Source organism: Pseudomonas sp. NPDC088368, from assembly GCF_044753445.1.
GTDB lineage: Bacteria > Pseudomonadota > Gammaproteobacteria > Pseudomonadales > Pseudomonadaceae > Aquipseudomonas > Aquipseudomonas bambusae.
The window spans coordinates 228,552-286,164 of sequence record NZ_JBIVNG010000010.1 but is presented as its reverse complement, the minus strand read 5'-3'; the positions used below and the strand labels follow the sequence as shown (position 1 = coordinate 286,164).

Here is a 57,613-nt window from a genome sequence, read left to right as displayed (position 1 = left end):
CTCGCGATCTGTCGCGAAGCGGCAGCAAATCCTGTGGATGCGGTTTTCCTGTAAGCACCCGATAGGCAGGTTTCACGACTGCTGCGCAGCCGATCGCAGGCAAGCCAACTCCCACGGCCTCCGGCCAGAATCAAGAGCCTGATCGCGCCACATGTCCGGTTCTGCCGAAGGCGCAGGAGCGCAGAGTTTTACAACGAACGACGCAAAAACCCCAACAGCGCGCTGACCAGCCGTCGATACAGCGCATCCACTTCCGGCACCTGACCCTTGCCCCGCAGGCTGCCGTGCACGAGCCCCAGTCCCGGGTCGAACTCGGTGGCAACGCCTGCTTCGCGCAAGGCCCGTTCGTAACACACGCCGTCGTCGCGCAAGGGGTCGAACTGGGCGACGGCAATGAACGCTGGCGCCAGGCCACGGAAGTCCGTCGCATTGAGGGGCATTGCATAGGCCGAGCGCTCGCCCTCGCTCAGGTACAACTGCCGGTAAAACCCCAGATCCACCGTACTGAGCAACGGCGCATCGAAACATTCCGTGCGCGATGGGAGGTCGTCGGCCCCGCCCAGTCCGGGGTAAATCAGGGTTTGCCCTATGGGCTGCCGCTGTCCCGAATCGCGCAGGGCCAGGCACACGGACGCGGCGAGATTTCCCCCAGCGCTGTCTCCGGCAATGGCGATGCGCTGAGGATCGATGTCCAGCCGTTGCGCCTGAATCTGCAAAGCGTGCCAGACCTCCAGGCAATCCTCGAAACCGGCGGGAAAAGGGTGCTCGGGCGCCAGCCGATAATCCACTGCAATGACCACCGCGTTAAGGTCAACCGCCAAGGCCGCCGTCAGGAAATCATGGGAATCCAGGTCGCCGACCACCCAGCCCCCGCCGTGCAGGTACATGACGCATGGGGCTGGATGTTCGACAGAAACGCGATGGGGCCGGTAACAGCGCACGTCCACCCCGGCCAGCTGGAAATCCTTGACCTCAAGGTCGGCCGGACGGGTGGGTGTGAAGGCCTCGCACATGCGCGAGTACGAACGGCGTTGAGCGGAAATTTCCAGCGAGTCGACGCTGAAACTCAGAGTCTTATCGATGAAGAGGGCCATTTCTGGCGAGAGGGGATATTCCGTAGGCATCTGCGGCTCCAGCCCGTCTGACGCCGGGGGGACAGGGTCGGTATGAACACAAAACCTGTAGGAGCGAATTCATTCGCGACTGGCCAGTACATCCAACGCATTTTCATGGGATGGACGGCCTCATCGCGAATGAATTCGCTCCTACAGGGTGACATCAACAGCGCCGACTCACTGCGCTTACTTGTTGACAGCCACCTGCACAGCCGCCGCTGCGTCTTTGCCGTCAAACGTGGTCACGCCATCCAGCCAGCGCTTGGTGTCTTCCGGGTGATCCTTGAGCCAGGCCTTGGCGACGTCGTTCGGGGCCTTGCGGTCCATGATCGGCACCATCATCTGACTTTCTTGCGCTGCGGTGAATTTCAGATTGTTCATCAGCTTGTTGACGTTCGGGCAACGCGCCGCGTAATCCGGGGCGGTCACCACCGAAACGGTCGCTGCACCTTCGTTCGGGCCGAATACGTCTTCACTGCCCGTGAGGTACGCGATCTTCATGTTGATGTTCATCGGGTGCGGGGTCCAGCCGACAAAAACGACCCACTCATTACGCTTGGTCGCACGCTGCACGGCCGCCAGCATGCCCGCCTCGCCCGACTCCACCAACTGGAAGCCGCCCAGGCCGAACTGGTTCTTCTCGATCATGCCCTTGATGTTGGCGTTCGCCCCGGTGCCCGGTTCGATGCCGTAGATCTTGCCGCCCAGCTTGTCTTTGAACTTGGCGATGTCAGCGAAGGTTTTCAGTCCGCCATCCGCCACGTATTGCGGCACGGCCAAGGTTGCCTGCGCATCGTTCATGCTCGGGGTGTCGAAAACTTTGACTTGATTGGCGGCCACGAACGGCGCGATGTTTTTGTCCATCGCCGGTTTCCAGTAACCCAGGAACACGTCGAGACGGTCATCACGCAAACCGCCGAAAACGATCTGTTGCGCCGCACTGGTTTGCTTCACGTCATAACCCAGGTTTTGCAGCAACACCTCAGCCACGGCGCTGGTCGCGATCACGTCAGTCCAGTTGACCACGCCCATCCGCACGTTCTGACACTTGGCTGGCTCGGCCGCCATCAGGGCCGTGCTGCTCAGCATCAACACACCACAACTGATCTGACGAATAAACTTCTTCATGCGTGCTCCTCGGGTCGGCTCGTTATTTTTAATCAGCTCTTTTTGGCAGTTTGTTTCTAAACCTTGAAGACCCACGACAATGCGTTGCTGCCGCGTTGATGCAAATTACGCAGCCGCCCTGTCCACGAAACGCACCAGCGCGACCTATGCTTGCACTGTGGCGACATTGAGAAAGATGGCAGGTTGACAGCAGCATAACGAGTGCCTGTAGGAGCGAGCCCCTACAGGGTTTGCGGATGATCAGAGCACTTTATCCAAGGTGATCGGAAACTCGCGCACGCGCTTGCCCGTTGCATGATAGATGGCATTGGCAATCGCGGACGCGACACCGACGATGCCAATTTCCCCGACGCCCTTGGACCCCAACTCGTTGACGATCTCGTCGTTCTCTTCAACGAACAGCACGTCAATCTCGCCAATGTCGGCGTTCACGGGGATATGGTATTCCGCAAGGCTGTGATTCATGAACCGGCCCAGGGTGTGATCGGTCTGGGTCTCTTCTTGCATAGCCTGACTGATGCCCCACACCACGCCCCCCAGAATCTGGCTGCGCGCCGTTTTGGGATTGACCACCCTCCCCGCCGCCACCGCGCTGACGACACGATTCACTCTGATGTTGCCCAAGTCTTCATCGACCAGCACCTCGACAAACACCGCCGAGTGCGTCGCGGTGGCGTAGCCATTGCGCTTCTCGTCGGGTTCGGCGTCGATCTGCACGTCCAGCGTCTCGTGGGACGACTCACGGACGATGTCGGCGTAGGCAAATCGCTGATCCTGGATGATCAGGTAGCCGTCGCCAAACGCGATGTCTTCCATGTCCACCACCGCGAATTGCGGATGGGCCATGCGCACAGCGTCCAGCAATTTGGTGCGCACGCCTCGGCATGCCTGCTGTACAGCCGTGCCCACCGATGACACGGTGAACGAGCCACCCTGCAACGGCGCGGTCGGCAACGAAGAGTCGCCGAGCACGAAGGTCACGTCGTCATGCTTGACCCCGGCGGCTTCGGCGGCGATTTGCACCATGACGGTGTACGTCCCGGTGCCGATGTCGGTGGTGGCGCTGCTCACGGTCAACTTGCCGTTGGCGTCGATGCTCGCCTTGGCGCTGGCTTTCATCTGCATCGCCTCCCACACCCCGCCCGCCATACCCCAACCCACCAACTGCCGGCCGTTGCGCATGCTGCGCGGTTCGGGATTGCGATGATGCCAGCCGAAGCGCTCTGCGCCTTGCTCATAGCAGGCGATCAGTTCCTTGCTGGAATAGGGTTTGTCCTCGTTGCCATTGCGCTCGGCGAAATTAATCACGCGCAGTTGCACAGGGTCGATTCCGGCGGCGCAGGCCAGCTCGTCCATCGCGCATTCCAGTCCGACCATGCCCGAAGTCGCGCCCGGCGCCCGCATGTCCAGCGGGGTGTATACGTCGAGTGGCGCCAGTTTGTAGGTCAGTTGCACGTTCTCGCACTGGTACAGCATGCCGCTCCACTCGACCACGTGTTCGGTGAAGTCCTCGAAGCGCGAGGTCTGGCCGATCACGTCATGCCCCACCGCCACGAGCCGGCCTTCTTTCGTCGCGCCGAGTCGCAGGTGCTGCAAGGTGTTGGGGCGGTAGCCAAAGGTGAACATCTGTTGGCGGGTCAGGGTCACGCGAACCGAACGCTTGAGCTGCAGGGCCGCCATCACCGCCAAGGGCAGTTGGTATTGCGGACGCAAACCGGAGCCGAACGCACCACCCACGAACGCGGCGAAAATCCGGATCTTCGACTTGTCCAGATCGAACACCTTGTGCAGGTAGTCCTGGCAATTCTGCGGGCCTTGGGTCTTGTCGTGGATGTGCAGGCTGCCGTCAGGTTGATAGAGCACGGTCGAGGCGTGAGGCTCCATCGGGTTGTGATGCTCGTTGGGCGTGCTGTAACGGGCGTCCATGGTGAACGCCGCGCTGGCCATTCCTGCGTCGAAATCACCCCTCGGTTTCGGGGTTTCCGCCGGGGCCGTATGAGCGCTGCCTTGGGCGGTGAGCAGACTCGTCTGGTGAGCCTCGGTCTCATACTCGATGCGGATCAGCGAACCGGCATGGCGCGCAATCTCCAGCGAGTCGGCCACGACCAGCGCCAACGGCTGACCGCTGTACAGCACGCGATCGTTATAAAGAGGCCGAAATGGCGACCCTTCTGCCGAGTCGGCGTCTTCGTAATCCTTGTCGTAACTGGCGACGTGCGGGCGGTTGAGGTGGTCGATGACGGCTACGACGCCCGGCACTTGCAGCGCCTGCGACGTGTCAATGTTGATCACGCGGCCCCGGGCGATGGTGCTGGAGACCACGCTGCCATGAAGCAGACCCTTTTCCGGGTACTCACCCGCGTAACGGGCCTGGCCTGTCACTTTCAGCACGCCATCGACTCGGTCCAGTGGCTGACCCACGGGCGAGACGCGACCGGGTGGAAACATTTTGGCGTTCATCAGGCATTCCCTCCCACAGCAGCATCGCTGAGCGCACGGACGATCGCCCGACGCGCCAGTTTGATCTTGAAGGCGTTGTGCTCAAGCGGCTGAGCGGCGCGCAGCATGGCGTCAGCCGCAGCCACGAAGTTTTCCCGTGAGACCGGCTGGCCGATTAGCGAGCGCTCGACCGCTTTGTCCCGCCACGGTTTGTGCGCCACGCCGCCCAAAGCCAATCGCACGTCGCGAATAACATCGCCGTCGAGTTCCAGCGCGGCGGCCACAGAGACCAGCGCGAACGCGTAGGAGGCGCGATCGCGGATTTTCAGGTAATGGCTGTGCTGCTGGAACTGCGCAGGGGGCAGTTCGATGGCGGTGATCAGTTCATCGTCCGCCAGTTGGTTGTCCCGTTCGGGGGAGTCGGCAGGCAGGCGATGGAAATCCGCGAATTCGATCGTGCGTTTCCCGGCGCGCCCTTCGACGTGAACCACCGCTTCAAGCGCCGCAAGTGCCACGCACATGTCCGATGGATGAGTCGCCACGCAGTCATCGCTGGCGCCCAGAATCGCGTGAATCCGGTTCAGGCCCTGTTTCGCAGGACAGCCAGAACCCGGCTCGCGTTTGTTGCAGGGCACCGTCGAATCATAGAAGTAGTAGCAACGGGTGCGCTGCAACAGGTTACCGCCGGTGCTGGCCATGTTGCGCAACTGGGGCGACGCGCCTGCGAGTACGGCCTGTGACAGGAGCGGGTAACGGGTTTCGATCAACGGGTGCCAGGCCAGGTCGGCATTGCTGACCAGTGCGCCGATCATCAATCCGCCGCCGGGCGTCTCGCGGACGTCCTTCAGCGGCAGTCCAGTGATGTCGATCAAGTGTTCGGGGTGGGCGATGTTTTCTTTCATCAAGTCCAGCAGGTTGGTCCCGCCCGCAATGAAGCGGCTGGCGGGTCCCACGAGGTTGATGGCTTGAGCCACATCGGCTGGCTTGCTGTAGCTGAACGGGGTCATGACTGGCGCCCTCCCTGACCGGGTGCGGCGTCGAGTTGAGGCAGCACCTCAACGACGGCCGCACGAATGTTGCTGTAGGCGCCGCAACGGCACAGATTGCCGCTCATCAGCTCTTTGATATCGTCTTCGCTGTTCGCACGCCCTTCGTTGGCCAGCCCTACGGCCGAGCAAATCTGGCCCGGCGTGCAGTAGCCGCACTGAAAGGCGTCATGTTTGATGAACGCCTGCTGCATCGGGTGCAGGGTGTCGCCTTCGGCCAGCCCTTCGATGGTGGTGAGTTCGGCGCCGTCGCACATGATCGCCAGCGTCAGGCAGGCGTTGATGCGCTTGCCGTCGCGCAACACGGTGCACGCCCCGCATTGGCCGTGGTCGCAGCCTTTTTTGGTGCCGACCAGATCGAGCTGTTCGCGCAGCAGGTCAAGCAACGTGGTCCAGGGTTGCACGTTCAATTGCCGGGGTTGGCCGTTGAGCGTCAGGGCAATGGAATGCTCTGCGAAGGCCTGTGGGTTCGTCGCACTCATGGGAAAGCCTCACGGTTGTTACGCATCAGCGCAGTGAATCTGCGTCTCTGGTTTACGACGTGTGGTGTTTCGCAATCGTTCAGGGAATGTGATGAGTGAGCGTTGGGACGCTAAACCTGCAAGGGTCGGGGCACCTGTGTGAACGATCATCAACGGCGAGACGGTTTGAGCCTCGACGCGACGGCGAATGGAGGGGCAATCCTGACAAATACCGTCCCCCGACAGGCTCCCGCCCCCATCCCGCAAAGCTGCTGGTATGATGCGCGGCTTTTTTGCGACTGGCAGATTTTGTGCAGTGAATTAATACGAGCCGTTTCAACGGCTGTGCTTTGCTGTTACTAGTCGATTCATTAAAGGCGCATTGCGCCACCGGGGAGCCATACATGCTGGAGCGGCTGTTTCAACTCAAGGCACATGACACCAATGTGCGTACCGAAATTCTGGCCGGGGTCACGACGTTCCTCGCCATGGCCTACATCCTGTTCGTCAACCCGAGCATCCTCGGCGCGACCGGCATGGACAAGGGCGCCATCTTCGTTGCGACCTGCCTGGCGGCCGCCATTGGTTCCACGGTCATGGGCCTGATCGCCAACTACCCGATCGCGCTGGCACCGGGCATGGGCCTGAACGCCTTCTTTACCTACACCGTCGTCCTGCACATGGGTCACACCTGGCAAGTGGCGCTGGGTGCGGTGTTCATCTCGGCCGTGATGTTTTTCCTGCTGTCGATCTTTCGCATCCGCGAGTGGATCATCAACAGCATCCCGCTGCCGCTGCGTTCGGCCATTGCCGCCGGTATAGGCTTGTTTCTGGCGCTGATCGCTCTGCACAACGCCGACATCGTGGTCAGCAACCCGGCGACCATGGTCGGCCTGGGCGATCTGGCCAAGCCTGCGCCAATCCTCGCTGCGCTCGGTTTTGCCCTGATCGTCGCCCTCGACGCCCTGAAAGTGCGCGGCGCGGTGCTGATCGGCATCCTCGCGGTCACCGTCATCTCCATCGTCCTCGGCTTTTCGCCGTTCGGTGGCGTGATGTCGATGCCGCCGTCGCTGGCCCCGACTTTCCTGCAACTGGACATTCCGGGCGCACTCAATATCGGTCTGGTGAGCGTGATCTTCTCGTTTCTCTTTGTTGATCTCTTTGATAATTCGGGCACCCTGATCGGCGTCGCCAAGCGCGCAGGTCTGATGGGCAAGGACGGCCACATGCCGAAAATGGGCCGCGCCCTGATCGCCGACAGCACCGCCGCCATGGCCGGTTCACTGCTGGGCACCTCGACCACCACCAGTTACATCGAGTCGGCAGCGGGCGTGAGCGCTGGTGGCCGCACCGGTCTGACCGCCGTCGTCGTCGCGGTGCTGTTTCTGTTGGCGCTGTTCTTCGCTCCGTTGGCAGGCAGCGTTCCGGCCTTCGCCACCGCGCCTGCGCTGCTGTTTGTAGCCGTGCTGATGACCTCGGGTCTGGCGGAAATCAACTGGGACGACATCACCGAAGCCGCCCCGGTGGTGCTGACCGCGCTGGCGATGCCCTTCACCTATTCCATCGCCAACGGCATCGCCTTCGGTTTCATTTCCTGGACCGTGATCAAGCTGTTGTCGGGCCGGGGCCGTGAGCTGAATTCGGCCTTGGTCGTGCTGTCGATTCTGTTTGTGATCAAGTTGGGCTTTTATCCATGAGTGCTGCGTTCGACCCTGCCAACTACACCCGACAGCTCGACGAAAAGGCCCAGCGCCTGCGCGAGCTGTTGCAGCCCTTCGATGCACCCGAGCCGCAGGTGTTCGACTCTCCGCGCGAGCATTACCGCTTGCGCGCCGAGTTCCGGCTGTGGCGCGACGAGGGCGTGCGTCACTACGCGATGTTTGCGCCGGGCGACAAATACACCCCGATCCTGATCAACGAATTCCCCATCGCCAGCCGGCAGATCAACGCGCTGATGCCGGTGCTGCGGGACCGGTGGGAAGCCAGCAAGACGCTCAATCACAAGCTGTTCCAGGTGGATTTCCTGACCACGCTGGCGGGCGACGGCATGGTTACCCTGTGCTATCACCGCCCGCTGGATGAGGCCTGGCAGGTTGAAGCCGAGCAATTGGCGGCAGACCTCAACGTCAGCGTGATCGGGCGCTCCAAAGGCCAGCGTCTGGTGATCGGTCGTGATTACGTGACCGAGGAACTGGAAGTGGCCGGGCGTACGTTCAGCTATCGCCAGCCCGAAGGCGCGTTCACTCAGCCCAACGGCACGGTGAATCAGAAAATGCTGGGCTGGGCGTACGACGCGCTGGGCGACCGGGACGATGACCTGCTGGAGCTGTACTGCGGCAACGGCAACTTCACCCTGCCGCTGGCAACCCGCGTGCGCAAAGTGTTGGCGACCGAAATCAGCAAGACGTCGGTCAATGCGGCACTGAGCAATCTGGCGGACAACGGTGTGTATAACGTGTCGCTGGTGCGTCTCTCGGCGGAAGAGCTGACCGAGGCGCTGAATGACGTGCGTCCGTTCCGCCGTCTGGCCGGTGTCGATCTGAAAAGCTACGACTTCGGCAGCGTGTTCGTCGACCCGCCCCGCGCCGGGATGGACCCGGACACGTGCGAGCTGACCCGGCGTTTCGAGCGCATTCTGTACATCTCCTGCAACCCGGAAACCCTGGCCGCCAACATCGCCCAACTGCACGACACCCACCGGGTGGAGCGCTGCGCACTGTTCGACCAGTTTCCGTACACCCACCACATGGAATCGGGTGTGTTGCTGGTTCGTCGGTGAGCTGACATGCCACACATTACCTGTGGGAGCCAGTTGGCCCTGCGGCGAAGTCAAATAATGTGATCGTTCCCATGCTCCGCGTGGGAACGATCATCTGCGGTGTGCCCTTCGGGATTGGCATATTTCCTACCATCCATCATTAAATTTCTGACAGTAAGCGGCATATACCTCCTTGGCGGTGTATAACAGTCGGCCGTCTTTCGCTTCGATGGATGTCCTGCCTTGAGTTCCGATTCGTCCGCCTCACCTTCCGACGCCGTTTCTGGAAGTGCCCTTAAACAGCCCGGCTTTTTCGCCTTCCTGACCGCCCGCCTTGCCGCCGTCTTCGCCATGCAAATTCAGGCCGTTGTCGTGGCCTGGCAAGTCTATGACATGACCCGCGACCCGATTTCGCTGGCGTATGTGGGACTGGCGCAGTTCATTCCGATGCTGTTGCTGCTGATGCCAGCCGGTGACCTGATCGACCGCTACGACCGCAAACTGATCCTGACCATCAGTTGGACCGTGCAGGCCACGTGCAGCCTGATGCTGATGCTGTTTTCCGTCACGCACCACCAGGACACCCGCCTGATCTACGCGACCCTCGCCCTGTTTGGCTGCGCCCGGGCGTTCACCGGTCCGGCGCTGCAAAGCCTGCTGCCGCAAGTCGTCCCTCGGGAAAAACTGGCGTCGGCGATTGCGACGAACAGCATGATCATGCGCATCGCGACCATCGCCGGGCCTTTGGTCGGCGGCGGTTTATACGCGGCAGGGGGTGGCGGACTGACTTACACCGTGTGCATGGCAAGCTTCATCGCAGGCGTGCTGTTGCTGATTCGCGTGCCGGTGCTGTACGCCGGTAAAAAGCAGATCCTTGAATCCACCGCCTGGAAACGCTTCACCGCTGGCATCGCTTTCATTCGCTCCCGCCCGATCATTCTCGGCACCATTTCCCTCGATCTGTTCGCCGTGCTGCTCGGCGGCGTAGTGGCGTTGCTGCCGATCTACGCCCACGAAGTGCTGCACCTCGGTCCTCAAGGGCTGGGCGCGTTGCGCAGTGCGATGAGCCTGGGCGAAGTGACCACCGGCCTGTATCTGGCGGCGCGTCCGTTCGACCGCCACGTTGGTATGGTGATGTTCATCGCTGTGGCCGTGTTCGGCGTCGCTAACCTGGTGTTCGCCCTGTCGACGCTGTTCTGGCTCTCACTGATCGCGCTGATGTTCGCCGGTGCAGCGGACATGGTGAGCGTCTACATCCGCTCGACGCTGGTGCAGTTCTCGACGCCGGACGACATGCGTGGGCGGGTCAACGCCGTGAACATGCTATTCATTGGTTCCTCCAACGAACTGGGCGAATTCCGTGCAGGCAGCAGCGCGTCACTGTTCGGCGCTGTGCCTGCCGCGATCCTCGGCGGGCTGTGCACCTTGGGCGTCGTAGGCACCTGGATGGTGGGTTTCAAAGCGCTGCGGCAGGTGAACCATTTCGCCGACGCATCGCCTGTGGAAGTGACCGAGAAGCAGACCGCGCGGGTGTGATGACGCGCGGTTTGCTGTAGGAGCGCTTGCCCGCGATACGTCGGATCAAGCGTCAAAGGTTAATCGACGGTTGCTGACCGCGTGCTGCCCGACGGCGTCAATCGGGCTGTCAGATAGTCCAGCAGCGCCCGCACTTTCGGCAGATTTTCCCGATTCCTGCGCCAGACCAGGTTCATGGGCATACCCTCGGTGGCCAGGTCTGGCAGGACTTCCACCAACGCCCCTGAATCCAGATGCCGCTGCACCAGCCACGTGGGCAACTGCGTAATCCCCAATCCCGCCAGCGCCGCCATCACCACCCCTTCTCCATCGCCCACCGCCACGTGGGGGTGCATGATTCTGCGCTCCATGTCCCCGGATTGCCGCCCCTTGAAATACCACGGGCTGATCGTGCCCGCATGCATCGAATAGCCCAGGCACCGATGCGCTTCGAGGTCGTGTTCAAACGCCGGAATGCCGAACTGGGCCAAGTATTCGGGGGACGCGCAGAACACCAGTCGCTGACTGCCAAAATAGCGATGTCCTACGCTGGACGCCCACGCGTCTGGCCCGCCAATCCGCACCACGATGTCGATCTCTTCATGCACGGGATCGACGAAGCGGTCCGCGAACGAGATGTGCGGCATCAATCGCGGGTGCTGTTTGACGAAGTCCAGAATCAGCGGCAGGACGTGCAACCGCCCGTAGGCCGCGGGCAAATCGATGCGCACCTTGCCCTGAGGCTCATCCTGCTCGGAATGCAGCACCTGCTCGACTTCTTCGAGGTCCGAGAGCACGGCGGTGCAGGTCTGATAAAACGTCAGCCCCGCATCAGTCAAAGACAGGCGGCGCGTGGTGCGATTGAACAACCGTGTCCCCAGCCGGTTTTCCAGCCTGCCGATGCTTTTGCTCACGGCGGAATTGCTGAGGTTGAGGCGCTCGGCAGCGGCGGTGAAGCTGCCCAGATCGGCGACGATGACAAACACGTCGATCCCCTTGAGGCGTTCGGAAGAAAACATCGGCGACCCTGCGATTAGTGAACGTGTTTCACATCATTTCAGAAAAAATGACCGGAATAGACCTTAGATTCTCCAATAGGCTAGCGCCATACCTTTTTCTGGAGTTTCACCATGTCTTCCCCCTCAACGGCCAACGCCGACGCGCTGCCGTACGAGTCCTCGCGATCCGGCCTCCAAATCCTGATCATGGCCATCGCGGCCTTCATCATCGTAACCACCGAGTTCGTCATCGTCGGACTTCTGCCCGCGCTCGCGCAAGATTTGAACGTTTCGATAACCGTCGCCGGTCAGGTCGTCACGCTGTTCGCCTTCACGGTGATGCTGTTCGGCCCACTGTTGACGGCCAAGCTGGCCCGCGTGGAACGCAAGAAACTGTTCACGCTGATTCTGATCGTCTTCGCCTTGTCGAACACCTTGGCCGCCGTTTCGACGAACATTTGGGTGCTGGCCATCGCCCGCTTCATCCCGGCGTTGGCGCTTCCGGTGTTCTGGGGCACGGCCAGCGAAACCGCCGGGCAACTGGCCGGTCCCGGCAATGCAGGCAAAGCCGTGTCGAAGGTCTACCTCGGCATCTCGGCGGCGCTGGTATTCGGCATCCCGCTGGGCACCGTGGCGGCGGACCTGATTGGCTGGCGTGGCAGCTTCTGGGTGCTGTCGGGACTTTCACTGATCATCGGCATTCTGATGCACTTGATGATGCCGACACTGCCCAGCGCCCCTGTCGCGGACAAAGGCGAGAAACAGACCGCCATCTTGCGTCAGCCTCGGTTCCTCGCGCACATCCTGCTGTCAGTCCTGACCTTTACGGCGATGTTCACGGCCTACACCTACCTGGCCGACATCCTCGAACGTCTTGCGAATATTCCGTCGAGTCATGTCGGCTGGTGGCTGATGGGCTTCGGCGCCGTCGGCATGATCGGCAACCATTTGGGCGGCGCCATGGTGGACCGTCGGCCGTTGGGGGCGATGGTGCTGTTCCTGCTGGTGCTGGGGTTCGGAATGCTCGCAGCAGTGGCGCTGGCGGCGGACACCCCGTGGCTGGTCGCGTCGCTGATCATTTGGGGCGTGGCCTACACCGCGCTGTTCCCGATCTGTCAGGTGCGCGTGATGACGGCCGGCGCCAAGGCGCAAGCGCTGGCAGCGTCGATGAACATCTCGGCAGCCAACGCAGGCATCGGCCTGGGCGCCATTTTTGGCGGCTTGGGCATCCATCACTACGGGCTGGGCTCGCTCGGGATCATCGCCACGACCCTCGCCGCCCTTGGCGTTATCGTGGCGCTGTTGATGATGCGCGGTCAGCGATAACCGCGTGGCTCGCGCGAGGAAAACACCTCGCGCAGCCCACTTTATGAGCCAGTCTTGTAGGAAAGAATCACGCCCTGAGTAGGGCCGTTCTGAATTCTCTGTAACCCCGCCCCAGCCCCTCGAAAAGCCCTCTGCCCTTTTCCTATCCTCGCGCCTTCATGCAGGTTCAGGGACAGGAAAATGGCAGTTGCAGGCAAGCCGTATGTGTTCATCAACGATCAGGTTCAGCACTACCCCGTCATCAAGGCGCAGGTCGGCGGTGGAGCAAAATTCGACCAGCTTAACGCTCATGTCCGCAACACGATGGTCATGCCAGGGCAGCTCATGGTCGTCGCCGATGAGTCGACGCCGCGCGTGACGCCTGAAGAGGCGGAAATGATGAGGCTCGCTTATGGGACTCACCACTCGCTCTTCCAGCACCAAGCGGATAAAGACATCGTCAAGAATTACGACCTGTTACAGCACATGCTGGGCTACGGATCATTGGGCATCGGTGCCGCCACCGGCAGCTGGGAAAAGCACCTCAAAGGTGTCGAAGCGACGCTGAAAGACATCGAGCAGCTGTATCAACTCGCGCTCAAACGCGGCACCCCCATCGCGCGGCAGGAATTCATCAACCAACGCCGCGTGCACTTCACCAAACTCGCCACCCAACTCAAAGGCATCGCCCACTGGGGCACGGGCATGCGCAATAACGGATCGATCAAGAAAATGCTGGGGGTTTCGACGAAGAGTTATCTGCACAACCCGGAGATACGTGGCTATTCGCAACGGCTGGCGCATATTGCCAAGGCTTCGAAGTTGCTGAGGATGGGGACGCCGATCGGGATCGGGTTGAATGCGTGGTCAACGCACCTGGAGATCAAGGAAGCGTGCTCGATGGGGCGGGAGGAAATGTGCAGGAAGGCGAAGTATGTTGAGGGTACAAAGTTGGTTTTGGGGGTAGGCGGCGGCATGATAGGTGGCTCGATCGGATCGGCTGTATTAATCCCCCTGTGCTTGGTCGTTTTCGGGGTTCCAACTGCTGGCGTTGGGGCAATTGGTTGCGGTATCGCTGCCGCCGCAATAGGCGGATATGCAGGAGGTATGGCAGGGGGAATATATGGTGAAAACGTTGGTGAGATGATTTACGAATGGAGGCCATGATGCAGACTTGGTCTTACGGGCACTGGGGTTTGGTCTTAGGCGTTTCGACGTGGCTCAACCTCATCATTCTGATGTGGTTCACCTATAGAAATATCGACTTTCTGGAGGATTGTTTGTCCGACTGCCGATGTATCTCTGAGATCAGAAGCATTTGGCAAGGGGGAATAGTGGGCCGACATATGCGCCTGAACATGGTGTTCATGGTGACGTACATGCCTGGATTTTTTTTCCGCCGCGGCGACATCACAAAAGACGCTCACCTGAACATTCCCCACCGTCTGAAATGGTGGATCTGGTGCCTCCACGGATGGCTTCTCACTAATACGACCGCCATGGCAGTGTTGTGTTACTTCATAAAAAGCGCGCAATAACCCTTTCCAGTCAGGGAATGCTCCGATCACCGAGCATCCCCTGAACCATTCCCCCCGCTTCGCCCTCTTAGTCCCAGCAGTCAGACGCCGTACCTCCCCCGGCGTCTACACTTCCTACACGACTAAAAGAGGATTCCTCCATGCTCTGGAAAAAAGGACGTCGCAGTGACAACGTCGTCGATGCACGCGACGACTCCGGTGGCGGGGGTGGGATGCGCATCGGGGGCAAGGGGCTGGGGCTTGGCGGGATTGTGATCATCGTCGCCATTGGGCTGCTGACCGGGCAGGACCCGATGCAGATTCTCGGGCAGATCGCCGGTCAGGTGGGCAGCCAACAGACCACCTCCGTCAGCCCCCAGACGCGACAGGCGCCTCCAGCCAACGATGAGCAGGCGGATTTCGTGCGAGCCATTCTGGGTGACACCGAAGACACATGGGGTCAGATCTTCCAGCAGGGTGGTCGGCAGTATAAAAACCCGACTCTGATTCTGTTCCGGGGTCAGGTGCAGTCTGCGTGTGGCTTTGCGTCATCCGCCAGCGGCCCGTTCTATTGCCCGGCCGATCAGAAGGTTTATCTGGACATGGATTTCTTCCGCGAGATGAGCCAGCGCTTCAAAGCCGCAGGAGATTTTGCCCAGGCGTACGTGATTGCGCATGAAGTTGGCCATCATGTGCAGACCTTGCTGGGGGTTTCAGCTAAAGTTGACGCCGCCCGCCAGCGTGGCATGCGCATGGAGGGTGACAACGGTCTGTTGGTGCGTCAGGAGTTGCAGGCGGATTGCCTCGCCGGTGTTTGGGCCAACAACGCGCAAAAGCGTTTGAACTGGCTCGAACCGGGTGATATTGAAGAGGCGCTGAATGCGGCGAATGCCATCGGCGACGACCGTTTGCAGCAACAAAGCCAAGGGCGTGTAGTACCCGACTCGTTCACTCACGGGACGTCTGCCCAGCGTGTTCGCTGGTTCAAGACAGGTTTTGCCCAGGGACAAATCAACCAATGCGATACCTTCGCCGCCAAGAGCCTCTGATCACATGATGAAACCGCTTTCGATCCTGTTGTTGGGCACCCTGATGAGCGCGACGGCTCATGCTGCGGATCAGGCGGTCAAATCCATCAGCCCCGACCGGCTGCTGATCAACGGAACGTCTCAAGCCACGCTGGGCCTGAGCCAGAGCTGGGCCAGCCCGAACCCGCACATTCAACGGGTGGTCATCATTTTTCATGGCCGCCTGCGCAACGCTCAAACGTACTTGCGCAGCGTCGAGCGGGCCGCCAACCAGTCCAAACAGCGGCCTAAAACCCTGCTGATCGCGCCGCAGTTCCTTGATGAGAAGGACATCACCGCGCACCACTTGCCGGAAACGGTGTTGCGCTGGCACGCCAACGACTGGATGGCGGGCGACAAGTCGCTGGGTGCCAAGCCGGTCAGTTCATTCGTGGTCATCGACCATATCCTCAAGCGCCTGAGCGACAGCAAGCTGTTTCCGAACCTGAAAGAAATCGTCATCGCCGGTCACTCGGGTGGTGCGCAGGTGGTGCAGCGCTACGCGATGATCGGCGGCAAGGAAGACGCGCTGCTGAAGAAGGAAGGCATCAAGCTGCGTTACGTGATCGCCAATCCGTCGTCTTACGCCTATTTCGACGCGACCCGGCCATTGCCGGTGACGACGGCGAGCTGCCCGGGGTTCGACACCTGGAAATACGGCATGAACAAACTGCCGGCCTATGCAGGCAAGGAAACCGTGGCGGAGCTGGAAGCGGCGTACGTGAAGCGTGACATCACGTACCTGCTGGGCGATCAGGACACCGACCCGAATCATCCGGCGCTGGACAAGGATTGCGGTGCCGAGGCGCAAGGGCCGTTTCGCCTTGTGCGTGGGCACAATTTCTTCGATTACCTGACCAAGCGTCATCCTGAAGGGATGAACCAACGGCTGGTGGAAGTGAAAGGTGTGGGCCACAACGGCGACGCGATGTTCACCTCGCCGGAAGGGCAGGCAGCGTTGTTTAAGGGGAATTGATCGCCGCTCCCCGGCAAAACCGCATCACTGTAGGCGTGAGCTTGCTCGCGATCAGGGAGCGTCAGTCATACACACGGTGGCTGATACCCCGCTATCGCGAGCAAGCTCACTCCTACAGGTTGTGTGTATTTCAAGCAGCTTTCGCGCTAGCTGAGCATCGCCCGTAACGCCACGCAATCATCCGCATGCCAATCGGTCAGTTCCGGCCAGGGGTTTTCCGGCAGGTTGACCAGCACGGTGTGCGCGCCCGCTGCTTTGCCGCACGCCAGGTCGAACTGGTAGTCGCCCACCATCACCATCTGCGAAGGCTCGACGTCCCAGGCCTGGGCCAACTTCAGAAGCCCGCCCGGATCAGGCTTCGGCGGCGCTTCGTCCCGCCCCAGCACATCTTCGACGTCGAAACAGTCGGCGATGCCGATGGCTTCCAGCGTGACGTGGGCCAGTTCCCGCGCGTTGCGCGTCAGGATGCCCAGCCGATAGCCACGCCCTGCCAACTCACGCACCAACTCGACGGCACCGGTCGCAGGCTTCGACGCCACGGCCAACTCTCGCTCATGCTCAAGCAGCCACGCATGTTTGGCCGCCCCCTCGTCGGCCGGCAACGCGGCCAGATGGGTGAGGATGTCGTCCTCCAGCGGAATGCCCAAGGCGCGCTTGATCGCCGGAAAGTCGTGCACGGCGATGGTCAGCGTGCCGTCCATATCGAACACCCAATGGCGCAACTGCGACAGACTCATGCCCAGTCCTTGCGGTGTCGGATCAAACCTTCCTGACTCACCGAGGCCACGAGTTGACCCGCGCGGTTGTAGACGCTGCCACGGGAAAACCCGCGCGCATTACCGGCCCACGGGCTGTCCATCGCGTAAAGCAGCCACTCATCGGCCCGCAGTTCGCCATGAAACCACAGCGAATGGTCGAGACTGGCGATCTGCATGTCTTTCTGCCAGACCGTCTTGCCGTGAGGCAGCAGCGACGTGGTCAGCAGATTGAAGTCCGACGCATAGGCAAGCATGTAGCGGTGCAGGGCCGGGATGTCAGGCAGCGTGCCGTCGGCGCGGAACCACACGTATTTCACCGCTTCGGTGGGCTGCGGGTTGTAAGGATCGAGGGCGGTGACAGGGCGAAACTCGATGGGCTTGGGGCACAACAGCTTGTTTTTCATGTGGGCAGGAATCAGGTGCTCGCGTTGACGTGCCAACTCAAGTTCCGACGGCAGATTTTCCGGGCCGACCACCTGCGGCATCTGGCTTTGATGCTCGAAACCTTTTTCGTCGTACTGGAACGACGCGCTGCACGTGAAGATGGGGTGGCCCTTCTGGATGGCCGTCACGCGGCGGGTGCTGAAACTGCCACCATCGCGCACGCGATCAACCTGATAAACCACAGGCAATTGGGCATCGCCCGGACGCAAGAAATAACCGTGCAGCGAGTGAACGTGGCGTTCATCCTCGACCGTCTTGCTCGCCGCCGACAGCGACTGCCCCAACACCTGCCCGCCAAACAGCTGGCGAAAGCCAAGGTCCTGGCTGCGCCCACGGAAGAGGTTTTCTTCGATCGGCTCCAGGCTCAACAGCGACACCAGATCATCCAGCACATGGCTCATTCAGAGGTTCCTCACACACAGTCATTTCACACCGGTCCAGCCACCGACGCCGAACGACGGCGAACGTGGAGGTTGGGCAGAATGATACAGATGTTTGCGGCGGGGTTCCCGTCCATCACAACGTGGCGAGCCATTGTTGGCGATTGATGCGATACAGCACGTGGGGCCGGAGCGGGTGGCCTTCCGGGAGGTTGGGGTGGCCGAAATCATCATCCGGATCGTTCTGCATCCCGATGGCTTGCATGACCTTTTGTGAGGGCAGATTGCTCACGGCGGTGAACGACACGATCTCGTCCAGTTCGACGTGCTCGAACCCGCAGCCCAACACCGTCCACGCAGCCTCGCTGGCGTAACCAAGACCCCAATGTTCCCGAGCCAGTCGCCAGCCAATTTCAACCGCAGGATGTTGAACACCGCTGAACGGGGCGTCGAAGCCCACCACATTCAGCCCGGTGAAGCCGATGAATTGCCCGGTGTCCTTGCGCTCCAGCGCCCACAGACCGAAGCCGTACTCAGCGAAATGGCCGCGAATACGCCCGATCATCTTGGCGCTTTCCAGGCGCGTCAGCGGTTGCGGGAAATAACGCATCACCTGTGGATCGGCGCACATCTGCGCGAAAGCTGGCAAATCATCGTCCCGCCACTGACGCATCAACAAGCGTGCGCTGTTGAGCTCAAGTATCGGCTCCATTGAACATCTCCCCTGCCCCGCTTCTCAAATGGCTCGCCAGAATAACCTGCCAGTGCAACCGTGCCCGTCCCGGCCAAACCGCTGTGCCACAACGGGCATAACTGGCAAGATTCCCCCTCGAACCCCATGCGTACGCACTATGTCCCTGCCGCTTATCTACCACGAAGATTACAGCCCGGCGTTTCCGCCCGACCATCGCTTCCCGATGGACAAATTCCGTCTGCTGCACGACCACCTTATCGACAGCGGCCTCACCACGGATGCTCAACTGTTCCGCCCGCTGGTCTGCCCTGACGACATTCTCGCGCTTGCCCATGACCCGTCCTACATTCGGCGGTACATGGACGGCGACCTTTCCCGCGAGGATCAGCGCCGTCTGGGCCTGCCCTGGAGCGAAGACCTGGCCCGACGTACGGTGCGCGCCGTCGGCGGTTCGCTGCTCACGGCAGAAAAAGCCCTGCAGCATGGGCTGGCGTGTCATCTCGCCGGGGGCACGCACCATGCGCATTACGATTACCCCGCCGGGTTTTGCATCTTCAACGACCTGGCCATTATCAGCCAATACCTGCTGCAGAGCGGTCGCGTCGATCGCGTGTTGATCTTCGACTGCGACGTGCACCAGGGCGACGGTACGGCCCGGATTCTCGAACACACTGAGGACGCGATCACCGTTTCCCTGCACTGCGAGAAAAACTTCCCCGCGCGCAAAGCCCAGAGCGATTGGGACATTCCGCTGCCAATGGGCATGGGCGACGATGAATACCTGAAAGTAGTCGATGACACGCTCAATTACCTGCTGCCGCTCTACCAGCCCGACCTGGTGCTTTATGACGCAGGGGTCGATGTGCACAAGGACGATGCGCTTGGCTACCTGAAGCTGACCGACAACGGCGTGGCCCGGCGCGACGAAGCGGTGATGCGCCATTGCCTGGGCCGCGACATTCCGGTGATGGGTGTGATTGGCGGCGGGTACAGCAAGGATCGCGAAGCACTGGCGCGGCGGCACGGGATTTTGCATCACAGCGCGCAGCGGGTCTGGGTGTCGGAAGGCTTATGACCCGCTCGCCTGCCACTGCACATTCGCTGTAGGAGCGAATTTATTCGCGAGGCGGCGGTACATCCGAAGAAGATGTGTGGGTGCATCACCGCTCGCGAATGAATTCGCTCCTACAGAAATCTGAGACAACCCGTACCATCAGTATTTACCCACATCCGCTGTGGAACCACCTGTGGATAACCTGAGCGCAAGGCCACAGAGCCCATATTCCATAAGCCTCACGGAGCGCTGTACGTTTTTTGCTCAAAAGTTTTCCACAGGCCGTTCGTTCGTCACAGGCCTCGGGTAGAATGCGCGACCCACTTCGATGATCCGCACGTTGACCATGATTTCAGCCTCTTCTTCCTCCGCACACGCCGTCGCCATCATCGGGGGTGGCCCGGCCGGGTTGATGGCCGCCGAAGTGCTGAGCCAGGCCGGTTTCAAGGTCGATCTCTACGACGGCATGCCCTCGGTCGGACGCAAGTTTCTGCTGGCCGGTGTTGGCGGCATGAACATCACTCACTCCGAGGCGTACCCGGCGTTTCTGTCGCGCTACGCCGAACGCGCTCCGAACATCGCCCCCCTGTTGCGGGCCTTCGGTGCCGACGACTTGTGCGAGTGGATTCATGGGCTGGGCATCGAAACATTCGTTGGCAGCTCCGGCCGCGTATTCCCCACCGACATGAAGGCCGCGCCTCTGCTGCGCGCCTGGCTCAAGCGTTTGCGCGATGGCGGCGTAGTGATCCACACCCGGCATCGCTGGCTGGGCTGGAATGCGGACAATCGCCTGCGCATCGAAAGTCCAGAGGGCGAGATCGCGACCCGTCCCGCCGCGACATTGCTCGCCTTGGGCGGTGCCAGTTGGGCCCGCCTGGGATCGGACGGCGCCTGGATGCCCCTGCTCGAACAGCAAGGTGTGCAGACCGCCCGCCTTCAAGCCGCAAACTGTGGGTTTGAAGTGCCCGCCTGGAGCGAAGTGCTGCGCAGCAAATTCGCAGGCGCCCCGCTGAAAAACATCGCCATGGGTTTGCAGGGCCAGACGCTGCGATTGGGCGAGTGTGTGCTGACGCAGACGGGTGTCGAGGGGAGTCTGGTGTATGCGTTGTCGGCGCAGATTCGCGAGGCGATCAATCGCAGCAGCGTCGCTACCGTCGAGATCGACATGCTGCCAGGCAAGCGCCTGAACGACGTGCAGAAAGCACTGAGCAAACCCCGCGGCTCGCGCTCGATGTCCAAACACTTGCACAGCCAGTTGGGGCTCGACGGCGTCAAGGCAGCGTTGCTGCGGGAATTGGCCCCTGCCGAAGCATTCGCTGATCCGACCTTATTGGCCAATGCCGTGAAATGCCTGCCGCTGACGCTGATCAAACCCCGCCCGCTGGACGAGGCGATCAGCACGGCGGGCGGCGTGACGTTCGAGGCGATGGATGAACGCTTGATGCTCGACTCATTGCCCGGCGTGTTCTGCGCCGGGGAGATGCTTGACTGGGAAGCGCCCACCGGCGGTTATCTGCTGACCGCCTGTTTTGCCAGCGGGCGTGCAGCGGGGCTGGGGATGGTGGAGTGGTTGCGCGCCCAGCCAACCGCGAGACCTTTGTAGAAGAAATCACGCCACCCGATCAACCTGCGGCTTGAGTCCGTTCGCCGACTCCGGCTTGTCCACCGGCGCCTTGGCCGCAGGTTTGCCCAACACCCGCTTGCCCAGTTCGTAGCCCTTCATTTCGATGTATTTGTGAGCGAAGCCCGCCACCACCACGGTCAGCACCGTCACGCCCACCACAAAGAGGTTGTTCGCCAACATCGACCCCGTGTCCATGAAACGCTGCCCCGCGATCATCGGCGCCATCTCGAAACCGGTCAGTTTCTGGCCAATGATGAAGACCGTCGACAGCAAGAAAATGACGGCGGCGTGGGTCATGTAGATCGAGTACGACAGTTTGCCGAGCAGCACGAAAATACTGGTTTTCAGCAGCGCCGACACCTGCCCGCCTTCGAACGCGAACAGCAGCACCAATACGCAGAACGCCAGACTCCCGATGGGTGAGCGATTGTCGAAGTCGTTCATCACGATCCAGTACGTGGCGTACATCATGGCGCATTCCAACACCGTCACCAGCCACGGTTTGAGGGACCATTTATCGCGAATCAACAGGTACACCAAGTACGTGATATTGCCTGCGAAGAAGCACGACAACCCGAGCATCGCGCGATCGACCAACGGCGCGTTTTCCGAAAAGATCAGGATAAAGGCGACCACCGAAACGCTGGCGAACAGCAAAAAGCGATTACGCATGGAGAACATGCACAGCGCCCCGAACAGCATGTAGATGTAGAACTCGATGCTGATCGTCCAGGAGGGGTAGTTGAACGACATGGTTTCGGTGTAGCTCGTCCATGCTTGAACCAGCAGGAGGTTGGGCAGGATCTCATCCAGCGCGAATGTCCCGGTGAACGGCTTGTTGTTCAGGCCAAAACCTTGGTGATAAGCGATCCAGCGCGCCGTTTCGAAAAGAATGAAGAACGCGAGCATGAACAAATGCAGCGGGTAAAGGCGAAAGACCCGTGAAATGACGAAGGACTTGAAAGAGAGGTTTGGCTTCATGCCATAGGTGTGAGCAAGAACGAACCCACTGAGGACGAAGAAGAAATTGAGCAGAACCTCATCGCGCCGGAAGAACGGCAATTGAATGAAGGTGTCGACAACGTGCAGGTGGAAGAACACGACCAGCAGCGCGCAGATCCCCCTGAAACTGTCGAGTGTGGTGAATCGCTGAACAGGTTTCATAACGCTACTTCCGTTCTGGTTGAAGAAATCCCGCCCCCGATGACCGAGGTTGGAGCCAGAACACGGTATGTTTTCCGCCGCTTACTCAACAGTTGAAATATTTCATGCCTGATACACCCGAACGAGGGAATGTTGACGCCAGCGTTCAACAGCAATGACTCACCGGTCACACTCAGAAGCAATGGTCTTAAAACGCCAATAAAATGGCTTTGTCAGTGACGTCGCCGCGCTCCTCTAAAAATGGCCCACAAGCTTCCGGGTGATGGTCACATCCCAACTATCAATACCGGCGATGATCGCTACCAATCGTATTGACTTCTTAATAATCCAGCGCCGCGTAACATTGCCTCCATACCGAGTTACCACTTAGACGAATTGGAGCAACCCTCATGAAAACCAACAAACTGATCCTTGGTCTGGCCTTCTCCGTACTGGCAACTGGCGCTTTTGCATTGCCGGCCGCCAACCACATCAACGCGCCAATCGTCGCTGAAAACGGCTCGTCCCATACTCACATCAACCGCGTTGCCGCCGATGGCGCTGACCGTGTAGGCGCCAACCGCGTCGCTGAGAACGGCTCCGAAAAAACTCAACTGGGTCGCATCGCTGCTGACGGCGCTGACCGTGTAGGCGCCAACCGCGTCGCTGAAAACGGCTCCGAAAAAACTCAACTGGGCCGCATCGCTGCCGATGGCGCTGACCGCGTAGGTGCCAACCGCGTCGCTGAAAACGGCTCCGAAAAAACTCAACTGGGTCGCATCGCTGCTGACGGCGCTGACCGTGTAGGTGCCAATCGCGTCGCTGAGAACGGTTCCGAAAAAACTCAACTGGGCCGCATCGCTGCTGACGGCGCTGACCGTGTAGGTGCCAATCGCCTGAGCTAAGACCTGCCCCGCTCCCCTCTTGGCCCGGCTTCTGCCGGGCTTAATCTTTCCAGCCCCCCCTCTGAACCGTAGTTTTTTTAACTATCTGTGTAGGAAATTACCTTCAATCTCCCCGCATCCGTTTCAGATTTCCGGCTTTCGGCCGATGGAACCTTGCACCTGACTGTTTCGCTGGGCTCCATAACAACAATTCTCCAGCTGACGACTCGAAAAATGGACTGTGGAGAATTGAGATGAAGAGCTGGTTCGCGAATATCAGCGTTAATAAAAAGCTGGCCTTAGGGTTCGGCATCGTGCTTGTTTTTACTGCCTTGCTGGCGCTCATCGGCTGGACCAGCCTGGGCAACATGACCTTCCGCAGCGATCGCGTTGCCGACATCATGAAGCTCAACAACAAACTGACCGACATGCGCATCACGCGTCTGCAATACATGCTGAGCAATGGCGACGAAGCCGTGGCGCAGAACGTGCAGACCGCTCTTGACGCCTTCAAAGCGCAGCAACAATTTTTGCAAAGCACGTTTGTCAATCCGCTGAACGTCCCGCCGATCAAGGCGTTGGGCGAGCAGATTCGTGCCTACGACACGTCATTCAGCAAAATGCGCGAGGCCTACAAGACCAGCGCCAAAGTCCGCGCTGACATGGGCGCCGATGCGGTGAAGGCCGCAGAGCTGATCGCCGCCATCAACGATGACGTGATGAAGCTCGATCCGACCGACGAACGCCGTTTCGTCCAGTACCAGGCCGCCATCAAAGCCAAAGAAGACGTCATGCTGGTGCGCTACGAAGTGCGCGGCTACACCGGCAACCCCACCGCCAAAACCGAAGACGCCGCTGCACGCCAACTGAATGCCGCAATCAGCGGGCTGGATCAGCTCAACGCCACGTTCGGCGCGACTCAGGGCGATCGGCTGAAACAGCTCGAAAGCGCGTTGATCGGCTATCGCAGCTCGGTACAAGGCTTCAAGGTGGCGAACGACACCATCAACTCGACGCGGGCAGAAATGACCGATGAAGGCGCAGCCATCGTCAAACTGAGCCAGCAGTTGGTTGATCTGCAAACCTCTCTTGGCGCGGCGGACACTCAACAGGCTCGCACGCTGCAGATTGGCGGCACCTTGCTCGCCCTGATCTTCGGTGCCCTGGCGGCGCTGATCATCACCCGCCAGATCACCCGACCGCTCCAGGAAACCCTCGCGGTCGTGGATCGCATCGCCTCCGGCGACCTGACCCATACGCTGACAGTGACTCGCCGTGATGAACTGGGTGTGCTGCAAACCGGGATTCAACGGATGGGCACCACCCTGCGTGACCTGATTGGCGGCATCCGCGACAGCGTTACCCAGATCGCCAGCGCGGCCGAAGAGCTGTCGGCGGTGACCGAGCAGACCAGCGCCGGGGTCAACAGCCAGAAGGTCGAGACCGATCAAGTTGCCACTGCCATGCATGAAATGTCGGCCACCGTGCACGAAGTTGCGCGCAACGCCGAACAGGCGTCGGTCGCTGCTTCGGATGCTGACAAGCAAGCCCGTGACGGCGACAAAGTCGTGGGCGAAGCCATCGCACAGATCGAAAAACTCGCCAACGAAGTGATTCGCTCCTCCGACGCCATGGGCGTACTGGAGCAGGAAAGCGACAAGATCGGCAAAGTAATGGACGTGATCAAGTCCGTGGCGGAACAGACGAACTTGCTGGCCCTCAATGCGGCCATCGAAGCCGCACGCGCGGGTGAGGCCGGTCGTGGTTTCGCGGTCGTGGCGGACGAAGTGCGCGGCCTGGCACAGCGTACGCAACAGTCGACCGAAGAAATCGAAAGCCTGGTCGCCGCCCTGCAAAGCGGCACCCGTCAGGTGTCGGACATTATGCTCAGCAGCCGTGGCCTGACTGACAGCAGCGTCACCTTGACCCGCAAAGCAGGCTCTTCGCTGGAAAGCATTACTCAGACAGTGTCCAACATTCAGGCGATGAATCAGCAGATCGCCGCCGCTGCCGAACAGCAAAGCTCCGTCGCTGAAGAAATCAGCCGCAGCATTCTCAACGTCCGCGACGTGTCCGAACAGACCGCCGCCGCGAGCGAAGAAACCGCCGCGTCCAGCGTCGAACTGGCCCGACTGGGCAATCAGCTGCAAATGCTGGTCAGCCATTTCCGCGTCTGAACCCAAAAAGCCACGTCGGATGTACGCATCTGACGCGGCTTTTTAACGATTTTAAAGACGAAACGCCGTTTTATAACAATAATGAGGGCTCCAAAACGATTTTGAGACCTCCTCATGCGCAGTTTTGCCGGATACGCCTGGCTCGCCCAGACCTACAAAATCACGCCCTGCCAGCCGTTCAAGGTCCGCAGTGTGATTGCCAGCGTACGCAAAGACAGCCTGATCGACGGCGTTCTCGAACGCACCTTCCCTGCCCAATATCAACCGGGCCCGACGCTGGCCGAGCACCTGACGTTCGCCTTCAAACGCGAGCCCGTTCATTTGGAGTTTCTGGCCAGACTCTTTTCTGTCATCGACCCCACTGAACTCGAAGGCTGGATCACGTCCGAGCCTACGGGCCAGTACGCCCGCAAAGCCTGCTTTTTGTACGAGTGGTTGGGTAACCCCAAGCTCTCGTCTCCCGATCTGGAAAAAGGTAATTACGTCGAGTTTCTGGACGCTCGCCATTATTTGGTGAGCGAGAAACCTGCTCGCAATGCCCGCTGGCGCATCGTCGACAACCTTCCCGGCACCTCTGGATTCTGTCCGGTCATCCACATCACTCCTACGCTTGCGGGGTTGATCGACTACGACCTCAACGACGCATTGACCCAATTGGGTGTGGAGTTTGGCCACGATACGCTGCTGCGTAGCGCCGTGTGGCTCACGATCAAGGAAAGCAAATCCAGCTTCGCCATCGAGCACGAAGAGCAACAGGCTGATCGAATCAAACGGTTCGCGGCGGTGATGGAGCAACGCTGCGGCGTCGGCACCCCACCTTTGGTGCAGGACGAGATTGCGGCCCTTCAACAGGCGATCCTCGGCCCTCGCGCGTTGTCCTACGGCATTCGCCAATCGCCAGTGTTTGTGGGCCAGACCCGAGGCTTCCAGAACGTGCTGCATTACCTCGCCCCCGACTGGCAGGCAGTCGGATCGATGCTTGAGGGGTTGCAAGCATTCGAAATCAATACCCGCGGCGGCTCATCGATCTTGCGCGCCGCGGCCATTTCCTTCGGGTTCGTTTACATCCACCCGTTGAGCGACGGTAACGGCCGTATTTCGCGTTTTTTGATCAATGACATTCTGCGACGGGACAAGGCCGTGCCTGCGCCTTACATCCTCCCTGTTTCCGCTGTGATGCAAGACCACACCCTGCGCCCGCAGAATTACGATCAGGTGCTCGACGAGTTCTCGCGGCCGCTGATGCAATCGATCGGGCCTGACGTACGCTTCGAAGGCTTTGAAAAATACGCTGACGGGATGGAGTCGAACCTTCATTACGAAGGATTCGCCACGACCGCTCCGGCGTGGCGCTACATCGACCTCACGGCACATGCTGAATACCTGGCACGTGTCATCCGAGTGGCCCTCGAAAAAGAAATGCGCGACGAGGCCTGCATTCTGCGCAACCACCAGCTGTTGCGCGCTGCGATCAAGAATATCTTCGAGGGGCCGGATGCGGACATCGACCGCATCATCCGCTCGATTCATCAGTCAGAGGGTCAGGTCGGCAATAAGCTCATCAAGCAATATCCGTTGCTGGAAGATGACGCTATCCGGGCCGACATTGCCGGGTTGGTGAAGCGTTTCCTCGGTTAAAAAAAAGCCGCCCAGGCAGAGAACCAGGCGGCTTTTTTAACGACTTTAAAGACGAAACGCCGTTTTCTAATAAAAACGGCAGCGCTTTAACCGTTTTGAAGAATCAGCTCGACAGTTGGTTGGCGAACTGCCCTACCGCGCTCACGACCCGTTGCGCGCCGTCTTGAATCTCCACGATCACCGACCCGGCCTCACCTGCCAGCTCCAGGCCCTGCTGCGCCTGTTGCTTGCCGCTGATGATCACGTTGACCGCCTGTTCAGCCAGTACCTGGTTCTGCTTCACCACACCGACGATTTCTTCGGTGGCTTTGCTGGTGCGCGAGGCCAACTGGCGGACTTCGTCGGCGACCACGGCAAACCCACGGCCTTGTTCGCCGGCCCGGGCCGCCTCAATGGCAGCGTTGAGGGCGAGCAGGTTGGTCTGGTCGGCGATGCTGCTGATGGCCTGGATGATGGAGCCGATCAGTTGGGATTGCTTGTCCAGCGCCGAAATGCGATCAGCGGCCTGTTCCATGTGTCCGGCCAGCTCTCGCATGACTTCAACCGTCTGCTGAACCACCGCTGCGCCTTTCTGCGCGCTGCTGTCCGTTTGCTGCGAGGTGCTGAAGGCAATGTTGGCGGCTTCGGCCACGGCGTTTTCCCGGTTGACCTGATCGGTGATGACCGTGGCGAATTTCACCACTTTGTACAGGCGATCATGGGCGTCGGTGATCGGGTTGTACGACGCTTCGAGCCAGACTTCACGCCCTCGGCTGTCCACGCGTTTGAAACGACCGGTGACGAATTCGCCCCGACGCAGTTTGTCCCAGAATGCCTGGTATTCCGGAGAGCTGGATTCTTGGGGGTCGCAAAAGATGCGGTGGTGCTGACCCAGGATCTGCGTGAGCGAGTAGCCCATCGAACCCAGGAAACGCTCGTTGGCGGCAAGCACTTCGCCATTCAGGTTGAACTCGATCACAGCGGTGGAGCGCTGCAGCGCTTCGATCAGGTTTTCGTGCTCGCGGGAGTTTTCGATGGTGCGCGTCAGATCTTTGGAGTGGATCGTGAAATACGACACCTTTCCACTGCCATCGCGTACCGGCTGCACGATCGAACGCAGCCAGGCTTCTTGGCCATTGCCACGCAGCAGACGCAAGGCGCCGCTGAAATGCTCGCCTCGGCTGATGGCGGATTTCACGCGCTGAAAGATATCAAGGCTTTTGACGTGAGCGGGGGCCAACTCTTCGATGGAACGCCCGACAAGATCAGCGCTGCGGTAATGCATTTCCTTTTCAAAGTTGTTATTGACCGACTCGATACGACCCTGCGCGTCCAGGCGCATGCACAGCATTTCGCTGTCCAGACTGCTCCTCACCTGCTCCACCGATGAAAGTTCTTCACGCAGCGCGGCCAACTCTTGCTTCAGACGTTTATTGAACATGAAAGACGAACTTCCAGAGAGATGAAGGGGATCGCCCTCAGCATCGGCCTGGCCCGCGGTTTCTTGAGCTTAAACGCGGCGAAGCAGCGTTTTTCAGCCCGTCTCGGGCGAATGAACCTGCGCCCGAAAATGCCGTCTGTGAAACGGTGATCGCAACAAAGGGATTTACTCATCGCACAATTGCCACATACTGCCCGCGCTGCTTTTATTTCGTCAGAGCCACTTTTCAAACTGTCAGGTTCATTTTCATGAAAAAAATTCTGCCTTATCTGTTGAGCGCCGCCGTCACTTTTATTCCAGCGGCTTTCGTCCAGGCGGCCACCCCTCCGGCCCCTGTCCAACTGACCATTCTCAGCTCCGGCGGCATCATGGGCGCCTTCAAAGCTGTCACCCCGGACTACGAACAACGCGTGGGCGTGAAATTGCAAGGCGAGGTCGCGCCGTCGATGGGCGCGACCCCACAGGCCATCCCGAACCGCCTTGCTCGCCAGGAACCCGCCGACGTGGTGCTGATGGTGGGCGCTGCGCTGGACAAGCTCATTAAAGATGGCCAGGTCGATCCAAAAAGCCGCGTGGACCTGGGCAAATCCTACATCGCCATGGCCGTGAAACACGGCGCGCCGCACCCTGACATCAGCACAATGGAAGCCTTCAAGCAGACCCTGCTAGACGCCAAGAGCATCGCTTATTCCGACAGCGCAAGCGGCGTTTACCTGTCCCGCGTGCTGTTCAATCAGATGCACATCGCTGACCGCATTCAAAGCAAGAGCCACATGATCCCGGCCGAACCAGTGGGTGAAGTGGTCGCCCGCGGCGATGCAGAAATCGGCTTCCAGCAACTGAGCGAATTGAAGCCGGTGGACGGCATCGACATCATCGGCCTGATCCCCGATCAAGCGCAGCAGATGACCCTTTACTCCGCGGGCGTGGTCGCCAAAAGCAAACACCCGGAACAGGCCAGGCAGTTTCTGGAGTTTTTGAGTTCGTCGGCGGCTGCACCCGCGATCAAGGCGAGTGGGTTGGACCCGATTGCGAAGTAACCCGCGTTCCGACCTTGTGGGTGATCGTGGCTCACAAGCGCTGGGATAGCACAATCGGCCTTTGATTCCGGCCGAAGGCCGTGGGAGTGCCGGGGTGGCGCTCCACCTTGCCTGCGATCTGTCGCGCAGCGGCAGTAAATTCCGACGACGCGGATCTACCTGACTCAACGAACGCGCCTGATTTGCTGCCGGTTCCCGGCAGATCGCAGGCAAGCCAGCTCCAACGGCCTTTGGCCAGAAGCGGTTCGCGGCGTGCTGCTACGGGGTCTGAGATCACACCTGCAACGTGATCAACTCACCGCGCACCTCAGACCCGTCGATGTGCAACACGCCCACCGTTATCGGCAATTTGAAGCGCCGAGGCCCTGCGCTGCCGGGGTTAATGAACAGCACACCGTGACGCATCTGTTGCAGCGGCTTGTGGGAGTGGCCGGTGACGACGACCCGGATGTCCGGCGGCAACGTTTCAGGCACATCAGCGAGGATGTGGGTGATGTAAATCCCGACGTCGCCAATCCGCAGCACCGCCTCGAACGGTACGTCCGCAGCCCAAGCGTCGTCGGTGTCGTTGTTGCCTCGCACGACGGTCAGCGGCGCGATCTTCCTCAATGCCTCAAGAATCTCCGGCTTGCCGATGTCGCCGCCATGAATCAGGTAATCGCATCCCTGCAACGCCTCCAGCGCTTGGGGCCGCAGCAGTCCATGGGTATCTGAAATCAGGCCAACTTTAACGCCCATCGCTCACCCTCCCCATCACTCACCCTCCAATGGAGGCCACAGCGGTCTGGCGGGCCTGCACACGCTTCATGCAGATCATCGCGATCACGGCCACCAACGCCACAAGCGACGCGAAAAACTCGCCGACATGGGGCAAGCCAAACGCCCGCACGCTGAACCCGACGCCGACCACCGGCACGGAAATCGAGATGTACAGCACCACGAAAAACGCCGAGGTCACTGCGGCCTTCTGATGCGGCGGGCTGCTGGCCGTCACGGCGCCCATGCCCGCACGCAGGATCATGCCCTGCCCAATGCCCGCAAACAGACCCGCGCCCACCAACAGCAGTACTTGCGCTGTGGCGATGCCGAGTCCCAGGCAGATCATCCCCAGGATCAGACCCACGCAGCCCAGTGTCATGTGCGATGGTTTGGGTAGCCACTGCAGCGATGCCTGACCGATGATCGACGCCACGAAAAACAGCCCACTCACCGCACCAATCAGCAAACCACCGTGGATACCCATGATATGGATCATCACCGACGGCACCATGCTGGTGAACAGCCCGGCCACGCTGAAACCCGCCAGCCCGGCAATCGACGCCGAGATGAACACGCCGCGCACCGACGCCGGAACCGAGGGTTTCTGGATGGACAATCGACGTTGCGCAGGCCGCTCCACCGTTTCCCGAATCATCGCGATGCCCAGTGTTGCGAGTAGCAACAACGCAAGGTGGATGTAGAAAATCAGGTGCAGCGGATCAGCCAGGTGCTGCGACGTGAAGCCCGCCAGCATTGGCCCGAGCCCCAGACCCAGCATGTTGGCCGCCGTGGCCATGAGCGTGGCGTTTTTCCAGGTTTTCGGCGCCAGCTCAATCACGGCCACCGTCGCGGTGCCGGTCATGATTCCCGCTGAAAAACCCGAGAATAATCGCCCGATCAGTAGCCCGCCAATCGAATCGGAAAACAGAAAAATCAGCGCACTGATTGCTCCCATGCACAGTCCGGCGAATAACAGGGGCCGACGCCCCAGCTGATCGGACCAGCTCCCCACGGCCAGCAAGGCCGCGATCACACCAGCGGCGTAGATCGAAAAAATGATCGTCAACCAACTCGCGTCGAATCCCAGTCGCGCCTGATAGATCGCGTACAGCGGCGTAGGCAAGGTCGTGCCGACCATAGTGATCAACAAGGCCGCAGCGGCGATGAAGAAATCACGGGAAGACGGCGATGCGGGCGAGGTCATGAACCCTCCAATCGATAGAAACGGACACACATTATGGACAGATTGCATACAAAACGTCGAAAAGCTTTCCCTCAGGAAAGCGTCGTGATGCGGCCGACAGTCCGGATGAACCGATGAGGCCAGCGATGAAAACGATAACATTCCTTCCAGTCGTATGACCTCTGCCGCCCCTCATCGTGCTAGCCTTGCGCAATCAGACACTGCCGACGTCGCCCGCGTGTTGTCCCGATCCAAGGCTGCCCGAAGTTCATGAGCAAAAAGACCCCCGTCACCATTTCCGACATTGCCCGCCGCGTGAACATGACCCCGGTCACCGTGTCCCGTGCGCTGAACAAACCCGATCTGGTCAAGCCCGCCACGCTGGCACGTATTCTCGAAGTCGCCCACGAGCTGGACTACGTGCCCAACGCCTTCGCCCGCAGCCTGAAACGCAGCGAAAGCATGATCATCGGCGTGATCACGGCGTCGGTGGACAACCCGTTTTACAGCGAGATGATCAAGGCCATTTCCCGTGAGGCGAAGAAGCACGGCTACACGATCATGCTGGTGGACACCGATGGCTCGGAAGAGCTGGAGCGCAAGGCGGTGGACACGCTGCTCAGTTATCGCGTGGCGGGCATCGTGTTGTCGCCGGTGTCGGACGAGCCCGAATACCAGCCTCAATACCTGAGCCGTTTGAGCAACGGCGACATTCCGGTGGTGCAACTGGACCGCGCACTGCACGGCAGCCCGTTCAGCCATGTGGTGCTGGATAACTTCCACAGCGGCCTGAAAGGCGCGCGCTATCTATTGGCGAAGAGCCCGGAATTACAACGGTTGCTGGTGCTGACTGGCCCTGCTCATTCGCGGATTTCCGAAGAGCGTTTGAAGGGCGTGAAAGCGGCGCTGGCCGAGAGCGGCAAAGACGTGCAGCTGGATGTATTCACAGGCGATTACACCCTTGAGCCGTCGCACCGGAGCACTCTGGATTACCTCAGCACACACGCCGCGCCAGACGCGATTTTCGGCTTCAACCAGTTGATCACCCTCGGCGCCATGCGTGCGTTGCGCGATCGCGGCATCGCCCATGACAGCCTGCCCATCTGCGGCATCGACAGGCTGCCCTTCGCGGACATTTTCGGCATTCCGATTGCCTGTATCGCTCACGATGCGTCGCGGGCCGGTAGCAGCGCTGTGAAGCTGTTGCTGGAGCGGATTCAGGATCGGTTCTTGCCGAAGGCGAAGGTGGTGATTGTCGGGGAACTGGAAAACGGCGCGGCGGGCTGAGTTTCCCCGCCAAACTATGCCGAACACAAAACCTGTAGGAGCGAATTTATTCGCGACAGGCCAGTACAGCGGATAGAAATGCGTCGGATGTACAAACGTCTCGCGAATGAATTCGCTCCCACAGGATCAGCATCCGGCCTCCCAATCGGGTCAAAACTTCTACCGGCTGGTATACCCCCCATCAATCGGCAACGACACGCCGCTGATCATCGACGCGGCATCGCTCAACAGAAACAGGATCGGCGCGGCGACCTCATACGTTTCAGCAAAACGCCCCAACGGAATCGCGGCCAGTGCCGGATCACGCTTGCTCGGCTCGCTCCAGGCCATTTGCGCCATCGGCGTGAGGGTCACGGTGGGGTTGACGCTGTTGACTCGAATCCCGTGCCTGCCCCATTCGCCACACTGCACGCGGGTCATGGCGTCCATCGCGCCTTTGGATGCGCAGTAACTCAAGTGATCGTCCAACGCCACCAATGACGCCTGGCTCGACACGTTGACGATGCTGCCTTTCACGCCCTCGCCAATCATCGCTTTGGCCACACTTCCGGCCACCATCGCCGAGGCCCGCACGTTAACCGCCATGACCTGATCGAAGGCCGCTGCGCTGACCTCGGTCGCTGCTTCGAGGATGGAAATGCCCGCGCAGTTGACCAGCCCGTTCATCACCGGCAACTCCGCAAGCAGCGAGGCCAGCAGCGCATGATCTGCCACATCCACTCGCAACACGTGGCAACCCTGATCGGCCATGTCCAGCAACGCCGTCGCGTCGCGCCCCAAGGCATACACCTCGGCGCCGCTGGCCAAGAGTTGCTGCGCGACCTCGCGACCGATGCCGCTGGTGGCGCCGGTCACCAGCATGCGCTGGCCGCTGAAATCAAACTGTGCGGTGTTCACATTCACGCTCCCTGAAGGCGATGCATGATCGGTTTGAGCGCCGGGTACAGCGCCACGTAATCGGCGAAAAGCCGCGAATACAGCGCGACGTTTTCCGCCTGCGGTTCGGCGCGACGTTCCAGTTGAACCCAGCCTTTGTGCACTTGCGCGTCGTCCACCAACCCCACCGCGTGGGCGGCCAGAAGCGCTGCGCCGAGGGCCGCTTCGACCTCCTGCACGATGGTGTAGACCGGGAAGTTGGTGACGTCGGCGATGATCTGCATCCACAGGTCCGAATGGCTCGCGCCGCCGACCACGATCAGCTGCGGGTCCAGCGATTGCGCGCCTTTGGTGCCCGCCTCGATGTTGTGCCGCAACGCGAAGGTCACGCCTTCGAGCACTGCGCGATAGAGATGAATGCGGCTGTGAAACAGGGTCAGGCCGACGAAACTGCCGCTGGCTTTCGGGTCCCACACGGGGCTGCGCTCGCCCATCAGATAAGGCTGGAACAGCACGCCGTCGCTGCCTGCGGGAATCTGCGTGGCGGCACGTTCGAGGATGGCGTGGCTGTCCTCGCCGGTCTCGCGGCCCTGCTGTTCTTCGGCCTGGCAGAACTGCTCGCGAAACCAGCTGACCGAAGCCCCTGCCGTGATCGCGCCGCCAAAGATGTAGAGGTCTTTCGCGCCGTTGAAGACGTGAGGAAAACTCACCAGACCATGGCGCGCATCGACCTGCTGGTTGAGGTAGCCCCAGCACATGCTGGTGCCAATCATGGCGACGTGGTTGCCCGCTTGGGTGACGCCCGCCGCGAAGGTCGCCATCGCTGCATCGACGCCGCCGCCGAGCAACGGGATGCCGGCTTGCAGGCCCAGACGTTCGGCCCATTCCGGCAGCAGGTCACCGACCACATCACCGGAATGCACGAGGCGTTCGGGCATCATCGACTGAGGAATGCCCAGTGCGTCGAGCATCTCCGCCGACCAGCCTCGCGCTTCGACGTCGTACACGCCGCCGATGTTACCCGCCGAGCTGTGATCCACCGCCACCTCACCCGTGAGGCAGTGGTTGATGTAGCTGTTGGGCGGCAGCAGGTAGCGAGTGTCGGCCCAGATTCGGGGTTGTTTGTCCTTGAGCCAGAGCATTTTGGTGAAGCCGTAATAACTGTCCACCGAGTTGCCGGTGATCGCGTAGAGGCGTTCGAGATCGACATTCTGATTGACCCACGCAACCTGTTCTTCGGCGCGGCGGTCCATCCAGATCAGGCAGGGGTAAAGCGGTTTGATCTGCGCATCGACGGCGATGCCGGAGCCGCCGTACAGGCTGCTGACGCAGAGGGATTTGACGCTGTCTTTCGGCACGCCGCTTTTTGTCATGCAGGCGGCGACGCAGATTTCCACCGCATCGAGCCAGACCTGCGGCCACTGCTCGGCCCAGCGCGGTTTGGGCGTATCGACTTTGTAGCCGTGACTGTGCTGCGCGACGATCCGGCCCTGAGCATCCACCAGCAATGCCTTGGTGCTCTGGGTGCCGATGTCGACCCCGATGACGTATTCCATCTTCGTGCGCTCTCTTGTTATTGGATAAATCGGAGGATCTTCGGCGCTTATACCGATGTCATCGCGAATGAATTCGCTCCCACAGAAGGATCGCGTTCCAACCTGATGGGCACATTCTTACCGCTGCAATTGCGGGCAAATTCGCCCTCACGGGAAGATCACCAGTCTCCTGTAGGAGCGAATTCATTCGCGAAGCGGTGTAAGGCGCGCCGCGATTTCAGGCGCCTGCCACCGGCTTGAGCAGCACCTTGATCGACTTGGTCGAATTTGCCAGTTCGAACGCTTCAGCGTAGTCATCCAGGCCGAAGTCGTGGGTGACGATGCCTTCGGAGGTCACCAGTCCACGCTCGAACAGGTCGATGGCAATCGGGTAGCAATACGGCCCCAGGTGGGCGCCGCGCACGTCCAGTTCCTTGCGGTCGCCGATGATCGACCAGTCGGCGCTGGTCTCGGCGCCGAACACGCTGAACTCGACGAAACGCCCCAACTTTCGGATCAGATCCAGGCCTTGGGTCACGCCGATGGGCACGCCGGTGGTCTCGATGTACACGTCACAGCCGTAGCCGTCGGTGAGGCCATTGATGATCTCGCGGGCGTTGTCGCGGCTCGGGTTGATCACCACGTCGGCGCCGAATTTCTTCGCCAGCTCCAGACGCTCATCCACCATGTCGATGACCACCAGTTTCTTCGGTGTTTTCAGCGCAGCGACTTGCACCATGCACAGCCCCAGCGTGCCCGCCCCGGCAATCACCAACACGTCGTCGAGCTGCACGTCGCCGCGATTGACGGTGTGAATCGAGCAGGCCATCGGCTCGATCAGCGCCGAGTCTTCCAGCGAAACGGATTCAGGAATCTTGTGCACGATGGCGGTTTTTGGAATGCGCATGTACTGCGCCATGCCGCCCTCGGCAACGTCTTTCTGGAAGCCGAAAATGTTGTGCACTTCGCACATCCAGTACTTGCCGGATTTGCAGAATTTGCACTTCTCGCAGGGCACGATCTGCTCGGCGATGATCTTGTCGCCGACCTTCACGCCGAAGTGTTCTTCAGCGCCTTCGCCCACCGAATCGACGTACCCGAAGAACTCGTGGCCTGGCACCACAGGCGCCTTGACCCACGGGCTTTCGCCGCCCCAGAACATCGCCGCGCCCGAATGGCATTTGCAGTCACTGGCGCAGATGCCGCAGGCGCCGATGCGGATGACCAGCTCGTTGATGCGCGCCACCGGTTTGGTGATGCGCTCCAGACGGTAGTCTTTCGGCGCGTGGCAGACGACGGCTTGCATGGTGGTTTTTGTGTTTTGTTCCATGTCGGTTCACCTGTTCAGAGAAGTCATGTGTACGCAGCTCTTGTGTGGGAGCCGGTATGAATGTTCAAAATCGGTTTATTTATGCCGCTGCCGACTGATGAAAATCGCCAGCAAAATGATTCCGCCCTTGATCACGCTCTGCACGTACGGCGACACGCCGAGCATGTTCAATCCGTTGTTGAGCACACCCAACAGCATGGCCCCGACCAGCGTGCCGATGATCACGCCGCGACCACCGGCAATCGACGCGCCGCCCAGCACCACGGCGGCAATGGCGTCCAGCTCGAAACCGACCCCGGCATTCGGCTGGCCGCTCATCAAACGCGACGACAGCACCAGACCGGCAATCGCCGCCGTGAGCCCGCTGATCGAGTAAACCAGCAGCTTGAAGCGCGACGCCCGCACGCCAGACAGACGCACCGCTTCTTCATTGCCGCCAATGGCGTAAACGTAACGCCCGATCCGCGTGTGTTGCAGCAGCACCCAGGCGAAGAAGTACGTCAGCAGCATGATCAGGATCGGCACCTGAATACCGAATAACGTGCCGCGACCGAACCAGGCGAACCAGTCCGGCATCCCGGAAATCGGGTAGCCGTCGGTGTACATCAGGCCCAGGCCACGGGCGATGCCCATGGTCGCCAGCGTGACGATGATCGGCGGCATTTTCAGGTAAGCGACGAAGATGCCGTTGCCCACGCCAAAACCCACGCCGATCAGCAAACCAATGAGGATCGCAATCGGCGCCGGAACGCCTGCGACCATCAGGCCCGTGGTCAGCGTGCCGGACAACGCCATCACTGGCCCCACCGACAGATCGATGCCGCCGGTGAGGATCACGCAGGTCATGCCCACGGCGATGATCGCGTTGATGGAGACCTGCCTTGCGATATTTTCCAGGTTCGCGCCGGTGAGGAATTTGTCGCTGGCGAAGATCATGAAGACCGTCACCACCACCAGCCCTACGAAGGGATAAAACGCCGGCGAGCGGATCAATTGGGCGAAGTTGATCTTCAGGCGGTTGGGTTGTGCAGTCATGGTTTTAATGGACGTGTTCACTGTTCAGACTCCCGGTGGCATGGCGCATCACTTCCTGGGGATTGATGTCGCTCGCCTGCAGCACGTTGACGATGGCGCCCTTGTTGAAGACGGCCACGCGATCGCACATGCCGATGATTTCCGGCAGTTCCGAGGAGATCATGATGATCGCGAAGCCTTGTTCGGTGAGTTTGCGCATCAGGGTGTAGATCTCCGCTTTCGCGCCCACATCGATGCCACGGGTCGGCTCGTCGAAGATCAGAATGTCGCAGTGGTGATTGATCCAGCGGGCGATCACCACCTTCTGCTGATTGCCGCCGCTGAGGTTCAGCACGCGGCTTTCGCAGGTCGGCGCCTTGATCGACAGCTGCTTCATCAGATCGGTGGTGGTGGCATCTTCCTTGTGCCGGTCGAGCAAATGCGCGGCGCTTTCGTACTTGCTCAGGTTGTTCAGCGAAATGTTCTCGCGAATGCTGAAATCAACGATCAGCCCTTCGCTCTTGCGACTCTCGGGCAGCAGGCCGATGCCGTTGGCGAGCGCATGAGCGGGGTCGCTGAGGTTGACCGGCTGGCCACGCAACAGCACGTCCTTGCTCACCACCGGCAGCGCGCCGATCACGCCCAGCGCCAGCTCCGTGCGCCCGGAACCAACCAGACCGGCAAAACCAAGAATCTCGCCTTTGTGCAGGTTGAAGCTGTTGTGCGGGCCGTTGCGGGTCAGCTGAATGTCGCGCACTTGCAGCACTACATCGCCGCGCGGCTGGGTGGGTTTTGGCGGAAAACTCGCTTCCAGACGGCGCCCGACCATCATCTCAACGAGAGTGTCGATGTCGCTGTCGGCCACGGTCAGCGCGCCGACATTGGCGCCGTCTCGCAGGACGCTGATGCGGTCGCAGACCTGGAAGATTTCCTCCAGGTGATGGGAGATGAAGATCACCGCCACGCCCTGATTTTTCAGCTCGCGCATGATGTCGAACAGCAGCTCGGCTTCGGACGGCGTCAGCGTGGCGGTCGGCTCATCGAGAATCAGCAGGCGCGCTTCGAGGGCCAGCGCCTTAGCGATCTCGACGAACTGCTGCTCGGCCACGCTCAGGTGCTGCACCGAGCAATCAAGATTGATTTTGACTCCAAGCCGGTCGAACAGCGCGATGGCTTTCTCGCGCATCTCGCCTTTGCGCAGCAGGCCGAAACCGTTGACGATTTCGTGGCCGAGGAAAATATTTTCCACCGCGTTGAGGTACGGGATCAGGCTGAATTCCTGAAACACGATGCCGATGCCCGCCGCGATGGCTTCGTTGTAGGTCGCGAAATGCTGCTCGGCGCCGTCGATGAGGATGCTGCCTTTGTCTTGATGCTCGACACCGGCGAGGATCTTCATCAGCGTGGATTTGCCCGCGCCGTTCTCCCCCAGCAGCGCGTGAATCTCACCACGCTCGACCGACAGATTGATCGACTTGAGCGCGTGCACGCCGGGGTAGCTTTTACAGATGTTTTCCAGTTGCAGAAGGCAGCTCATGGGCACCTCGTCAAAGCAGAAATTGCTCAGATCCGCACTGTTCGCCCGACCTGAAAAACGTCAGGCGAACAGCGACGGTTCCGTCACCAGCTGAAGGTCTTGGCCTTGGCCTGATCCACCAGCAGGATGTCGACGGGGATTGCCTTGGGCACTTGCGAGCCCCACTTCTTGGCCAGTGCAATGCCGAGGGCCAGCCGCACCTGGTCACGCGGGTACTGCGCGGAGGTGGCGATGAACTTGCTGTTCGGCTTCTGGATTTCCTTGACCGCTTCCGGTGCGCCGTCGACGCTGGTCAGCTTGACGTCCATGCCGCTGGATTCGATGGCCGCCAGAGCGCCGAGTGAGCCGTTGTCGTTGACGCTGAACAGGCCTTTCAGATTTGGCTGCGCCTGAAGCATGTTCTCGGTCACGCTGAGTGCCTGATCACGCTCCTGCTTGCCGTTCTGAATGCTGACGATTTTGATGTCCGGGTGCTTGGCCAGTGCGTCCTTGCAACCGCGAACGCGTTCGAGGATCGGCACCACGGCGATGCCGTCGAGAATGCCCACGTCGCCTTTGCCGCCGATGTTCGTCGCGAGGTATTCACAGGCCTGAACACCCGCGTCGTAGTTCTTCGAACCGACGAAGGAATCCAGCGGACCGTCCGCCTGGGCGTCCACTGCCACCACCACGACGCCTTTGTCATGGGCCTGCTTCACGGCGGATTGCACGCCCACCGAATCGGTCGGGTTGATGATCAGGATATCGATGCCCTTTTGCAGCATGTCTTCGATGTCGCTGATCTGCTTGGAAACATCGTGGCGTGCGTCTGTGACCAACAACGTCGCACCGATGCTGCCGGTGGCGTCCTGAAGGGCGTCCTTCATGGTCACGAAATAGGGGTTATTGATCTCTTGGAACGAGGCACCGATCTTCAGCGGGCCGCTTTTGGCGTCAGCCGCCTGAACGGAGAAGGAACCGGCGCACGCCACAGCCACGGCGAGGGAGCAAAGAACGGTGGAAAAGCCTTTCTTGAGGCGAGTTGTCATAGCGAAAAATCCCGTTGTTTTTATTGTTTAAGCGGAAATGTCATCGTTAACATTTTTGAAACTAGCAGAGAAAATGGGGGTTAGCAACTGGCGAAAATGAAGGCTCATCGATCGGGTTTAGACGTTTTTGGTAGGAGCGCGCTTGCCCGCGATAGAGCCGCAGGAGGTTTTTCTGTCTCACCGCGCTACCCTTCATCGCGGGCAAGCGCGCACCGACTCGGCTTCGGCGCGGTTTGACAAATTTCGTAACCCCTGCCGATAATCCCTCGCTATGTCATACGACAACTTACGACATCAATAACAACAAATCGTAAACAAGGGCTTCTCACGATGACCGAATCCAACGCCCATTCCCCTTTTAATCGCCTGCTGCTCACCGGCGCGGCTGGCGGCCTCGGCAAAGTGTTGCGCGAAACCCTGCGCCCCTACGCCACAATCATTCGCCTCTCCGACATTGCCGATCTCGCCCCTGCTGGCGCTCACGAGGAAGTGCAGCGTTGCGATCTCGCGGACAAAGCCGCCGTTCATCAACTGGTCGAAGGCGTCGATGCCATCGTGCATTTCGGCGGTGTGTCCACTGAGCACTCGTTCGAAGACATCCTCGGCCCGAACATCTGCGGCACCTATCACCTCTACGAAGCGGCGCGTCGGCACGGCGTGAAACGGGTGATCTTCGCCAGCTCCAACCACGTGATCGGCTTCTACCGTCAGGACGAAACCATCGACGCCAGCGCGGTGAAGCGGCCTGACAGTTACTACGGCCTGTCGAAATCCTACGGCGAAGACTTGGCCAGTTTCTATTTCGATCGCTACGGCATCGAAACGGTGAGTATCCGGATCGGCTCTTCATTCCCAGAAGCGCAGAACCGCAGAATGCTGAGCAGTTGGCTGAGCTACGACGACCTGACCCAACTGATCGAGCGCGGTCTGTTCACGCCGAATGTCGGTCACACCGTGGTGTACGGCGCGTCCAACAACGCGAAGGTCTGGTGGGACAACCGTCTGGCCAATCACCTGGACTACCAGCCCAAAGACAGCTCCGAACAGTTCCGCGCCAAGGTCGAGGCGCAACCGGCGCCGGCTGCCGATGACCCGGCGATGGTGTATCAGGGCGGCGCGTTCGTGGCGTCCGGACCTTTCGGCGACCAGTGATTCCCCCCTGCAACGGCCAGCCCGACGTTGGCCGTTCGCCCCTTCTTCAACCTTCTGGAATATTCCCGATGCAGGCTGAGCTGATCCTCGACGCGCGCAACGCCACCGGCGAGTGCCCGGTCTGGAGCGCCCGTGACAACGCGCTTTATTGGGTGGACATCCCCGCAGGAAAACTCCATCGGTATCGGCTGGATGACCAGCGCACGGACAGCTGGGAAGCGCCGCAGATGCTCGCATGCATCGCCAGTTACGGTGACGGCACCTGGCTCGCGGGCATGCAAGACGGCCTGTTCCGGATTCGCCCCGAAGAGAATGGAACGCTGACGTCCGAACGACTGATCGACGTCGAACAACCTCACTCCAATATGCGTTTCAACGACGGCCGCTGTGACCGTCAAGGCCGTTTCTGGGCGGGCACGATGGTCATGGACATGGCCACTGCGTCGTCGGTCGGCGCGCTGTATCGCTACAGCCGCGATCAGCGCGAACCGCTCACGCCTCGAATCACTGACCTTATTGTTCCCAACGGCCTGGGTTTCAGCCCCGACGGGAAGATCATGTACCTCTCGGATTCTCACCCTAACGTGCAGAAAATCTGGGCGTTCGATTACGACATCGACACCGGGATGCCCCATGATCGTCGTCTGTTCGTGGACATGAACCTCTATCCCGGTCGCCCCGATGGCGCAGCGGTGGACGCCGACGGCTGCTATTGGATCTGCGGCAATGACGAAGGGGTCATCCACCGTTTTACCCCGGCGGGCAAGCTGGATCGATCACTGTCTGTTCCCGTGAAAAAGCCGTCCATGTGTGCGTTTGGAGGCCGTGACCTGGACACGTTGTTCGTGACCTCGATCCGTCCCGGTGGCGACCTTTCCGATCAGCCACTGGCCGGTGGAGTGTTCGCGCTGCAACCCGGCGTCAAAGGCCTTGATGAGCCGTTTTTTGGTCCGGAATAGCCTTTGCGCTCATGCGACGACACAGAATGTGACACAAAGTCGTTACGCCCTGAGAGCGCTCTGAAAAAAGGTTTTGCGCCGATCTGTTTCAAAAACGGACACAAAAACGGCGTTATCCTCGAAAAAACACACATTTTGAAATATTTAATCCACGCACGTAGATAATCCTGTGCTAGCTGCTAGTCTGTCGACTCGCCCGCTGAATCGGTACATCTCTGGCATTGGGTCCGAGGGCATCAAACGACTCAGATACCCGCAACGAGGTTATCGCGATGCCTTACTCGACCTTCTCGGACGCTCAGGTCACCAGCCTGATCAAGGCCATCGACAGTGACGGATACGCTGTTCTCCCGGACTGGGCCAGTCCGGCGCAACTGATGGAGCTGCAAGCACTCGTACAGGCCACCGTTGAGGAAGCGGGCAACGATTATGTCGCCCTTTCTGGCCGCCAGCCCGTAGCGGGCACACCGCTCTCCGACTGGGGAAATTCACGGAATTTCATCGACCTCTGTCGTCGCATCGTTGCAGGCGCCACGGGAGAGCGTTCCAGCGACACGACGTTGACTCAGACATTGCGCTGCCTCACGGGCAACGGCGGGCGTCGCGAATCGCTGATTTTCCATTACGACTCGTTCATCCTGACCACGATCCTGCCGGTGTGCATGCCGGACACGGGAGAGCGCGGCGACCTGCTGATGCTGCCCAATCGTCGGCCGCTGCGCCAAAGCTACCTGCGCAACCTCGTCGACAAGGTTTTGGTGGACAACCGCTGGGTACAGCGCTACCTGAAAAACCGACTCGGCCGCGACGATCAGGCGTTTACCCGGATTGCCATGCAGCCGGGCCATCTCTACCTGTTCTGGGGCTATCGTTCGCTGCACACCAACCTCCCGGTGGCCCAAGACGCCCTGCGCGCGACGGCGGTTTTTCACTACCACAACGTGCATGGCAGCAGCTCGCTGGCGAGCCGGCTGCGCAAGTCGCTGGGAACGTTGAAAGGCCCGGATGTGCAGGACGATGTGCCGCAAACGTAGGATTGATTGCCAGGCCTGATTCCCCTGTGGGAGCGAATTCATTCGCGAGACATTCGCACATCCAATGCATCTCTGTCGGCTGTATTGGCCAATCGCGAATGAATTCGCTCCCACAGTTTCCGACGGCAACTTGTTTGAAATCCCACATCAAACATTCGAATAAGCTTATGAAGCCTGGTTATCTTCATAAACACCCCGCATAAACTCTCCTTCTATATTTATGACAATTAGTGATTAGCGGATCGCTGATTTATATCTTTATGATCTGAGCCACAACAACCTAAACAGGAGTTCAGGACATGGCGATTCAGATCAAACCCGTGGCGGGGAAAATTGGAGCCGAGTTGAGCGGCATCAAACTTTCCGGTGACATTTCCGCGCAAGACTTCGAGTTCATCAATCAGGCACTGCTGAAACACAAGGTGCTGTTCTTCCGCGAACAGTTCCTCACCGACGAGCAGCACGAAAGTTTCTCCCGTCGTTTTGGCGATCAAGTTCCACACCCAACCGTCCGCTCCGCCGAGCAGAGCCACGCGATTCTCAACCTTGATTCTCGCGAGACCCGCGCCAACTCCTGGCACACCGATGTCACGTTCGTCGCCGACTACCCAAAAGTCTCGATCCTGCGGGGCGTGGTCATTCCGCCGTACGGAGGCGACACCGTATGGGCCAACACCGCTGCCGCTTACGCCGATTTGCCTGAGCCGCTGAAAGCGCTGGCCGACAACCTGCGTGCTCTGCACACCAACGTCTACGACTACGTGACGCCAAAGGACACCGGCGAAGCAGGCGTAAAGCGTTACCGCGAACAGTTCACCGCCGAAATCTACGAGACGGAACATCCACTGGTCCGCGTCCATCCGGAAACCGGTGAGCGCAGCCTGATCCTCGGCCACTTCGTGAAACACATTCAGGGCGTCAGCAGCAACGATTCGAAACAGCTGATCCGCCTGTTCCACGACCGCATCACCCAGGTCGACAACACCGTGCGCTGGCGCTGGAGCGAAGGCGACGTGGTGATCTGGGACAACCGCGCCACGCAGCACATCGCGATCAACGACTACGGCCAGGAACAGCGCATCGTGCGCCGCACCACCGTGGCGGGCGACATTCCGGTGGGCGTCGATGGGCGCTCCAGCCAGGCGATCAAGCCGACACCCGACACCCTCTCCCCGCGGACAGAAGCCGACAAAAAGCATCTGGCCGCCTGATTCCCGCTCCCCTATTTTTAAGGAAGAACCGTCATGGCAAAGGCCAAGCGAACATCTGTATTCAGCACAAAAAGCGTAGCTACCGCACTGGCGGCGCTGCTGATGATGCCCTTGGCCGAGGCCGACGTTTTGCGCATCGGCGTGGCCAGCGCGGGGGGCGGCGATCCTGTGACCTTCAGCGGCTCGCCGCTGGGCATCGTGCGCAACCAGCAACTGCTGGAAAAAGCCTTCGAAGGCACGGGTACCGAAATTCAATGGTTCTTCTTCAAAGGCGCGGGTCCGGCGGTCAACGAAGCGCTGTCGAACCAGCAACTGGACTTCGCCTACGAAGGCGACCTGCCGCAAGTGGTGGGTCGCGCCAACGGTCTGGACACCAAGCTGCTGGCCGCCATCGGCGTGCGCTCCAACGTTTATCTCGCGGTGCCGAAGGGCTCCGATATCAAGACGATTGAGGACCTCAAGGGCAAGAAAGTCGCGGTCTTCCGTGGCACCAACGGCCATCTGGTGTCGATCAATCTGCTGGCGGACTACGGCCTGACCGAGCGCGATTTGAAAGTGATCAACCTCGACAGCGGCAGCAGTCAGGCTGCGCTGGCGTCAAAAGGCGTCGATGCCGCGTTCGGCGGCCGTGAGCTGTTCAAGCTGCGGGATCAGGGCTTGGTGGACATCATTTTCGACAACCCGAACAACGACGTGCGCTACACCCGGCAGTGCGCGTTGGTGGTTCGCGGCGCCTACGAAAAGGAACACGCGGACAACGTGCAAAAAGTCGTCAACACGCTGGTCGATGCGGCCAAGTGGGAGTCCGACGAAAGCAACCGCGACGCCGTGTTGAACGAGTGGGCCAAGACCAATGAGCCGCTGGCCTCGCTCAAAGCGGACTTCGGCCACATCACCCTGCGCGACAGCGCCTCGCCGCTGGTGGATGACTTCCTCAAGGCGCGTTATCAGGCCGTCGCCGATCAGGCCAAGGAAGAGAAGATGATTCGCCGTCCGGTGACCATCGACGGCTGGTTCGAAACCAAATACCTGGAAACAGCGTTGAAAGCCAAGGGGCTGCAAGGCTACTGGACCGCTTACGGCGCAGACGGCAAAGCCACGGCGAACACGGCCACGGCGTCATCGGATAAAACCGTCAACAACGGAGGCTGAGGTCATGGCCAGAGCCACCGCACCTTTACTCGACCAAGACCGGGCGCCCGCGAAAAAGCTGGCGCCGGTCGAACGCCTGCCCAATTTCCCCGCCCGCGCCCCACGGCGTGTGGCGGCCGCCAAACGCTCATCCCCGGCGTGGCAAACCCGCGCCGTGAACCTTGCCCTGCCCTGGCTGCTGCCCATCGCGCTGCTCGGTCTCTGGTACGTGGGCACCGAGCGTGGCTGGCTGTCCGAGCAAGTGCTGCCGCCCCCGGCGTACGTCTGGCAAACACTGACGGATCTGTTCAGCACGGGCGACCTGTGGCTTAACGCGTCGGCGAGTCTGCAACGGGTGCTGGTGGGCTTTCTCATCGGCTCGGGCCTCGGCGTAACACTGGGTCTGGTGATGGGCCTGTCCAAAACCGTCGAGGATTACCTGCTGCCGACGTTCAACGCGCTGGTGCAGATTCCGGTGCTGGGCTGGATGCCCTTCGCGTTGCTGCTGTTCGGCATCGGCGAGCCGCTGAAGTACGTGCTGATCGCCCACGCCGCGCTGGTCCCGGTCACTCTCTGCACACTGCAAGCCTTTCATCAGGTGCCCAAACGCCTGCTGGAAGTGGGACAGGCTTACGGCTTCAGTCGGCGCCAGATCGTCACCGACATCGTCCTGCCTTCCGCTGTCGCACCGATTTTCACCGGCCTTCGGCTGGGCTTCACCAAAGCCTGGCTGTCGCTGGTGGTCGTCGAGCTGCTGGCTTCCAGCGAAGGGCTGGGCTACCTGATCGCCTACGGGCGTCAGCTGTTTCAGCTGGATCTGGTGATGGCGGCGGTGGTCGTGGTCGGCACGGTCGGGCTGCTGATCGACCGGGCGTTCGAAGTCATTGAGCGTCGTCTCAACAAAGGTCGGGCAGTGACGCCAGGGAGGGTGCTATGAGTTCGTTGACGGCAACACACGTTCCTCGCCAACACCGTTATCGCGGCTGGGTCGTGCCCGTGGTCGGCGTCGCGATCTGGTGGCTCGCGGCCAATCAGGGCTGGAGCGATTCGGGCCTGTTGGTCTCGCCACAAAAGGTCGCGGTGACGGCGTGGGATCAGGTGATATCCGGCCAATTCTGGCGGGCGATTTCATCGAGTCTGGCGCGCAACCTCAGCGGGTTTTTCATCGGAACGGTGCTCGGGTTGATCCTCGGTTGTTTGCTGGGTTTTTCCCGGATTTTCGAGCGCGTGGTTGGCCCCAGCTTCAACACCTTCAAGCAGATTTCCCTGTTCGCCTGGATTCCGCTGATCTCAGTGTGGTTCGGGTTGGGCGACGTCGCGAAAGTCGTGTTCCTCTCCCTCGCCGCGTTGGTGCCGGTGGTGGTCAACACCTGCGACGGTTTGCGCAACGTGCCGAATGCGTTTCTGGAGGTGGCGAAGGTGTACGGCTTCAGCCGCTGGCAGACCGTGATCGGCGTCATGCTCCCTGCCGCGTTGCCCTCGATCTTTACCGGGATTTACCTGGCGCTGGTGTACTCGTGGCTCGCCACCATCGGCGCCGAATACCTGCTGGTGTCCGGCGACGGCATCGGCAACACGCTGATCGACGGCAGCGAGCATTTCATGATGGACCTGGTGCTGTTCGGCATGGTGATCATCGGTCTCGTCGGCTGGGGACTGAACGTCCTGGCTCGCCGCCTTGAACGTCGCATGCAACGGCTCTACGGCATCACGCCGCGCTAGTTTTCCCTTTCCACACTGTCAAAGGAATTCCCCAATGTCCGCCAGTCAAGCGCTCCCTCTCCCCACCCAGCAAGGCAACGGGCTGCGTCTGGAGAACATCAGCAAACGCTTCTCCGGCGCCAGCAGCGACACCCAATTGCAGGTGCTGGACAACATTCAGCTCGACATCGCCCCCGGTGAATTCATCACCATCGTCGGCGCCAGCGGTTGCGGAAAATCGACGTTGTTGCGGCTGATCCTCGGTCTGGATGAGGAGTTTGACGGGCGTATTTTGCTGGACGAAAAGCCGATCAAGGGCACGGGGCTGGAGCGCGGCATCGTGTTTCAGGATCACCGGTTATTTCCATGGCTGACCGTTGAGCAAAACGTCGCGGTAGGTTTAAAAAACGCACCCCTTACGCCCGCGCAAAAACGCGACACTGTGCGCGAGCATATTCATCTGGTGGGCCTGCAGGACTTCACCGAGTCTTACCCGCACCAGATTTCCGGGGGCATGGCCCAGCGCGTGGCCATCGCGCGCGGGCTGGTGAATCGCCCGAGCGTGCTGTTGCTGGACGAGCCGTTCGGCGCGCTGGATGCCCTGACTCGCACGCGCTTGCAGCGGGAGTTGCAGAACATCTGGCAGCAAGAAAAGATCACCATGGTGCACGTGACCCACGACGTGGACGAGGCGGTTTACCTGGGGGATCGGGTGGTGGTCATGCAGCCGCATCCGGGGCGCATTCGTCGCATCGTCGACATCGACCTGCCCCGCCCGCGCAACCGCAGCGACGCCCGTTTCATTGCCCTGCGCGATGACGTGTTGAGTGATTTTGCGGAGTTGTCGTAGCCCTGCGCACACGCGGTTCTTTTCTGTGGGAGCGAATTCATTCGCGAGGCGGTGGTACATCCGACCCCTATCTGTCGCCTGTGCTTATGTCTCGCGAATAAATTCGCTCCCACAGGTTCCGTTTACATCCGGGGCATTCGTTTGGGTAGCGAGCGTCGCAGTCACTCACACCTCATGCAACGACACCTGATTACGCCCGTTCTTCTTCGACGCATACAGCGCCTGATCGGCCCATTCGATGAGGGTCTTGTGTTCGCTCAGCGGGGTGTTCATGTCGGCGACACCGAGGCTGATGGTGCAGCGAATCACTTCGCCTTCGTGCAGGATTTCCTGTGCTTCCACCGCCAATCGCAACCGCTCGGCAAACATCCCGCCGCCGTATTTATCGGTGTCGGGTAACAGCACCGCGTACTCTTCGCCGCCGTAACGGCCGGCAATATCGGAGTCGCGAATATGCTCACGAATCACATCCGCCACGCGCTGAATGACTTTGTCGCCACACTGGTGACCGTAGGTGTCGTTGACCCGCTTGAAGTGATCAATGTCGAACATCACCAGCGCCGCCGACGAGCCGTAGCGCACATGGCGGGCATACTCCAACCGCAACGCCTCTTCCCAATGACCCCGGTTGTACAGCCCGGTCAGCCGGTCGGTACTGGACAGCTTCTGCAGTTCGCTGTTGGCGCGCTGCAATTGCAGGCGGTTGGTCGCCACGTCGGTGACGTCGTAGATCACCAGGCACACATGAGACACCTCGCCGCTTGTGGAGCGCAGCGGGAACATCGTGGTGTTCTGGTACATGAAATCTTCTTGCCCGGTGATCGGCTGATAGCTCTTGAAACGCACCAGGTACGGCCGCTGTTCCCAGATCGTGAACGCAGGGGTTCCCAGGGTAATCACACTGTCGATCTTGTTCTTCAGCCAGTCCCGATTCACCTCCGGGAACAGCTCGAAGAACGAGCGGTTGGCGGCTTCATAGGGCAACACGCCAGAACGGTTTTCCATGAAGGTGTTCCACACCTGAACCCGGTACTCGTGATCCAGCACCACCACGCCGACGTCGATGCTCTGGGTGATGGTCAGCAGCCAATGCAGCTCTTTGATGTCGATACGGTCGTTCATGAATCAGCTCATCAGGTAGGCGAGTTTGCGCGACAGCCGCTCTACCGAGTCTTCGGTGAACAACATCAACAAGTCGAAGTGAATATGGTGGCCTTCCAGGCTGTAACTGATCTCCACCGCCAAGGTCTTCTTCCAGCGCTGCTGGTTGATGCGAATCAGCTCGTCGATGCCACTCTGAGCGCCGAGCACCTGCGGATGCCCTTGGGAGAACGCGATGTCGATCTGCTCGGCAATGCCGCTCAGGCAGGCGCCGATGATGATCGACGACAGGTCCAGCAGCATTTCCTTTTCGGAATAGTCGCTGTCCTGAATCTTCATCAACTGCGCCATGTCGCCGATTTCCGAGTCGTGAAACATCAGCAGCGCTTCCCCGGCGATCCCTCCGCCGATGTAACCCTGACACACCGCTGTCAGCCGATCACTGGCCTGGGCGTCCGCGAGCGCCATGTGCAACTCGCCGACCTCCAGCATGTTGACGTTGGGCACCGGCAGTTGCACGAACACGCCGAGCACACGCGCCAGCAAAGCAGCGGCACGGCCCATGGCAACGTTGATGGTTTCGCGGAAGGCGTCCTGAAAGCTGATGGCCGTCTGTTCGATCTTGGGCGCAACGGCAACTGTCTTGACGGGATGATCCAGCAGCCCGAGGCGCTGGAGGGTCAGCTGTAGCTCGGCCGGATCGGCGGGCTTCTTGAGAAACGCGAGGGCGCCCAGTTCAAGCGTGCGGCGCACGGCTTCTTCCTGAACGTCGCCCGACACCACGATGACTTTGGCCTGAAGATTTTCCGCACGAATCGCGGCCAACGCCTGATACCCATCCATGTCCGGCATGGTCAGGTCGAGTAACACCACCTGACCCAACCCTTGGCGAATGGCTTCAAGGCCTTCATGTCCATTGGTCGCTGTCGTGACCGACACCCCCCAATCGGAAGGTAAGGCCCTGATCAGCTGTTTGCGCGCCATGTTGGAGTCGTCGCAAATCAACAAGGGAATCGTGGGCATTGCTTTTCAATCTCACGGCAAAAGAGTTTCAGGCATGGCCCGGAATATCTGTGCAACCCATCGTGTAACTCATTTATGTCCGCCGAGACCGAATATTCGTTCAGTCGAATTATTGGCGGAGGAAGTGAGTCGAATCTTCACCCATTTCGGCAAGTAATGGCAGTATGCAATATCTGTGCTCAGTGATAGTGCTTTTCATGGGATTAAGCAGCGCGATAGCACGCGTTAATTAAATGGCGTCAATATTTACTCTCATCCTCTAATTCACGCGGTTCGATGCTAATTTTTGAAGCGCGGCCGTTACAGTTTTTTGTTCTAACTTCAAAGAGTTGGCGACAGGCGTCAGATTTCTAAGTTGCGACGCGCTCCGCGTTATGCACCCGCCAAGATGCGCTTCACGCCAAGGTCCCTGCCAATGCCCGGCCTCGCGCACCACGTCATGGAATGATTTCGACCAACGTGAACCAGGACAGTGCGCACCGATGCTGACTGCCCCGAAGCACGGCCACTCGCGGCGTCAGGCATGGGGTTCAGCTCAGTGCCCGACTCAGGTGGTCGATCAGCACATGCGCCTGGAAAGGCTTGGCCAGGAAACACAGTGCACTGCCGGTCATGGCTCGCTTGCGCACTGTTTCTTCGGGAAAAGCCGTGATGAAAAGGGTGGGAATATGAATATTCTTTGCCGTCAGATACTCGTGGAGTTCAACGCCACTCATGTTTGGCATTTGCACGTCGGTAATCAGGCAGCCGACGTTATTCAACTCGGCAGTGCTCAGGAACTCCTCGGCCGAAGAAAAGACAGCGACTTGAAAACCCAGAGAACGAACAAGACTGTCGAGGCTGTCGCGAACGGCGGCGTCATCATCGACAACGGCGACCAGAGAAGAACTGGACAAACGGAGTACCTTTGCCGATGTGAATCGTATGAGGTGCTAAATGGGGAAACCACGTTACCCAGCCAGGCCACGTGGGTGAAGTATACAAATGTATGACCGCAATAGACCAAAGCCATTCCATGAGAGATCAAACGCGCCAAGGCGAGGGCATTGTCACTTACACCCAACGCTCCGCAAGAAAGTTGGCTTCGATCCGACCTTGCATGAAGAGGTCGAAATCCGGCGCTGAGAGTGCCTTGGAATAATGATAACCCTGCGCTTCGTTGCACCCCTTCGCTGTCAATGCCGCGAGAATGGCAGCGTCCTCCACGCCCTCCGCAATCACCTTCATGTCGAAGCTGTGCCCCAGCGTAATCACCGCCTGCACGATGGCGGCATCTTGTGGGTTCTTCAGCAGACCCCGCACGAAGGACTGATCGATTTTCAGCTTGTCCACAGCAAAGCGTTTCAAATACGCCATGCTGGAATAGCCGGTGCCAAAGTCATCGATGGACATGCGCACGCCCAACGCCTTCAGCCCGTGAACGGTTTCCAGCACCCGTGCGGAATCTTCGATCAGGATCGACTCCGTGAGCTCAAGCTCCAGCAGTTCCGGTTTCAGGCCGCTGTCATACAGCGCCCTCTGGACCTCTTGAACCATACTGCCCTGACGGAACTGGACGGCAGAACAGTTCATCGCCACCGTCAGTTCGCCGAAACCTGCCGATTGCCAGGCCATCGCTTGATGGCAGACCTCGCTCAATAACCAGCGGCTGATCGGAAGTATCAACCCGCTGGATTCGGCCACGGGAATGAACTCGTCAGGGGCGATCGGCCCTTCGCCGGGGTGGTTCCAGCGCAACAAGGCCTCGGCCCCGATAACAGCGCCGGTTTTTAGCTCGATCTGGGGCTGGTAGTGGACCTGCAACTCTTTTTGCTCGAAGGCCTGACGCAGTTCGGTCTGGACATGCAAATAACGCAGTTCCCGCGCCCCCATGGCAGCCTCGTAGAACACCCATGTGTTACGCCCGTTGCGTTTGGCCTGCGTCAACGCGGTATCGGCCGCCTTGAGCAGTGAGCCGAAATCATGGCCATGGGCGATGTGGGATGCGATGCCGGCTGAAGCGGTCATCGACAGGTTGTAGCCCGCCAGTTCGAGCGGCTGCTGAAGCGCACGCAGCATGCGCCCCACCAGCTCGTTCAGCAGCATGTGGTCGTCTTCGTCCACCAGCACCAGAAACTCGTCGCCGCTGAGCCGCGCGACAGTGTCCACCGAGGGTTTAAGCGCCACGAGACGCTGGGCGAGATGCTGAATGATTGAGTCGCCCGCCACATGCCCAAGCGAGTCATTGATGACCTTGAAGTGATCCAGGTCCAGATAAATCAGGGTCAACCGCTGGCCGCGCCCGCAATCCTTGATGGCCCGGTTCACCCGCTCCAGCAGGTAACGCCGATTGGGCAACCCGGTCAGATCATCGTGGTAAGCACTGTCGCGCAGTTCATCGACGACGTGCTGGCGACGAATGCGGTTGGTCCGCAATCGCAGGGTCAGCCCGAGAATCAGCAGGTACAACGCACCACAGACCAAAGAAGAAGCAATGGCCGTATACTTCCATCCCAGCAGGTAGTCTTGCCCCGCCAGACCCACCACCAAAACCAGCGGGAAATTGCCGATCCGCTTGAAGCCGTACAGCCGTCTGACCCCGTCCACCCGAGACCGCATGACGACCGTGCCCTCTCGGGCGCCCTCCGTCATGAGCCGGTCGATGTCGTCGGCTGGGTATGGAGAGACATGCGGCTTGGCCGCAGGCACACGCAACACCGCATCCGACTGATCCGCTCGGCGCAACGTAATGACGCCATGAGGGCCGACGTCCAGCTGGTTGATGGCTTCGAGAATATTTTTCAGCGGCTGACTCGCCGCAATCCATCCAGTCAGCCGCTGCTGGCTGTCCAGGATGGGCACCGCCATGTACAACATTTCCCTGCGTGCATCGCTGCCCAACACCATCGACATGGCTTTCAAATCGGCAGGCGTCTTGTGCTGGAGCGAGTCGCGAAATTGCTGGGTGCACGATGGCGCCGTTGAACTGCTGCCGTCGGAGTCGAACAAAAACCGCCCATCCGCCCCAAGCACATCGAAATGGCCCACGGCCGGGAATCTGCGCACCAGCCCGCGCAACTGCCAGGCCTGAACCGCCGGACTCCCCTCGGAATGAAGCGGCCCCTCATCCATGCGCGACGCGATGCTTTGCAGGCCGCTCTGCGCTTCATAGAACGTACCGTTCAGCCGCGACTCCAGGATACGATTCAGGTTGCCGACGTCCGACATCGCCTGGCGCTGCGCCTGTTGGTACAGCAACCCCAGCAAACCGCAGAGCAATCCCACAATCGCCACGGCCAGCAGCACCCACGGCCACGCCTGAACGGTGTCACGGCCCGCCTCGGCCGAGGCAGGCTCGGGTTCCGGCGGAAGCAAGCACGTGATGCGTTGAGGGTTATTCGTTGCGACGAAATCGGTCATGTCACGTCGCTCATAGCGCGAAATGGGCAATCATGCCGTTGAGGTTAATGGCCAGCCGCGAGAGCTCGCCGCTTGCGCTGCTGGTTTGTGTGGCACCCGCGGCAGACTGGGTCGACAGATCACGAATCGTCAGCAGGCTGCGATCCACATCCCGCGCCACCAGCGCTTGTTGCTCGGTGGCCGAGGCGATGAACAGATTGCGCTCGTTGATCCTGGAAATGGCCAGCGTGATCTGCTCCAGCGCATGCCCTGCGGCACGTGCGCGGTCCAGTGTTTGCCCGGCTTTGTCGGCGCTGCTTTGCAGCGCAGACACTGTGGCGCTGGTCCCGGACTGAATGCTCTGGATCATGGTCGCGATCTCCAGGGTCGAGGCCTGCGTGCGCTTGGCCAGCGAGCGAACTTCATCGGCGACCACCGCAAACCCGCGCCCCGCCTCCCCCGCCCTGGCCGCCTCGATGGCCGCGTTGAGCGCCAGCAGGTTGGTCTGATCGGAAATGCTGTGAATCACGCCCAGCACCGAACTGATCTCATCGGTATAGCGCGACAGACTCTCGGCCTCAGCGGAAGCTTGCAGCACCTCCTGCGCCAGCCCTTGAATCAGCGCGATGGTCTCGCTGACCTGTTCGTGGCCTTTCTGCGATTGATGATCGGACGCTTGCGACAATTCCGATGTGCTGATGGCGTTATGAGCGACTTCGTCAACAGCGCTGCTCATTTCCGTGACCGCCGTTGCTGCCTGTTCGATCTGCGCGCATTGCTGCTGCAAACCCTGGGAGCTGTGGCCCATGACAGCGCTCATTTCCTCAGCTGAAGCGGCCAGTTGACTGGCCGAAACGCCGATGCCCTCGATGGTCGAGCGCAGGTGCTGTTGCATGTCGCCCATGGCCTGGAGCAGCGCGGCTGGCTCGTCCGACCCGGCGTCATCGATGCGGCCACTCAGATCACCACGGGCGATCATCTGGGCAGCGGCCACTGCCTCCCGGATCGGCCCGACGATGCTGCGAGTCAACAGCCACGCCAATGCCACCGTAACCGCCACCGACAGCGTCAGCACCAAACCGACGATCAACTGCATATTGCCGTACAGCTCGCGGCTCTGCCGGGCAACGGCATTCGCGCCTGCTTCGTTGACCTTCACCAGTTGATCCATGTTGCGGGTCAGGTCAGCGCCCAGAGTGGTCAGCGTCGTGTTCAGACGCTCAAGTTGATCCTGATCAGGCACCTGAGCGTCGATCAGAGAAATCACCTCATCCAATGCCGGTATGTAGCGATCGAGCGACACCTTGATCGAATCCAGCAAAACCGCTTCATCCGGGCCCACCTGACGAGCGCGATACTCAGCCTGTTGATCGTCGAGATCCTTTTCCACGCGGCGGATCAACGCCTTGCTCTTGTCACGTACCTGAGGGTCGCTCGATCCACGAAGACGCTGCCCTTCAAGGCGCAGGGTATTGATACTCAGCGACAGCTTCTGAACCGAGATGATGCCAGGCATCCAGATGTCATTGACCCGGTTAGTCGCGCTGTCCAATCTGGCCATTTGCATCAGGCTGAAGAAGCCGACGAACAACATGGCCAGCGTGATGATCGCGAACCCGATCGCTGCGCGGGTTCCAATGCTGATTGTCCTCAAAAGCACGTGCGTATCCCCTTATCGTCCAGGTGCGCTTTAGGCATTGGTTTGACGAATTGATGGCGGCCTGAAAACGGATTTCCAGGAACGGCGGGGAAATTAGCACTGCTGATGAATAATGCCGATTAGCCATCAGGTTGGCCCGCTCATACTCACGTATGAGGTCATCCATTCGGAGGACAGATCGGCATTTTGAAAGGCTACGAGGGGCGGCGGCTGATGTGACTCAGGCTGCGGAAATCAGCGCTCTTCGAGGGCTTGCGACATTCTTACCAAGTCGGCGAACGTCCGGGCCTGCATTTTTTTCATGGCATGCCCCCGGTGAATCTTAACCGTGATTTCGCTCAGCCCGATCTCGGCGGCGATTTGCTTGTTCATCAGTCCCGTGACGGCCAGCGCCATGACCTCCTGCTCCCGAGCCGTCAGCGTTTTATGGCGAGCCTGCAACTGGCCGCTCGTCTTGCCCGCCTCGCGCCGCCTGGCATCTTTCTGCAACGCCAGCGTCACGGCATCGAGCAAGTCCTGCTCGCGATAGGGTTTCACTAGAAAGTCCAGCGCCCCGGCCTTCATCGCCTTGACCGACATGGCGATATCACCGTGCCCACTGACAAAGACGATGGGCAGCGGCACCTTCATTTCCGTGAGGCGCACCTGAAAATCCAGGCCGCTCTCGCCCTGCAGGCGCACATCGAGAATGAGGCACGAAGGCACGTCTTCGAACGGGTGCTGCAAAAACTCGGCCCCGGACGCGAAGGTGTGCACCCGCATGCCCATGGACCGCAACAAACTGTCGACCCCCGCCCGAATGGCAGGATCGTCGTCCACGACGAAAACGACCGGGGTGATCTCAGCCGCACTCATGAGCGAATCCGCTCACTGACAGGAAGCGAAAAACTCAACGTCGCGCCGTGCCCCAACTCACTTTCGACCCAGATGCGTCCGCCATGGGCTTCGATAATCGAACGGCATATGGACAACCCCATGCCCATCCCCTCGGGTTTCGTGGTGAAAAACGGAATGAACAAGCTGGAGAGGTTCGCGGCCGAGATACCCGGCCCGTTGTCTTGAATGCTGAGCAAAACATCGCCTTGTGGCGCAGCCGTCAAGTGCACGGCCAGCGTCCTGTTCTTGCCATGCATGCCTGCCATGGCCTGCATGGCGTTCATCAGAAGATTGATAATGACCTGCTGCAACTGCACCCGGTCCCCTTTGACTTCCACACTCCCCTGCACCGGCTTCAGGTCGAGAATCACGCGATGCCGCAGGAGCTCCCTGCGCACCAGCGCGATGGATTCGACCAGGACATCCTGCAAATTCGTGGAGACGTGCCGGGGGTCCGTTTTGCGTGACAAAACACGAATACGCCGGATGACTTCGCTGGCGCGATGAGCCTCGCCCTTGATCCGCTCGATGGCACTTCGCGCCTCCGCCACATCCGGGACCTCCCGATCGAGCCAACGCAACCCGGCCTCGGCATTCGTGGTCATCGCCGACAGCGGCTGGTTGACCTCATGGGCGATAGACGCCGCCATCTCCCCCAACATCGTCACACGGGTGACGTGCGCCAACTGAGCCTGGGAGCGGTGCAGGGCTTCTTCAGCCAGTTTGGTCGCAGTGACATCCATCAACGCGCCGACGTATTCACAGTCACCGGAAGCGTCGTGGATCTGCTGAGCCAGCATTCGCAGGAACTTGGAGGAGCCATCCTGCATGATCAAACGAAACTCGGTATCAACAGGGGCGTGCTGAACGTACGCTTCATGGATCAAGCCTTTGAAGCCATGAATGTCCTCTGGATGAACGCGACTGAATACGTATTCCAAGGAGGGATTCAACGGCTCATCCACCTGAAAAATGCGCCGCGCGCCGTCGGACCAACACATTTCGGCGCTCGGCATCCTCAATCCTATACTGCCCGTCAGGCTAAGGCGCTGAGCGCCTGCCAGCAGAACTTCACTGCGGTGCAGCAAGCGAACCTGCGTTTGCAGTGCCTCTTTGGAGGCTTTGTTTTTCAGGGCCAGAAAGCCGGTGATCGCAATGGCGCAGAGACTAACCAGGCAGCGACCGAACGCCGGTATCAGCCAGACTGTGCCGTGGGCCCACTCAAGGCCATGGGTCAACAGGTAAGCAAGCAGCGTCAGCGCACCACACCCGACCGTGGCAATGACGAGCCCCCGTTGAGAGAACAGGTCTTCGGACATCAGGATGACGGTCACATAAAGCACGGCAATGGCGACGTCGAGCGAGCTGAGCCAGTCCGTAAGAAAAATGGCCAATGTCAGCATCACA

Annotated in this window: 47 protein-coding genes and 4 pseudogenes; 23 read left to right on the top strand and 28 right to left on the bottom strand. The window is 60.1% G+C overall.

All coding sequences use genetic code 11. The features are described 5' to 3' along the window. Positions 1–188: 188 nt before the first annotated feature. The 5 genes from ACIQAL_RS23020 to ACIQAL_RS23000 form a co-directional block, all read right to left on the bottom strand. Positions 189–1,124: an alpha/beta hydrolase gene (locus ACIQAL_RS23020; protein WP_401149762.1), complete on the bottom strand. Its 936-nt coding sequence runs from the start codon at positions 1,122–1,124 to the stop codon at positions 189–191. Positions 1,125–1,301: 177 nt separating this feature from the next. Further along, positions 1,302–2,243, bottom strand: coding sequence for a choline ABC transporter substrate-binding protein (gene choX / locus ACIQAL_RS23015; RefSeq protein WP_401149760.1), 942 nt, complete (start codon positions 2,241–2,243; stop codon positions 1,302–1,304). A 240-nt stretch (positions 2,244–2,483) separates the two neighbouring features. After that, complete coding sequence (locus tag ACIQAL_RS23010) at positions 2,484–4,691, bottom strand: xanthine dehydrogenase family protein molybdopterin-binding subunit (RefSeq protein WP_401149825.1); 2,208 nt, start codon at positions 4,689–4,691, stop codon at positions 2,484–2,486. Positions 4,692–4,702: 11 nt separating this feature from the next. Further along, positions 4,703–5,689 (bottom strand): FAD binding domain-containing protein, encoded by a 987-nt coding sequence (locus tag ACIQAL_RS23005; protein ID WP_401149758.1) that lies wholly within the window; start codon positions 5,687–5,689, stop codon positions 4,703–4,705. Further along, complete coding sequence (locus ACIQAL_RS23000) at positions 5,686–6,210, bottom strand: (2Fe-2S)-binding protein (RefSeq protein ID WP_166598421.1); 525 nt, start codon at positions 6,208–6,210, stop codon at positions 5,686–5,688. Before ACIQAL_RS23000 ends, ACIQAL_RS23005 begins: the two co-directional genes overlap by 4 nt. 383 nt (positions 6,211–6,593) lie before the next feature. Between ACIQAL_RS23000 and ACIQAL_RS22995 the strand changes: the two genes are divergently transcribed. The 3 genes from ACIQAL_RS22995 (at position 6,594) to ACIQAL_RS22985 (ending at position 10,483) form a co-directional block, all read left to right on the top strand. Then, a complete protein-coding gene (locus tag ACIQAL_RS22995) occupies positions 6,594–7,886 on the top strand; it encodes an NCS2 family permease (protein WP_401149756.1) in 1,293 nt (430 codons plus the stop codon). Then, positions 7,883–8,968 carry a tRNA (uridine(54)-C5)-methyltransferase TrmA gene (trmA, locus tag ACIQAL_RS22990; protein ID WP_401149755.1) on the top strand — a complete coding sequence of 362 codons (1,086 nt, stop codon included), beginning with the start codon at positions 7,883–7,885 and terminating at the stop codon, positions 8,966–8,968. The genes ACIQAL_RS22995 and trmA overlap by 4 nt, the downstream gene beginning before the upstream one ends. A 222-nt stretch (positions 8,969–9,190) precedes the next feature. Then, complete coding sequence (locus ACIQAL_RS22985; protein ID WP_401149753.1) at positions 9,191–10,483, top strand: MFS transporter; 1,293 nt, start codon at positions 9,191–9,193, stop codon at positions 10,481–10,483. A 59-nt stretch (positions 10,484–10,542) separates the two neighbouring features. Here the strand turns inward: ACIQAL_RS22985 and ACIQAL_RS22980 are convergent, their stop codons facing one another. Next, positions 10,543–11,481 carry a LysR family transcriptional regulator gene (locus ACIQAL_RS22980; protein ID WP_401149751.1) on the bottom strand — a complete coding sequence of 313 codons (939 nt, stop codon included), beginning with the start codon at positions 11,479–11,481 and terminating at the stop codon, positions 10,543–10,545. 111 nt (positions 11,482–11,592) lie between these two features. On the opposite strand from ACIQAL_RS22980, the gene ACIQAL_RS22975 reads away from it, so the two are divergent. Together ACIQAL_RS22975 and ACIQAL_RS22970 are read left to right on the top strand one after the other, a co-directional pair. Further along, a complete protein-coding gene (locus ACIQAL_RS22975) occupies positions 11,593–12,786 on the top strand; it encodes an MFS transporter (protein ID WP_401149750.1) in 1,194 nt (397 codons plus the stop codon). A 180-nt stretch (positions 12,787–12,966) separates the two neighbouring features. Continuing rightward, the gene (locus ACIQAL_RS22970; RefSeq protein ID WP_401149748.1) at positions 12,967–13,932 is read left to right on the top strand and encodes a hypothetical protein; all 966 of its coding nucleotides are present in this window, start codon (positions 12,967–12,969) and stop codon (positions 13,930–13,932) included. A gap of 35 nt (positions 13,933–13,967) precedes the next feature. On the opposite strand, the gene ACIQAL_RS22965 is transcribed toward ACIQAL_RS22970, so the two are convergent. After that, positions 13,968–14,333, bottom strand: coding sequence for a hypothetical protein (locus ACIQAL_RS22965; RefSeq protein ID WP_401149746.1), 366 nt, complete (start codon positions 14,331–14,333; stop codon positions 13,968–13,970). 110 nt (positions 14,334–14,443) lie between these two features. Between ACIQAL_RS22965 and ACIQAL_RS22960 the strand changes: the two genes are divergently transcribed. Then, positions 14,444–15,331, top strand: a complete 888-nt coding sequence (locus tag ACIQAL_RS22960; RefSeq protein ID WP_341959908.1) for a neutral zinc metallopeptidase — start codon at positions 14,444–14,446, stop codon at positions 15,329–15,331. 4 nt (positions 15,332–15,335) lie between these two features. Beyond that, complete coding sequence (locus ACIQAL_RS22955) at positions 15,336–16,325, top strand: alpha/beta hydrolase (RefSeq protein WP_401149745.1); 990 nt, start codon at positions 15,336–15,338, stop codon at positions 16,323–16,325. 146 nt (positions 16,326–16,471) lie between these two features. Here ACIQAL_RS22955 and ACIQAL_RS22950 read toward each other — a convergent pair whose 3' ends face one another. From ACIQAL_RS22950 to ACIQAL_RS22940, 3 genes are all read right to left on the bottom strand, one after another. Continuing rightward, positions 16,472–17,062, bottom strand: coding sequence for an HAD family hydrolase (locus ACIQAL_RS22950; RefSeq protein WP_401149744.1), 591 nt, complete (start codon positions 17,060–17,062; stop codon positions 16,472–16,474). After that, complete coding sequence (gene tesB, locus ACIQAL_RS22945) at positions 17,059–17,928, bottom strand: acyl-CoA thioesterase II (RefSeq protein ID WP_401149743.1); 870 nt, start codon at positions 17,926–17,928, stop codon at positions 17,059–17,061. The genes ACIQAL_RS22950 and tesB overlap by 4 nt, the downstream gene beginning before the upstream one ends. Before the next feature lie 115 nt (positions 17,929–18,043). Continuing rightward, on the bottom strand, positions 18,044–18,619 hold the full coding sequence (locus tag ACIQAL_RS22940; protein WP_401149741.1) for a GNAT family N-acetyltransferase: 576 nt from the start codon (positions 18,617–18,619) through the stop codon (positions 18,044–18,046). A 139-nt stretch (positions 18,620–18,758) separates the two neighbouring features. Between ACIQAL_RS22940 and ACIQAL_RS22935 the strand changes: the two genes are divergently transcribed. Both ACIQAL_RS22935 and ACIQAL_RS22930 read left to right on the top strand, forming a co-directional pair. Then, positions 18,759–19,676, top strand: coding sequence for a histone deacetylase (locus tag ACIQAL_RS22935; protein WP_401149740.1), 918 nt, complete (start codon positions 18,759–18,761; stop codon positions 19,674–19,676). 307 nt (positions 19,677–19,983) lie between these two features. Beyond that, positions 19,984–21,258, top strand: coding sequence for a TIGR03862 family flavoprotein (locus ACIQAL_RS22930; protein WP_401149738.1), 1,275 nt, complete (start codon positions 19,984–19,986; stop codon positions 21,256–21,258). A gap of 6 nt (positions 21,259–21,264) precedes the next feature. Here ACIQAL_RS22930 and ACIQAL_RS22925 read toward each other — a convergent pair whose 3' ends face one another. Next, on the bottom strand, positions 21,265–22,443 hold the full coding sequence (locus ACIQAL_RS22925) for an acyltransferase family protein (protein WP_401149736.1): 1,179 nt from the start codon (positions 22,441–22,443) through the stop codon (positions 21,265–21,267). A 389-nt stretch (positions 22,444–22,832) separates the two neighbouring features. Here ACIQAL_RS22925 and ACIQAL_RS22920 point away from each other — a divergent pair, with 389 nt between their 5' ends. The 4 genes and pseudogenes from ACIQAL_RS22920 to ACIQAL_RS22905 all read left to right on the top strand — a co-directional run bounded on the left by ACIQAL_RS22920 (position 22,833) and on the right by ACIQAL_RS22905 (position 27,121). Then, positions 22,833–23,327, top strand: coding sequence for a phage infection protein (locus ACIQAL_RS22920; RefSeq protein ID WP_401149735.1), 495 nt, complete (start codon positions 22,833–22,835; stop codon positions 23,325–23,327). A gap of 233 nt (positions 23,328–23,560) precedes the next feature. Beyond that, positions 23,561–24,580, top strand: a pseudogene (locus tag ACIQAL_RS22915) (methyl-accepting chemotaxis protein); the annotation flags it as partial. Between the two features lie 39 nt (positions 24,581–24,619). Further along, a pseudogene (locus ACIQAL_RS22910) lies at positions 24,620–25,391 on the top strand (methyl-accepting chemotaxis protein); the annotation flags it as partial. Positions 25,392–25,597: 206 nt separating this feature from the next. After that, positions 25,598–27,121, top strand: coding sequence for a Fic family protein (locus ACIQAL_RS22905; protein WP_401149734.1), 1,524 nt, complete (start codon positions 25,598–25,600; stop codon positions 27,119–27,121). Between the two features lie 103 nt (positions 27,122–27,224). Here the strand turns inward: ACIQAL_RS22905 and ACIQAL_RS22900 are convergent. Further along, positions 27,225–27,659, bottom strand: a pseudogene (locus tag ACIQAL_RS22900) (methyl-accepting chemotaxis protein); the annotation flags it as partial. 105 nt (positions 27,660–27,764) lie between these two features. Then, a pseudogene (locus ACIQAL_RS22895) lies at positions 27,765–28,442 on the bottom strand (PAS domain-containing protein); the annotation flags it as partial. 347 nt (positions 28,443–28,789) lie between these two features. Here ACIQAL_RS22895 and ACIQAL_RS22890 point away from each other — a divergent pair. Continuing rightward, positions 28,790–29,581 (top strand): substrate-binding domain-containing protein, encoded by a 792-nt coding sequence (locus ACIQAL_RS22890; RefSeq protein WP_341959926.1) that lies wholly within the window; start codon positions 28,790–28,792, stop codon positions 29,579–29,581. 273 nt (positions 29,582–29,854) lie between these two features. Here ACIQAL_RS22890 and ACIQAL_RS22885 read toward each other — a convergent pair whose 3' ends face one another. Both ACIQAL_RS22885 and ACIQAL_RS22880 read right to left on the bottom strand, forming a co-directional pair. After that, positions 29,855–30,319 (bottom strand): metallophosphoesterase family protein, encoded by a 465-nt coding sequence (locus tag ACIQAL_RS22885; protein WP_401149732.1) that lies wholly within the window; start codon positions 30,317–30,319, stop codon positions 29,855–29,857. Positions 30,320–30,338: 19 nt separating this feature from the next. After that, positions 30,339–31,544 carry an MFS transporter gene (locus tag ACIQAL_RS22880; protein ID WP_401149731.1) on the bottom strand — a complete coding sequence of 402 codons (1,206 nt, stop codon included), beginning with the start codon at positions 31,542–31,544 and terminating at the stop codon, positions 30,339–30,341. A 249-nt stretch (positions 31,545–31,793) separates the two neighbouring features. Between ACIQAL_RS22880 and ACIQAL_RS22875 the strand changes: the two genes are divergently transcribed. Further along, positions 31,794–32,810: a LacI family DNA-binding transcriptional regulator gene (locus ACIQAL_RS22875; RefSeq protein ID WP_401149729.1), complete on the top strand. Its 1,017-nt coding sequence runs from the start codon at positions 31,794–31,796 to the stop codon at positions 32,808–32,810. A 159-nt stretch (positions 32,811–32,969) separates the two neighbouring features. Here the strand turns inward: ACIQAL_RS22875 and ACIQAL_RS22870 are convergent, their stop codons facing one another. From ACIQAL_RS22870 to ACIQAL_RS22845, 6 genes are all read right to left on the bottom strand, one after another. Continuing rightward, entirely contained in the window at positions 32,970–33,707 is a 738-nt protein-coding gene (locus ACIQAL_RS22870; RefSeq protein ID WP_401149727.1) for an SDR family oxidoreductase, read from the bottom strand. 2 nt (positions 33,708–33,709) lie between these two features. Then, on the bottom strand, positions 33,710–35,242 hold the full coding sequence (locus ACIQAL_RS22865; protein ID WP_401149725.1) for an FGGY-family carbohydrate kinase: 1,533 nt from the start codon (positions 35,240–35,242) through the stop codon (positions 33,710–33,712). A 217-nt stretch (positions 35,243–35,459) separates the two neighbouring features. Then, a complete protein-coding gene (locus tag ACIQAL_RS22860; protein WP_401149724.1) occupies positions 35,460–36,551 on the bottom strand; it encodes an alcohol dehydrogenase catalytic domain-containing protein in 1,092 nt (363 codons plus the stop codon). 75 nt (positions 36,552–36,626) lie between these two features. Continuing rightward, a complete protein-coding gene (locus tag ACIQAL_RS22855; RefSeq protein ID WP_401149823.1) occupies positions 36,627–37,586 on the bottom strand; it encodes an ABC transporter permease in 960 nt (319 codons plus the stop codon). A gap of 4 nt (positions 37,587–37,590) precedes the next feature. Next, entirely contained in the window at positions 37,591–39,102 is a 1,512-nt protein-coding gene (locus ACIQAL_RS22850) for a sugar ABC transporter ATP-binding protein (protein WP_401149723.1), read from the bottom strand. 83 nt (positions 39,103–39,185) lie between these two features. Beyond that, positions 39,186–40,130 carry a substrate-binding domain-containing protein gene (locus tag ACIQAL_RS22845; RefSeq protein ID WP_166597037.1) on the bottom strand — a complete coding sequence of 315 codons (945 nt, stop codon included), beginning with the start codon at positions 40,128–40,130 and terminating at the stop codon, positions 39,186–39,188. Positions 40,131–40,460: 330 nt separating this feature from the next. Here ACIQAL_RS22845 and ACIQAL_RS22840 point away from each other — a divergent pair, with 330 nt between their 5' ends. From ACIQAL_RS22840 to ACIQAL_RS22805, 8 genes are all read left to right on the top strand, one after another. After that, positions 40,461–41,282 carry an NAD-dependent epimerase/dehydratase family protein gene (locus ACIQAL_RS22840; protein ID WP_401149721.1) on the top strand — a complete coding sequence of 274 codons (822 nt, stop codon included), beginning with the start codon at positions 40,461–40,463 and terminating at the stop codon, positions 41,280–41,282. A gap of 68 nt (positions 41,283–41,350) precedes the next feature. Further along, positions 41,351–42,241 carry an SMP-30/gluconolactonase/LRE family protein gene (locus tag ACIQAL_RS22835; RefSeq protein WP_401149720.1) on the top strand — a complete coding sequence of 297 codons (891 nt, stop codon included), beginning with the start codon at positions 41,351–41,353 and terminating at the stop codon, positions 42,239–42,241. Between the two features lie 272 nt (positions 42,242–42,513). Continuing rightward, positions 42,514–43,275, top strand: a complete 762-nt coding sequence (locus tag ACIQAL_RS22830) for a hypothetical protein (RefSeq protein ID WP_401149719.1) — start codon at positions 42,514–42,516, stop codon at positions 43,273–43,275. A 299-nt stretch (positions 43,276–43,574) separates the two neighbouring features. After that, a complete protein-coding gene (locus tag ACIQAL_RS22825; protein WP_401149717.1) occupies positions 43,575–44,486 on the top strand; it encodes a TauD/TfdA dioxygenase family protein in 912 nt (303 codons plus the stop codon). 33 nt (positions 44,487–44,519) lie between these two features. Further along, positions 44,520–45,638, top strand: coding sequence for an ABC transporter substrate-binding protein (locus ACIQAL_RS22820; RefSeq protein ID WP_401149715.1), 1,119 nt, complete (start codon positions 44,520–44,522; stop codon positions 45,636–45,638). A 4-nt stretch (positions 45,639–45,642) separates the two neighbouring features. Further along, positions 45,643–46,554, top strand: a complete 912-nt coding sequence (locus ACIQAL_RS22815; protein ID WP_401149714.1) for an ABC transporter permease — start codon at positions 45,643–45,645, stop codon at positions 46,552–46,554. Then, complete coding sequence (locus ACIQAL_RS22810; RefSeq protein WP_401149712.1) at positions 46,551–47,339, top strand: ABC transporter permease; 789 nt, start codon at positions 46,551–46,553, stop codon at positions 47,337–47,339. The genes ACIQAL_RS22815 and ACIQAL_RS22810 overlap by 4 nt, the downstream gene beginning before the upstream one ends. A 34-nt stretch (positions 47,340–47,373) precedes the next feature. Next, a complete protein-coding gene (locus ACIQAL_RS22805) occupies positions 47,374–48,168 on the top strand; it encodes an ABC transporter ATP-binding protein (protein ID WP_166597045.1) in 795 nt (264 codons plus the stop codon). A 165-nt stretch (positions 48,169–48,333) separates the two neighbouring features. Here ACIQAL_RS22805 and ACIQAL_RS22800 read toward each other — a convergent pair whose 3' ends face one another. The 7 genes from ACIQAL_RS22800 to ACIQAL_RS22770 all read right to left on the bottom strand — a co-directional run bounded on the left by ACIQAL_RS22800 (position 48,334) and on the right by ACIQAL_RS22770 (position 57,609). After that, positions 48,334–49,290, bottom strand: a complete 957-nt coding sequence (locus ACIQAL_RS22800; protein WP_341959951.1) for a diguanylate cyclase — start codon at positions 49,288–49,290, stop codon at positions 48,334–48,336. 3 nt (positions 49,291–49,293) lie between these two features. Next, entirely contained in the window at positions 49,294–50,292 is a 999-nt protein-coding gene (locus ACIQAL_RS22795) for a response regulator (RefSeq protein WP_401149711.1), read from the bottom strand. Between the two features lie 530 nt (positions 50,293–50,822). Then, a complete protein-coding gene (locus tag ACIQAL_RS22790; protein WP_166597048.1) occupies positions 50,823–51,188 on the bottom strand; it encodes a response regulator transcription factor in 366 nt (121 codons plus the stop codon). A 157-nt stretch (positions 51,189–51,345) separates the two neighbouring features. Beyond that, positions 51,346–53,691, bottom strand: a complete 2,346-nt coding sequence (locus ACIQAL_RS22785) for a putative bifunctional diguanylate cyclase/phosphodiesterase (protein WP_401149709.1) — start codon at positions 53,689–53,691, stop codon at positions 51,346–51,348. Positions 53,692–53,701: 10 nt separating this feature from the next. Further along, the gene (locus tag ACIQAL_RS22780; protein ID WP_401149708.1) at positions 53,702–55,330 is read right to left on the bottom strand and encodes a methyl-accepting chemotaxis protein; all 1,629 of its coding nucleotides are present in this window, start codon (positions 55,328–55,330) and stop codon (positions 53,702–53,704) included. Positions 55,331–55,564: 234 nt separating this feature from the next. Next, entirely contained in the window at positions 55,565–56,185 is a 621-nt protein-coding gene (locus ACIQAL_RS22775; protein WP_401149706.1) for a response regulator transcription factor, read from the bottom strand. Continuing rightward, positions 56,182–57,609: a sensor histidine kinase gene (locus ACIQAL_RS22770; protein WP_401149704.1), complete on the bottom strand. Its 1,428-nt coding sequence runs from the start codon at positions 57,607–57,609 to the stop codon at positions 56,182–56,184. Before ACIQAL_RS22770 ends, ACIQAL_RS22775 begins: the two co-directional genes overlap by 4 nt. Positions 57,610–57,613: the final 4 nt, after the last annotated feature.

Coding starts and splice junctions, on each gene's coding strand:
- ACIQAL_RS23020 (WP_401149762.1), bottom strand. CDS start 1,124: ATGCCTACGGAATATCCCCTCTCGCCAGAAATGGCCCTCTTCATCGAT.
- choX (WP_401149760.1), bottom strand. CDS start 2,243: ATGAAGAAGTTTATTCGTCAGATCAGTTGTGGTGTGTTGATGCTGAGC.
- ACIQAL_RS23010 (WP_401149825.1), bottom strand. CDS start 4,691: ATGTTTCCACCCGGTCGCGTCTCGCCCGTGGGTCAGCCACTGGACCGA.
- ACIQAL_RS23005 (WP_401149758.1), bottom strand. CDS start 5,689: ATGACCCCGTTCAGCTACAGCAAGCCAGCCGATGTGGCTCAAGCCATC.
- ACIQAL_RS23000 (WP_166598421.1), bottom strand. CDS start 6,210: ATGAGTGCGACGAACCCACAGGCCTTCGCAGAGCATTCCATTGCCCTG.
- ACIQAL_RS22995 (WP_401149756.1), top strand. CDS start 6,594: ATGCTGGAGCGGCTGTTTCAACTCAAGGCACATGACACCAATGTGCGT.
- trmA (WP_401149755.1), top strand. CDS start 7,883: ATGAGTGCTGCGTTCGACCCTGCCAACTACACCCGACAGCTCGACGAA.
- ACIQAL_RS22980 (WP_401149751.1), bottom strand. CDS start 11,481: ATGTTTTCTTCCGAACGCCTCAAGGGGATCGACGTGTTTGTCATCGTC.
- ACIQAL_RS22975 (WP_401149750.1), top strand. CDS start 11,593: ATGTCTTCCCCCTCAACGGCCAACGCCGACGCGCTGCCGTACGAGTCC.
- ACIQAL_RS22970 (WP_401149748.1), top strand. CDS start 12,967: ATGGCAGTTGCAGGCAAGCCGTATGTGTTCATCAACGATCAGGTTCAG.
- ACIQAL_RS22960 (WP_341959908.1), top strand. CDS start 14,444: ATGCTCTGGAAAAAAGGACGTCGCAGTGACAACGTCGTCGATGCACGC.
- ACIQAL_RS22955 (WP_401149745.1), top strand. CDS start 15,336: ATGATGAAACCGCTTTCGATCCTGTTGTTGGGCACCCTGATGAGCGCG.
- ACIQAL_RS22950 (WP_401149744.1), bottom strand. CDS start 17,062: ATGAGTCTGTCGCAGTTGCGCCATTGGGTGTTCGATATGGACGGCACG.
- tesB (WP_401149743.1), bottom strand. CDS start 17,928: ATGAGCCATGTGCTGGATGATCTGGTGTCGCTGTTGAGCCTGGAGCCG.
- ACIQAL_RS22940 (WP_401149741.1), bottom strand. CDS start 18,619: ATGGAGCCGATACTTGAGCTCAACAGCGCACGCTTGTTGATGCGTCAG.
- ACIQAL_RS22935 (WP_401149740.1), top strand. CDS start 18,759: ATGTCCCTGCCGCTTATCTACCACGAAGATTACAGCCCGGCGTTTCCG.
- ACIQAL_RS22930 (WP_401149738.1), top strand. CDS start 19,984: ATGATCCGCACGTTGACCATGATTTCAGCCTCTTCTTCCTCCGCACAC.
- ACIQAL_RS22925 (WP_401149736.1), bottom strand. CDS start 22,443: ATGAAACCTGTTCAGCGATTCACCACACTCGACAGTTTCAGGGGGATC.
- ACIQAL_RS22920 (WP_401149735.1), top strand. CDS start 22,833: ATGAAAACCAACAAACTGATCCTTGGTCTGGCCTTCTCCGTACTGGCA.
- ACIQAL_RS22905 (WP_401149734.1), top strand. CDS start 25,598: ATGCGCAGTTTTGCCGGATACGCCTGGCTCGCCCAGACCTACAAAATC.
- ACIQAL_RS22890 (WP_341959926.1), top strand. CDS start 28,790: ATGAAAAAAATTCTGCCTTATCTGTTGAGCGCCGCCGTCACTTTTATT.
- ACIQAL_RS22885 (WP_401149732.1), bottom strand. CDS start 30,319: ATGGGCGTTAAAGTTGGCCTGATTTCAGATACCCATGGACTGCTGCGG.
- ACIQAL_RS22880 (WP_401149731.1), bottom strand. CDS start 31,544: ATGACCTCGCCCGCATCGCCGTCTTCCCGTGATTTCTTCATCGCCGCT.
- ACIQAL_RS22875 (WP_401149729.1), top strand. CDS start 31,794: ATGAGCAAAAAGACCCCCGTCACCATTTCCGACATTGCCCGCCGCGTG.
- ACIQAL_RS22865 (WP_401149725.1), bottom strand. CDS start 35,242: ATGGAATACGTCATCGGGGTCGACATCGGCACCCAGAGCACCAAGGCA.
- ACIQAL_RS22860 (WP_401149724.1), bottom strand. CDS start 36,551: ATGGAACAAAACACAAAAACCACCATGCAAGCCGTCGTCTGCCACGCG.
- ACIQAL_RS22855 (WP_401149823.1), bottom strand. CDS start 37,586: ATGACTGCACAACCCAACCGCCTGAAGATCAACTTCGCCCAATTGATC.
- ACIQAL_RS22850 (WP_401149723.1), bottom strand. CDS start 39,102: ATGAGCTGCCTTCTGCAACTGGAAAACATCTGTAAAAGCTACCCCGGC.
- ACIQAL_RS22845 (WP_166597037.1), bottom strand. CDS start 40,130: ATGACAACTCGCCTCAAGAAAGGCTTTTCCACCGTTCTTTGCTCCCTC.
- ACIQAL_RS22840 (WP_401149721.1), top strand. CDS start 40,461: ATGACCGAATCCAACGCCCATTCCCCTTTTAATCGCCTGCTGCTCACC.
- ACIQAL_RS22835 (WP_401149720.1), top strand. CDS start 41,351: ATGCAGGCTGAGCTGATCCTCGACGCGCGCAACGCCACCGGCGAGTGC.
- ACIQAL_RS22830 (WP_401149719.1), top strand. CDS start 42,514: ATGCCTTACTCGACCTTCTCGGACGCTCAGGTCACCAGCCTGATCAAG.
- ACIQAL_RS22825 (WP_401149717.1), top strand. CDS start 43,575: ATGGCGATTCAGATCAAACCCGTGGCGGGGAAAATTGGAGCCGAGTTG.
- ACIQAL_RS22820 (WP_401149715.1), top strand. CDS start 44,520: ATGGCAAAGGCCAAGCGAACATCTGTATTCAGCACAAAAAGCGTAGCT.
- ACIQAL_RS22815 (WP_401149714.1), top strand. CDS start 45,643: ATGGCCAGAGCCACCGCACCTTTACTCGACCAAGACCGGGCGCCCGCG.
- ACIQAL_RS22810 (WP_401149712.1), top strand. CDS start 46,551: ATGAGTTCGTTGACGGCAACACACGTTCCTCGCCAACACCGTTATCGC.
- ACIQAL_RS22805 (WP_166597045.1), top strand. CDS start 47,374: ATGTCCGCCAGTCAAGCGCTCCCTCTCCCCACCCAGCAAGGCAACGGG.
- ACIQAL_RS22800 (WP_341959951.1), bottom strand. CDS start 49,290: ATGAACGACCGTATCGACATCAAAGAGCTGCATTGGCTGCTGACCATC.
- ACIQAL_RS22795 (WP_401149711.1), bottom strand. CDS start 50,292: ATGCCCACGATTCCCTTGTTGATTTGCGACGACTCCAACATGGCGCGC.
- ACIQAL_RS22785 (WP_401149709.1), bottom strand. CDS start 53,691: ATGACCGATTTCGTCGCAACGAATAACCCTCAACGCATCACGTGCTTG.
- ACIQAL_RS22775 (WP_401149706.1), bottom strand. CDS start 56,185: ATGAGTGCGGCTGAGATCACCCCGGTCGTTTTCGTCGTGGACGACGAT.
- ACIQAL_RS22770 (WP_401149704.1), bottom strand. CDS start 57,609: ATGCTGACATTGGCCATTTTTCTTACGGACTGGCTCAGCTCGCTCGAC.